Genomic DNA, 57,083 nt, shown 5'->3' with positions numbered 1-57,083 from the left:
GGTACAGCGCCCAAGCGACCAAAAATCCGGGCACTGACACCAGCACGAAGACCCAGCGCCAGGACGGTAATATCAGCAGCAACTGGGTGGCGACGATCGGTGCCAGGCCTAACCCTAGCAGGGGGAAGAAAGCCTGCTGAATGCCGATGTTCATCCCCAGCCGCTTGGGGTGTGAGGCCTCGGCGGTGGCGGCAATAGAGGTCGGGGTGAAGGCACCTTCGGCGACGCCCATGGCCGCGCGGATCAGCAGCAGCGCGCCAACACCGGTAGCCAGGCCGGACAAGCCAGCGAGCAACGAGAAAACGATCACAGAGGGGATGATCACTTTGCGCCGACCAATGCGATCCGATAGCCGCCCCATAAAGATCGAGGAAATACCCCAAGCGAGTGCCAGCACCGCTGAGATATTGCCCAAATCCTGATAGTTAAGGTTGAGGTCGCGCATCATCACTGGGAACAACGGCAAGATAATGAAGCGATCTAGGCCGACCAGGCCGAAGCCCAGCGCGAGTAACGCTACGGCCTTCCATTCGTAAGCTGCGTCCCATTTCTTGTTTTTCATGGCAGTTCTCCGCCCTTGCGGGCATGGGTGGACATGACGCCGGCGGCAGCCGACGCGCAATGGAAGGATCAGAAATAAAACAGTGCTTCAACCAGCCCCGTTAGTTGCGTGCGGTCGCGACCGTTGCCGTAGATGCGGTCGTGCTCAAGCGGCTCGAACCAGTCGTAGCGCAGTTCGGGGCGCAGGCTGAGGTTTTTGCTGACGTCCCAGCGAAAACCGACAGTCAGGGCGTTGAAGTCGCCCCGCGCGGTGCTGGTGGGGAACAGGGCAAAGCCGTCATGGTCACGGAAGTGCTCACCGCGCACCGAGAACGCCAGATCAGGTCGTGATTGGTAGGTCAAAACACTGTTGATTCCCCACCACGAGGCCCCGTCAAAACCTGGTCCAGTTACGATATCCACGGTATCGGCCTTACCGTCGCCTGATTGCCGGCCGTAGACCAACTCGGCCCCCATCGACCATTGCTTATCAAAGGCATGCCAACCGTTGAGCGAGTGCTGTTGGCGAAGTTGGCCGTGGGGCGAAATCAGCCGTGCCGTGGGAGCTTGAACGTCGTCGACGCTGTGATTCTCCTCGTCGCCAACCATAAACTCGTAGTCGACCCAGGTGCCCATATCGGCGGTGCGCCAACGCAGTGCGCCCATCAGCGATTTGCCGTGGTTGTTGTCGCGCAGGTTATTCCAACCTTGAACCACACCCAGTTCGGCACCCAGCAGACTGTTTTCACCATTAAACAGGCGGGTGCTGGCTAGAACGCCGGCAACGGTGCTGGGTTCAGTGACGAAGGCGTAGGTCTTACTTGCAAACGGGTTGCGCGCCTCTCGGATGTTCGGCGGAATCTCGTAGCCAATTGCCGGGCCGAAGATCCCGGCAATCAGGCTGACACCTGGGCCGTACGGCATGTATGCAGAAGCAAACAGGTTAGGCGTGGCGACGAATTTTTGCTTGTGGCGCTTGGCCGAGTCGGGATCGTCATCGCCGGGAGAATTGGCATCCCAGTGCATGTCCCAGCCAAAGGTGCGGGCGAATTGCCCGTTACGCCCGTAGAGGGTTTCCATGCTGAATCCGAAGGAGAATTGCTCCGGACTCGGCCCCGGCAGCGGCGTGACGCGAGGGATAAAGTTAGAGACCAGGGGTTTGTCGACGAACAGGTGGATCGATGCCAGCTCCAGGCCTTCGTCCGAATATCCCGTCAACGGCAGATTGCTCAGTCCGTCATCGCGTTCTTCGCTGGTAGAGCGATTGTTGCGCACGAAGCCGATGTCGACTAGCCCTGAGACTTTGATCCCATAGTCCTGCTCCAGGCTCGGGCCGAAAAGGCTGCGCACCAGTGAGCCTTCTCCCTTTTCGGGAGCTGCCGCCTGCACATTCATCGATACGAGAACGAACAAGCCCGCACCGAGCATCTTATTGTCGATGTTCAACATACCTACCTCTTTTTATTGTTGTTATTGCGGGGTTTGCGAACGCCGTCGCGCAGGGTCATTCCGCGGGCAAGAGGTGCCCGTAGCGAGCCGTTGCCGACCCGCTCGAACGATCTGCGTTCAGGTGGTTAAGGGGTTAGTGTCGATCGAGCAGGCTTTTCAGCACATCGAGCAAGACAGTCTCATCGGCATGCTTGCCGCTGTGCGCGCGCCAGCCGACATGGTTGTCCGGGCGTACCAAGAGGCAGCCGTCCTCTTCGATCTCGCGTAAACGCGCCCAGTCACCGTAGCTGTCGGCATAGTCCAGTCCGATGCCGATGCGCCGCACTTGCAGCTCAATCCCAAGCTCTCTCGCTGCTGCCTCTGCGGCTCGGGTCCACACCGTACCGCCATGCCCAGTGAGCAGGGTAAGCCGGCCCTTGCCGCAGATGTCTAGAGTCGACACCTGTCGGCCCTGCGCATCGTGCAGCCAGGCATGCGGCAGGCGCGCGCCGGGCCAGGTAGTAGGGTGGTAATAAAGTTCGCGGTCACGGGTGTAGGCGGGCTGTTCGCTGCCATCGTCAATAACTGCCGGACTGCGGTAGCGCTGGCCCAACTCCACGCCGTGGCAGTTGAACTGGTAGTTTTGCAGCGCAATAGCCTCGTTCAGCTCGGAGCGCCGGCTCCGACCGACTTCGTTTTCGGCATACAGCTGGTCCAGGCTGGCCCAACCTTCTTCTTCGTTTTGACCCGGTTTGAAGCCGAGCGCATTGGCAATCGGTAGCATGTTGCGCACGCTCCCCATTGCACGATCAACGACCTGTTGGCCAATGGGTTGGCGCTCCAAATTGTAACTGTCCAGCAAACGCGGACCGGCCTGGCCTTGAAGCACCATGGCGATCTTCCAGGCCAAGTTATAAACATCTTGCACCGAAGTGTTGGTGCCCAGGCCGTTGGCCGGCGGATGACGGTGAACGGCGTCGCCAGCGCAGAACACTCGTCCCTCGGAGTAGCGATCGGCAACGACTTGGTTGATCTGCCACTTGCTCGTGGACAGTATCTCGATAGGTATCTGGTCATCGCCGATTACTCGACGCGCCCGTTCTATGATTGCCGCCTCACTCAGGTCCGGCTCGCCCTGAGCCGGGTCGTACATGTAGAGCATGACCCATTCGGTCCATGGTTTTACGCAGATGAAGGTGCCGCTGCCCACCCAGTAGTCATTACCCGGTTGAACCATCCAATACAGAACGCCGGGACGGCTTTCGCAGTATTGTCGAAGGTCAGCGCGCAGCCAGACATTGACGGCGCAGCCCAAGCCCATTTCACCTTGCAATGGTATTCCAAGCAGTTCCATCACTCGGCTGCGCGCACCGTCGGCGCCGATCATGTACTGGGCGCGAACCTGGTATTCACGCCCCACAGTACGGTCCAGGATGCGCGCGGTGACGCCGTCTGCATCCTGGGTGAAGTCGAGCAGCTCATTGTTGAAACGCATTTCGCTACCGGCTCGAAGCGCTTCATTAGCAATAATCGGCTCAAGCACATGCTGCGGGATGTTGCACATCGCTGAAGGGCTGGCCTTCTCGTAATCTGACTTGCGCTCAATGGCATTACCCCAAGTCAGCAGACGGCCGAGTTCCTTGCCAGCAAAGCTGGTGGCCCAGACATTATTAGCCATCAACTCGTGCGGGCTAGCGGCCGCCACGACTGGCGCTTCGACACCGGCATCGCGGAAAACCTCGACGGTACGCTGGTTGGTGATGTGCGCCCTTGGGCTGTTCGCGGTCCAGCGGTATTTGTTGATCAACAGGCTTTTGATGCCGTAACGCGATAGCAGCAGCGAGGCTGCCAGGCCGGCGGGGCCGCCGCCAACGATCAGTACGGGGATTTCGATAACTTCGGTGGAGTTTTGCTTATTCATTTCTTTTCTCCGCAATCTTGTTCTTGTGTGACGGACCGGCTCATTTCGATTCGTAGTTGACGATGAACTCGTCAGGAACATCCGGCCCCCAGAGATACAGGGAGTCCTCGGGTGGATGATTACCGGCCTCCCACTTGACACCGGCGGGGACGAAGTCAATGTCGCAGGAATACTCGCTGTAGCTGCCCCATGGGTCGCGCACGTAATAGAAATAGTTGGAGCCGAGCACATGCCTGCCGAAGCCCCATCCTCGATCCCAGCCTTGATCGGCCATGTTCATGGCGCCAAGACCGACTTCGTTTACCGAAGCGACGTCCCAGCTACAGTGATGGAAACCGGGTGCCTGCGACTGTACGAAGGCAACGGTGTGATGATCCGCGCCATGTACCGTGTGCATGAACGCGACAATGTGTTCCGAACGGTCCGATAGGCGAATACCCAGCGCCCGTTCATAGAACTCGATGATCCGGTCCACGTCTGGGGTGAACAGCATGATGTGTGACAAGCGCCTTGGCTGAACCTGCGACGCGTGTCGGCGGTAGGGCGCGCCACGCGTACCACCTTCGGCGCTGTCGAAGCTGACGGCAGGCTTGTTGTCGGGAGTGACCTTGGCGGCTACCCATACTTCGACTCGTACGCCATCGGGGGCGACGAAGCGAAAGGCTTTATCCGCTATCGGCGACACCTTGCAACCAGTGGCCACCACCTGCTCTTGCAATGCGGCCAGATCCTCGGCATAGGCACCGAAGGCTATATGTCGAAGCTTCTTGCACGAACCTTGATGAAGGTAAGCCCACGGATGTGGATCACCGAAGGCGCGAAGCACCAGGGTGTCGGCCTCCTTGCGAACATCCAGACCGAAACTGGTGTAAAAATCCCGGGCGGTTTCCAGGCAGGGCACGTCCAAGGCGTAGTGATCCAACGAGTGGACACCCAGCGGGCGGGGCGAACCGTCCAATGCCCTGTTTAACAAGGTCATTGCGTATTCCTCCAACTGTCGCGGCCTACATAGGGCCGCCTTCTTGTTTTCTAGCCATGCGGGTGCACAGCCTATGTTTTAGCGTGCTTCGTCAACCACCGGATTGACCAGCTTGCCGATACCCTCTATCGATACCTCGACCACGTCGCCGGCCTTGAGATAAACCTTCGGGTTCATGCCAAACCCCACGCCGGCCGGGGTGCCACTGACAATCACATCGCCGGCTTCCAGCGTCACTGCTTCGCTGAGCGTTGATATGACAGTAGCTACATCGAAAAGCATGTCATTGGTGTTAGCTGACTGGACGACCTTACCGTTTACCCGAGTCTCCAACACCAGGCCCTTACCGCCGGGGGGCAGTTCGTCGGCGGTGACCAGGTCCGGCCCGAATGCACCCGTGTCGTCGAAGTTTTTGCCCACGGTCCATTGCGGCGATATGAACTGGTACTCGCGCACCGAACCTTCATTGAACAGCGCGTAGCCCGCGACATGTTCAAGGGCTTTGTCTTTCGGAATGTGGCGACCGCCACTCTTCAGGATCACTGCCATTTCGCCTTCGTAGTCCAACGTATCGGATATTTTCGGACGAATCAGTGGTTTGTTGTGCGCGGTCAGACTGCTGTTGAAACGCGGGAAAAGTGTCGGATAGTCCGGTTGAGCGTAGGGCGACTCTTTTGTGTGATCCGCGTAGTTCAGACCGACACATACAATTTTTCCCGGTTTGCGCATCAGCGGCAGATAGTCCTGTTCGCCAATTTCAACAATCGGGCCCTCTGCGTTCTCGCCATAAGTGGCGAGATTCACCCCACGCTCGAGCAGTGATTCCAGCGTCTCTTCGCCCAGCACCTTGACGCCTTCGGCAGTTCGTACGCCAAGCACGGCGCGGCCTTGGTGATTGAAGAATACGTATCGCATGGCTAGGGGCCTCTTTTTGTTGATCGACTAAACGCCAGGAAGGGCGAGTCATTGGATAAAAAGTTAACCTCATAAAAATATATCGTCAACATAAAATATATTTTATTGTTATTTTCTATTAATCCAGCGCTGTGTATGATTCGAGCATGATCGACACGGAGGCGAATGCTTTTCCATGAATCAACCCGAACAGTGGTCCGACCGAAGCGAGGTGCTCGAGAAGCGCACCATGGCGTCGCAGCTAGAGGTGCGTGTTCGCGAGGACATCATCAATGGCCGGCTAGTGCCTGGTAGCCGCTTGCGGCTTAAGGAATTGGCAGATTTCTACGACGCTGGTGTGATTCCGTTGCGCGAGGCGCTATCGCGATTGGCTGCGACGGGATTCGTCGATGCAGAGGATCAGAAAGGTTTCAGCGTAGGCCTTATCTCCGCGCAGGGGATCCGGGACATCACTGACACCCGGTTGCATATCGAATGCAAGGCTCTGGCGCTGTCGATTAGTCGAGGCGATGTCAATTGGGAGAGCAGGGTGATTGCTGCTCATCACCGGCTGGATCGCTTGCCCATTATCGAGGGCGCGCAGCGGATTCTTAAGCCTGAGTGGGAGTTTGCCCATGACGAGTTTCACAAGGCGCTGTTGTCCAGTTGCGGTTCACCATGGCTGTTGCGTTTTGCCGCAACGCTGCGCGATCAGACTGCGCGTTATCGCATGCTCGCGATGCATTACGCTGACGGTGAATCGCGTGATGTACGCGGTGAACACAAGTCATTGCTAGAGGCTGCATTGGCCAAGGATATTGAGACCGCAAGTGCGATTCTGACTGGGCATTATGAGGAAACCACAAAGCGGGTTCTCACCCATCAATCGCTTCAGCGCGGCGAGAGTCAAGCAGCGAGAAACGCGAAAATCTGATTGGCCCCTCAGAATATTTTTTGTGCGGCGTCCCGAGGGCCGAGTCTAAGAAGATCGTGCTGGCTCGGCTATCGGCTTCGAGTCGTCCAGTGCCTTGGCCGCTGCTTACGGGGTCGCTGTGACGGGCACCATGTTGATCACCACTCTCTTGTCGTCGGCTGTGGTTCTGCTCCTATGGAAAACGCCGCGCTGGTTGGCCATTCCGATGCTGCTCGGTTTTCTGCTGGTCGACAGCCCGTACTTTGCGGCCAATGCGCCGAAGATCTTTCAAGGCGGTGCGTTCCCGGTGATTGCCGGCATGGGTCTGTTTATTTTGATGACCACTTGGAAGCGGGGCCGCAAGATCATGGTCGAGCGGCTGGACGAAACCGCACTTCCTCTGCCGTTATTTATCAGCAGCTTTGGTTCGCAGCCACCGCATCGTGTGCAAGGTACAGCGGTTTTTTTGACGGCCAGGGCCGATGCTGTTCCTCATGCGCTCTTACTCAACTTGCTGCATAACCAGGTTTTGTACGAGCAGGTGGTATTGCTCACTGTAGTGTCCGAAGACAGTCCTCGGGTGACTGCGGAACGCCGGTTTGAGGTTGAAGCTTATGGCGAAGGCTTTTTCCGGGTCAGTCTGCACTTTGGTTTCATGGATGAGCCCGACGTACCCTTGGCCTTAAGGCTTTGTCACTTGAATGGACTGGATTTCAGCCCGATGCGCACGACCTACTTCCTCAACCGGTAGACGGTGATCCCTACCAAACACATTGGTATGGCGCGCTGGCGAGAAAGCCTGTTTGCGTTCCTGCTGAAGAACGCCAACAGCAACCTGAAGTACTTCAAATTGCCACTGAACAGGGTGATTGAACTGGGTACTCAGGTGGAGATGTAAGGACGACCAAGGCCGCTTCTGCGGCCTTTTTGCTGAGCGCATCTATTGGGAGTTACGCTTGTTCGAGCGCTCGTCGATAGCGCCCGGCAACGCTCAAACAGGGTCAATGGTTGATACCCTTACTTCTGCTAAGCTCGTGTCCATAACGTTTCAATGAGATGACCGCATGTCATTCGTAGACAAGTTCGTTGCTGAGATACTGGCACTTCAGGTTGCCCTGTATCACGCCCGTGCTCGGTTGGAGGCTCGGACCGACAGCGAGGCTTTGCATGACCTCAGAATTGCCGTACGGCGTATCAGGAGCCTGCTTCGGCCTATGCGCGCAATGAGCGAGGTCGCGGCTCTAAATAATGCAGCGGCTGGAGTGGGAAGGCTGACCACTCCTGCTCGCGATCTGGAGGTGATAATTCAGGAGTTGGAGAGCGGGGGCTTTTCCGTCCAGGCGCAGCTCAGAAAATCTCGGCTTGGGGCAAGCTACTCTAGGATTCAAAAAAGTCCGGCCCTCGACAATCTGTTCATTAAATTGGACGAGTGGCCTGCTACTTTTCGCTCAGCGCAAGTCGATGGTGGCTTAAAGCACATCCAGCCAAAAATTGAAAAAGCGCTGAGTAAGCAGATCGACCGGTTACATACTGCTGTAGATGACGCTGGATTTGATCGGCACGAGCTGAGAATTGTGGTCAAGCGGACTCGCTACCTGACGGAAGCCTTTCCCAAACTCTCACTGCTTTCGCGTGAAGCTGCCAGTTCACTGAAAGCACTGCAATCGGCGTTGGGCTCCTGGCATGATCATTATCAATGGTGCCAAAGGGCACTGGTCGAATCTGATCTGCGTCCATTGGAGAAAGCTTGGAAAAGCTGCGCAGCAACGGCTCTGGAAAAGGCTGAGGCCCAACTGAGAGGTCTGGCAAAACAGTTGCCAAAATCATCAGGCAAAAAAAGCTGCCTGAAGGGGCAGCGGAAGAAACGAGCACGCTTTGACGCAGCACGCATCCATCTTAACATCCCAGTCTGTCGAAAGGGTCGCGTGCGTCATCTTAGCGTCATCGAGCCCATGGAAAGTTCCTCGCAAACCGTCTAGAGCGTTCAGCAGACACCCGGCTGCTGGTTGATGAATTTGCAAGGAGTTCCACATGAAAGGAGACGCCTTCCTGTTTGCGGCCATTGATCTTGGTTCTAATGCGTTCCGCATGATGATCGGCCAGTCGGACAGACGGAATCAGGGCTTCGTGATCTAGGAAGTGAAAACCTTGCGTGAACCTGTCCGTTTGGCGGAGGGCTGTCAAGGCGGGGCGCTAGACGAGTTGGCTCTGGATCGGGGATGGCAAGCGCTCGCGCGGTTTGGCAAAAAACTACGCGGCTTTGAGGCGGGTCGTGTGCGGGCGGTAGCGACCAGTGCCCTTCGGGAAGTTGTCGCGGAGCCGTTGCAAAGACGAACCAAAATTCTGCGTTTAAAATTCAGCGAGGCAGGGCCTCTCGCTCGAGGTATCCCAGACTAAGCGACTCCAACTGCGTTCTCAGCGCGCGCAGCAATTTAGGCGGAGCACCACCTTCCAAAATTGCGCGGGTCGGACCAACCAGTGCTGCGGAAAACATGTACGTCGTTAGTTCCAGATCTTCGAAGCAAGCGTTGGATGCTGTTCCGAGCATAGCCGAAATTGCCGCCCTACCTCGCGCCTCCATAGACGTTAAGAAAACCATCGAATCCAATTCACTGCCGACGGTGTAAAGCGCGCGAGCCTCGTCGACATGACTCATCTTGGAGCGCACGAAAGCCTCGACGACGGATGCGACCATGGAGGCGAGGGGGGCGTGATGCGCTGACCGGGCAGCTGCTTCAACGGCATCCACGATACGACATAAGTGTCTTTTGAGCACAGCGAAAAGTAGCGACTGCTTATTCGGAAAGTACTGGTAAAGGGTGCCAACCGAAACACCGGCACGATCAGCTACTCGTGTAGTGGTGAGGCGCTGGTACCCTTCGTTGAGTAGAACCTGAATAGCTGCTTCGAAAATTGAATCAACCGTAACTTGCGATCGCGCCTGACTCGCCTGTTTACGGGCGTTCAAGAGCTTTATTGGGTGCTTGGCCATATGCGAATTCTATTCCTGAAGCTTTCTTCATATCATGTATACATTGACCCAGGCGAGCCAACAATGACCATGTATGATCATCGAATGTTAGCGAAGACATTCATCGTTACAGGCGGGAATAGCGGCTTGGGCTTCGAGTGTGCGTCCGTCTTGGCAAAGGACAGTAGCATTCTGGTGATTATCGCTTGCCGGGACGTCCAGAAGGGCGAGCAAGCAGCTCAACTCTTGCGTGACGCGAGGGGTAATGTGGAGGTCCTGCCGTTAGACTTAGCTAAGCAGGTCTCGATTCGCGTCTTCGTCGAGGCGTTCCGTAAGTGTCAATTTCCTCCGCTAGCCGGCATCATCTGCAACGCTGGCGGGCAAAGCGTCACCGCACCAACAAAGACTACGGAGGGTTATGAGACGACGTTCGCAGTCAACCATCTGGGCCATTTTCTGCTGAGCCGTCTCCTGCTCCCTGATCTTTCAAGCGCTGGGCGCATAACGTTTGTATCCAGTGGGACGCACGATCCCGAGCAAAAGACTGGTATGCCCGAGCCACGCTACACCAACGCCGAGGCGCTGGCGCACGATTTCGAGCCCGGTCCGCAGGCGGGCAGGCGCCGCTACACAACTTCCAAGCTCTGCAATATCTACACCGCCTATGAATATGCCCGCCGTTTTGCTGCATCTCCGGATCTACGTATCCAATCTCTGCGAGTCAATGCTTTTGACCCAGGTCTTATGCCCGGCACTGGCTTGGCGCGGGACTATTCCGCTCCGCTTCGTTTCATCTCCAGATATATCCTGCCCGCGCTATCGCTATTCGTAAGTAACATCCATAGCCCGGCGACATCTGGGCGGCGGCTCGCGCTGCTCGCTTCAGGGAGCGAGGGATCAGTCACGGGTAAATATTTCTCCGATGGGCGGGAGATCCGATCGTCAGACACGTCATACGACACGAACAACGCGCTCGACCTGTGGAACATGAGTGCTGAAATGACCGGACTTCCGTCAGAGTTGTGATGCGCATTTCACATTACAGCTTCGCAGATCACTAAAGCTATCACCGAGCTTGTGCCCAACCGAGTGCTGTTGAACCCGACTTTCTGAAAGGACTTTCGCGAGCCCTGAAAATCCGGCCGAGCGTGCAGCTAGAAGTTGCTGTGAACAGTCCTGAGAGTGAGCGCAAGTGTAGATCCTAGTATTAAGGTGTGAACGACCGCATTTGGCCGTTCCTATTGTTGACCACCGGTAGCTTAGGGTCGATATGCGTTTTATCGTAGCCATGAACAACAGCGAGCCTAAGCAGACCTTGAAAGACTTCATCGATTATCGGACCTGGCCCGAGGGCACTCTGGGCTAGCAGGCTGGGCATCCCGTCGCAGGAGCTGGTCTAGGCCTGCCTGTTATTTGTTGCAGGGTTTTGCGAGGAGCAAAGGAGTGCGCAACAAAACGTTTAGCCTCAGTCCAGTCCTCCTGATTGTCGATAACCAAATCACTGATCTTAGAATTCTGAGTGACGCAGTGCGAGACTTAGCCGATGTCTATGTCGCCAAATGTGGTCAGGAGGCGCTTGAAATTGCTCGTCAATGCAGGCCCGATGTGGTTTTGCTCGACATAGAAATGCTAGGAATGAGTGGCTTCGAGGTCTGCCGGGCGCTGAAATCCGATCCGGAGCTTTTGGACGCAGCGGTCATTTTTGTAAGCTCTCATACGCAGACAGACGATGAGCTTCGCGCTCTCGAGTGCGGCGGAGTGGACTTCATTCAAAAGCCGCTGAATATTCCAGTTGCCAGAGCCCATATCAAGGCTCATATCGCCTTGCGAAATGAGGCCAAGAGGCTCGCTAATCACGATGCATTAACTGGACTACCCAACCGAATACTGTTGCAGGATCGTACCGAGCAGGCTTTACAAAAGGCCCGTCGCAACCATGGCCGCGTGGCGATGCTACTGCTTGATTTGGATAACTTCAAAGTTATCAACAATTCGATGGGCCACCCCGTCGGCGACTTGGTGTTGCGAGAGGTTGCATCGCGGTTATCGCGGTCACTGCGCGTAGTGGATACCGTTAGCAGGCAAGGAGGAGACGAGTACATCCTCCTCCTGCCAGAGGTGATCAGTTTCGACGCTGTGGGCGGCTTCGCTGAAAGGGTCCTCGCAACAATTGCCAGTCCTATTTCCATCCAGGCACACCGATACGACCTTTCCGCAAGCGTCGGCATCAGTGTATTCCCTGAGGATAGTGACGATCTGGAGTCACTTTACCGACATGCCGAATCGGCCATGTACCAAGCGAAGGTTTCAGGTCGCAACCGCTATTGTTTTTTTTCTCCGCATATCGAAAGCAGCACGCGTGCCCGGCACTTGCTTGAGCGTCATATGCGCACTGCTTTGGAAGATGGTGTCTTTGAGGTCTTTTACCAGGCGAAGGTCGATGCCCGACATAACCGGATCATTGGGATGGAGGCGTTGATCCGATGGCGCAATCATGAAGGAGTTTTGGTCTCGCCTGTCGATTTCATTCCACTGGCAGAAGAAACAGGGCTGATCATCCCGATTGGCAAGTACGTTCTGCTCCAGGCCTGCAAGGACGCGAGAGCGCTTCGTGAACTGGGCCATGACATTTCCATTAGCGTGAACATCTCCGTCGTGCAATTTCGCGAGGAATCCTTCCTAGATATGGTGAAAGACATCCTGGTCGAATCTGGATTAGAAGCAGAACACCTGGAATTGGAGATTACCGAAGGGGTGCTGGCAAGAGACATTGATAACGCCTGCGAAACCCTTTTTCATTTAAAAGCGTTAGGGGTTCGCATTGCTATCGACGATTTCGGCACAGGTTATTCGAGTCTGACATATCTCAAACGGTTTCCAATTGATGTTATGAAAATAGATCAGAGCTTTGTACGAGATATGCTCACCGACAAAAACGATTTGGCGATCATTGAGGCGATCATAAAGTTAGGCCAGGCGCTAGGCCTTGAGTTGGTGGCCGAAGGCGTAGAAACACAGGAACAGGCCTATGCGCTTCTGGGGCAAGGCTGCCAGATCATGCAAGGTTTTCTTTATGGCCGTCCTATTCCCTTCGCTCAAATATGCTCATTTTTATCCTCGGGGCTCGAAGTGAATGTCCTGCATGCGAACTAAGTTGCAGACACCCCCCAACAGGGTTCGAACTTTAATATTGAAGGCTTTCTGCAATGGAACAATGCGGATGAGAAAACATAAGTTTTTTGCATTGAGCTGGGGAGTAGCTATCACTCTGGTGGTGGGGCTGGGGGCAAGCACTCTGGGGAGCTGGACCCTTGAACATTTCAACGAGCAATTGGCCCAAGAAGCGGTCGCTAAGGCTGCCGAGGAAGCAGCAGACTCGGTGTTGACTCGACTCCGGCTTTATCAATACGGGTTGCGAGGCGCTCGTGGGGCCGTGCTGACTGCGGGAGAACATGGTCTCAGTCGCGAAATTTTCCTCCGATACAGCCAAACTCGCGATCTTGCTACTGAGTTTCCTGGCGCACTCGGGTTTGGTTTTATAAGACGTGTACAAGAGCAAGACGAAGGTCAGTTTCTTAGGCGTGTTAGAGCTGATGGCAAAGCTGATTTCTCCATTCGTCAACTCTCACCCCATTCAGGCGAGCGTTACGTTGTCCAGTATGTCGAACCGGTTGAGGGTAACCAGGCTGCAATTGGCTTGGACATAGCTTCGGAACCGGCGCGGCGAGAGGCTGCCCAGTCTGCAATGCAAAGCGGTCAGGCACGGATTACCGCCCCCATCACACTGGTAACGGGCATAGGAAAGCCGCAGCAGTCTTTCTTGGTGCTGTTACCCATTTATCGTGAAGGGGTGACTCCATCAACCGTTGCAGAGCGAGAGGCAGCGGCATTTGGCTGGAGCTTCACCGGGTTGCTGACAGAGGAGGTGCTCAACGGCCTACGCGTGGAAAATGAATCGATCCATCTGCGATTGAGGGATATCACCGTCCCCGGACGAGAGGAGGTGTTTTATCAAAGCTCCGACGACTCGACTAGCCGTCAAACATTGATGACCCATCAGGTGGAGCGCGAGGTGTACGGGAGGCGATGGCAAATCGAACTCGGCGCGCACCCGTTGTTCATCCAGCGTTTGCATCAGGTTTCGCCGAAAGTCGTCCTTTTGTTGGGTGGTTTGCTTACAGTTCTTCTAGCTACTTTGGTTGGAGTCGTGAGCGTCAGTCATCAACGACGGCGGCAGATACTCGCCGATCAAGCAAGGCTGGCCGCCATCGTTGAAAGCTCGGCCGATGGCATTATCGGTAAGACTCTCGATGGCTTCGTCACCAACTGGAACAAGGGAGCCGAGCATCTTTTTGGCTATACCGCCGAGGAGACCGTGGGTCGCTCACTGGTCAGCTTGGTTGTTCCTGAGGCGCTTGTAGCTGAGGAAGCCCATATCCTTGCGCGTATCAGCGCGGGGGAACGGATAAGGAGCTTTGATACCCAACGTCGATGCAAAGATAACCGGCTGATTGATGTCTCCGTAAGCATCTCACCCATTTTTGGCGAGGGTGGTCGCGTCGTAGGAGCCTCCAAGACGTTAAGGGATATCTCGGAGAAAAAAGCAACAGAGGCCCGAATTCTCGAACTCAATTCCAGCCTGGAGGAACAGGTGGCGCAACGAACTTCCGAGTTACGGCATCTCAATCTATTGCTAGGAACTGTGCTGCGCTCGGCCACCGAGGTTTCGATCATTGCGACGGATCTCGATGGCGTTATTCGCGTGTTCAACAAGGGCGCCGAGCATATGTTGGGTTATGACGCCGATGAGTTGCTGGGTAAAAACACACCTTCATTGATTCATGAACCAGAGGAAATCGCTGCTCGTGGTGTTGAACTGAGCGAGGAGTACGCTCAGGCAATCGATGGTTTCCGTGTGCTGACCCATAAACCCGAGCTTGAAGGCGCAGAAACCCGGGAGTGGACTTACATACGTAAGGACGGCTCGCGGTTTCCTGTCACGCTGGTGGTCACGTCCATGCGCGATGACAATGGGAAATTGAGCGGCCACCTTGGCATCGCGGTAGACATCACCAATCGTAAAGCGGCAGAAAAGGAACTGGCTGCGAGCTTGGAGACGACACAAAAGCAACGTAGCGAACTGATGTCGGTGCATGATCAGTTGCTGATGGCCGCTGAAGTTGCCGAATTGGGCATCTGGTCCTGGACGTTTGCGGACAATACCTTGCAATGGAATGACCGCATGTTCGAGTTCTATGGTCAGCCACTGACGTTGCGCGATACTGGTCTAAGTTTTAAGCACTGGCTCTCTCGAATTCACCCCGAGGATGCTGTAGCTGCGGCTGCAAAGCTGAATGCCGCCGTCGAGGGGTCTGGTGTGTACGATACAATTTTCCGCGTCGTTCGCCCGGACGACCAGATTCGCTTCATTCAGGCAGGCGCGCAGGTCGAACGCAGTCCAAACGGTGCGGCTTTGCGTGTGACGGGCATCAATCGGGACATTACCTCCCAGCGCGAGCTAGAGTCACACCTGCTTTACGCCAAGGAACAGGCTGATACTGCGAGTGCGGCCAAGTCTGCCTTCCTGGCCAACATGAGTCATGAAATACGGACGCCGATGAACGCCGTGTTGGGTATGTTGCAGTTGGTGCAGAAGACTGACCTGAATGGTCGTCAACTCGACTATGTGACCAAAGCGCAGACCGCTGCGAAATCACTGCTGGGTTTGCTCAATGACATCCTTGACTACTCCAAGATTGAGGCTGGCAAGCTGGAACTCGATGTGCACCCGTTCGAACTCGAACCGCTCATGCGTGACCTCGCCGTTGTGCTGGCCGGCAACCAGGGCCAGAAAGAGGTCGAGGTCATGTTCGACCTGGACTCCAATCTACCCAACGACCTGATCGGCGATAGCCTGCGGCTGCAACAGGTGCTGATCAACCTGGCGGGTAACGCCCTCAAGTTCACCATGGAAGGCCAGATCGTGGTCAGCGTCGAGCAACTGATGCGCACGGAAAATACTGTGAGCTTACGCATCGCCGTTTCTGATACCGGCATCGGTATCAGCCCGGAGCAACTTCAGCGCATTTTTGAAGGATTCACTCAGGCCGAGGCTTCAACCACCCGCCGCTTTGGCGGCACCGGTCTGGGTCTGGTGATCTGCAAGCGATTGGTCAGCTTGATGGGCGGTGAACTTCAGGTAGAGAGCCAGCAAAGTCTCGGAAGTCGCTTCTGGTTCGATATCCCTTTGGGTATAGCGCAGACTTCGCTGCTGCGACCTGCCTGCCCTGGAGTCGATGTGTCCATACGGATACTGGTAGTCGACGACAACGCCATGGCGGGTGAGTTGCTGTTGCGAACCGTTCATGCATTGGGGTGGAAGGCCGACCACGTGAGCGGTGGCACCCAAGCGGTGGAGTGGGTGAAGAAAGCCCAGGTGCGAGGCGAAGCCTACGACGTGGTACTGATGGACTGGCGGATGTCCGATATGGATGGGCTGAGCGCGGCGCAATTGATTCATCAGCAGGGCAACGGCATGCCTCCTCCAATGGTCATTATGATTACCGCTTACGGCCGTGAAGTGCTGGCCGACGCAAACGAGACGGGAGACGCTCCCTTCGTGGGATTTCTCACCAAGCCTGTCACTCCCAAGCAATTAGCCGATGCTGTTCAGCGAGCACTCAACGGCAAAGGCCTTCCGCAGTCACTCCCGTCCAAGTCAACTGTTGACAGGCCGCAGCGTCTGGCCGGGTTGCGGCTATTGGTGGTGGAAGACAACATGCTTAATCGGCAGGTTGCCGATGAGTTACTGACAGGGGAAGGCGCTCAGGTGACGCTGGCTGAAGGTGGGCTGGAAGGTGTGAGCAGGGTGATGACTGAAAATGTGTCCTTCGACGCCGTGTTGATGGATATCCAGATGCCGGATATTGATGGCTTGGAGGCGACCCGTCGCATTCGATCGGATCCACGTTTTTCAGCGCTGCCGATCGTGGCGATGACCGCAAATGCCTCCGATACCGACCGTGAGGCCTGTCTTGCTGCGGGGATGAATGAGCATGTCGGCAAGCCTATAGATCTGGAACAACTCGTCGCAACACTACTTTTTCAAGCGGGCCGTGAGGATCCCGAGGCATCTCCAGCCTCGGGTCAAGCCAATACAGGAGAAGGCGACATCGAGCCTCGAGCATCGATCATTAGCCGCTTTGGTGGTGACCTCAATTTGATCCGCACCGTGCTGCGTAATTTTGGCCCCGAGCTAGAAAAACAGCTTGGTCGGTTGCACGATCAGATCCAGCGGCGAGACGCATCGGGGGCAGCTTTCGTGCTTCATACAATTAAAGGTAGCAGCGGCACCATGGGTGCAAAGGCGATGTCGTTGCTGGCCGGCGATCTGGAGCACAAACTGAAATCCGCAGATGCAGAGTCGGTAGCGCGCATCTTTGCTGACGCAACATGGTTTGACGAATTGAGCAGGTTACTGCAACAAAGTCTTGAGCAGATGAATGTCGATTTTGGTCAGAGCGCGAGTGCAAAGCTCTGTGTTGACTCCGAATTGATGGCGCTCGCGCAATGGCGAAAATCCCTTGAAGAGATTTTGCTGTTGCTGGAAGCGGGCAACCTTCAGGTCATAGAGCTGGCAGACGCATTGGCGTTAAAAACGCCGCAATCCCTGCGCCCACAGTTCGACGAACTGGTTGTCATGGTGCAGTCGCTAGACTTTTCTGCTGCGATGCCGATTGGTCGTGAACTGTTGAGATCCGCCTGATGGAACAATCGATGGAAACCTGGTTACCACATCCCCATAACCGTCCAAAACTCCTCATTGTCGACGACCAACCGATTAATATCCGGGTACTTCACGAGTTGTTTCGTGAGGACTGTGATGTATTCATGGCCACCAGCGGTGAGCAGTCGATCACGGTATGCCACGCCCAACTACCCGATCTGATTCTGCTGGACGTGGTCATGGAGGGCATCGACGGGCATGAAGTATGTCGTCGACTCAAGGCTGACTCTGCGACCCAGGACATCCCCGTCATATTCATTACCGCACAGCAGCAGGAGTCGGATGAGGTACTAGGTCTGGAACTTGGCGCGGTGGACTTCATCAGCAAACCCATCAATCCAATCATTGTTAGAGCCCGTGTGCGAACACAGCTGACCCTGAAACTACAGAACGATCTGCTGCGTTCCATGGCATTGATGGATGGCCTTACTGGAGTGGCTAATCGACGCAAATTCGATGAGGACATATTGACGGATTGGCGCCGGTGCTTTCGAGAGCAAAAGCCGCTGTCGCTCATCATGGTGGATGTCGACTTTTTCAAACGCTACAACGATCAATATGGGCACCAGGCTGGAGATGGCTGCCTGAAATCTGTTGCCCAAGCTTTATCTGAAATGATTAGACGCCCCTACGATTTGGTCGCTCGGTATGGTGGCGAAGAGTTTGCCTGCATCCTACCCAATACAGATCTTTGCGGAGCGGTCCAACTTGCAGAAAAAATGCAAGAGCACATCCGGGCGCTGGGTATCGAGCATTCTGCTTCTGATGTAGCTCGTGTGGTGACTCTTTCTTTAGGTGTCGCAACATTGACGCCCACTGATGACCATGAATTCCAGGCGTTGATAGAGGCTGCGGATAAGCAACTCTATGAAGCGAAGAAAGCTGGCAGGGCCAGGGTATGTTCATCTGCAATTTTGTCCGGTTAAGAATCTCCCTTTTGCAGATTACATTTTTGGTGAGATCTATTAGGCAAGCATTAAATCGAGAACTTGCGCTGTTCGGGTGGACGGGAGATCAAAGGAGTCTGTAGTGGGGGTTGACCACTACTTGCCCAGGCTGTGTAAAAAACGCAGACATGGTTTTGAAGTCAGCGTTACCCCGCCTATTTACCTGGGAGCTGTTTGCTTGCTTGTATAGTTCGCCGGTGAGGAATAGATTCGGTTGTGAACCTTTTTACCCCCAAAATTGAAATGGATATCGCCGTGACTCAATCCCGATTGCTCGCTCACAACCGCATTTCCTGACGTCAGCGACCTCTACTTCGTCGTCGGACAAACCCGGGCCGCAAAGCCTTGCGAAATGGTGCATTAATCCAGTGCGGTGACTCGAATGCGCGTGATGATTTTGGAAGATGACCCCTGGATAGCAGACCTGCTGAAAGAGTTGGTTTTGAGCATCCGTCCGTTGGCGCAAGTCGATTGTTTTGGCGATGTTGCCAGCGCCTTGCATGCCTGGCAGCAGGGTGCCTATCAGATGGTCATGGCCGACTGGGATCTACCGGATGCCAGCGGTGTAAACTTGTTGCAAACGATTCGTGCACAGGATCAGAAAACACCGCTGATTATGATCACCGGGCGTTCGGATCGAGCCAGTGTCCTGGCAGTGAGGCCTTTGGGGATCAGCGCTTTTTTTACCAAGCCGTTTCAGGTGTCGCGCGTCGTTGAATGCCTCAACGCGCTCCTTCCTGCCGATACGAATGTGCAAGTGCCCGCTGTTATTGATGAAAACCTTATCGACTATCTCAGTGGATTATCCACCCATGAGCTGGACCTGCCATTACTCGCTCAGGTAAAGGAAAAACTTCAGCTGGGGTACGGGGGAGAACTGCTGGACGTTCGCGAGCTGGTCCAGGATTGGCAGCATGATCCGGCGCTGTGCGCTCATCTGATTGCGGCAGCCAACAGCGCTGCTTATCACGGGGTGGGCCAACCCTGCACCAGTTTAATCGATGCCATCAAACGATTGGGAGGGCTTACCAGTGTGAATCTGGCGTTGAGCCAGGCCCTGCGACAGGCCAATACCCAAACCAATGGGGTGCTGATGACCTGCATGCAGTCTTATCTGGATAATGCCGAGGGCCTGGCTGAACAGGTTGTTTCCCTGGCTCGAAGATGCAAGCTGGATCCGACGCCACTACAGAGTGCTGCGCTGCTGCACCGGATAGGCGAGCTGTGTGTGCTTTACCAAATCCAGAAGTGGGAGGGCCAGGGGCATAGGGTGGATGAAGAAGTGCTCACCCATGTCCTGCGTGATTTCGCCGCCCCCTTTGCCATCAAGTTGAAAGCCTCCTGGGGACTCCCTCAGGCACTGCGTGAGTTGATAGGCGCGATCTACGCGTTGCCTCCCATGCAGGTACGTCGCGAGCAAGTGGTCATGCGCCTTGGGGCCGCCATGAAAAATGGCGAGCCTGAAGCGGAACTCGAAAGACTTAAACGATTGGCGGGCCTAGCCTGAGGGCATTCGGGAAAGCAGACAGGGCATCCCTCCGCAGAAAAGGCGGTTGAGGATTTTTTGTTATTAAATGCAAGGGTAAATCACCAGGGAATTACACCCACCGTAGTGTGCGTAAACATGCCGGTTGGGCCTTCGGAACCCAGCAGTGCGACGCGCACGGCCTCGGCAGCCCCGTCCTCTACCGTATCTGTGCCAGCGAAGCCGTTGAGCTTTGTCTTGGTGAAGCCGGGGGACACCGCATTGACCGGGATGCCATCTGCCTCCAGTTCGATCGCCATCGCTAGGGTCAAGGCGTTGAGAGCCGTCTTCGAGGCGGCATAAGTGGTGTCGAAAGATGCGCGCAAAGGAGAATTCGGGTCAGAGATCAGCGTCAGCGACCCGGCACCGCTGGAAACGTTGACGATGCGAGAATTCGGCGTTTCACGCAAGATCGGCACCATCGCCTGATAGACAGAGAGCACCCCGAACACGTTCGTATCCCAGATGGTGCGCATCTCGTAGAGGGAGACGGTGCTTGGGCGGTGCGCCTTCGAATATTCCTCCGGAGTTTGCACCTGATCGCTGGTCGTCGAGATGGCAGCATTCTGGATCAGCACGTCGAGGCGGCCGAACTCCTTGCGAATCCGCTCCGCCGCTGCCGTGACTGACGCCTGATTCGTCACATCCAGCTGGATCGCGACGGCGTTCGCCCCCACCGCCTTGGCAGCAGCCTCGCCGCGCTCGATATTGCGAGAGCCTAAGAGGACGGTGAACCCCTTGGCGGTCAGATCCTTGACGATCTGGAGTCCAATTCCTTGGTTGGCGCCTGTAACGAGTGCGACGGGCATATCGTGCATATCGTGCATATCGTGCATATTGAACTCCATATGGGATGTTGTTGGCGCCAGCGCATTTCGTTAAACTGCATAAGCTGGAGCGATGCTCCGATTATCATATGGAGCATTGCTCCCTTTAGCAAGAGGCGTATGTGTCAAACGTTCACTCAGATGACCAACCGACTCGCGCGTCGCCGGACGCAGGTAGCAAACGCCGCCTCCGCGTCGACGCTCAGCGAAGCATCGACGCTCTGGTAGCGGCGGCGACTGAATTGTTCGCCACGACGGGCGTAAATGCCACGACTCGTGAAATTGCCGACCGAGCAGGCGTCGGCATGGGCACGCTCTTTCGTCGTTTTCCTCAGAGGGCCGACCTGATTGCCGCAGTCTTCGACAGAGAAATGGACGCCTGTGCCGAAGCCGCCACCGCCCTTGCTACGAAACATCCGCCGTTCGAAGCGCTGGCGAAATGGATGCAGGTCTATGCTGAGTTTGTCAGCACCAAGCGGGGTCTAGCCAAGGCACTCAGTTCCGGCGATCCCGTGTTTGCTGGTGTGTTCGACCGCTTCGATCAGCGCCTTCGCCCCGCGGCCCAGAAGCTCTACGAAGCAGCGGTGGCGGCCGGTGAGGCGCGTCCTGAAATGGATGCCGCCGAAATACTGTGTGCGGTTTCGACTTTGTGCATGTCGACTTTCACTGGAAAGCCTGACCATGCGGGTCAAATGACGGGGCTCCTCGTGGAGGGACTTCGACTGCCACGCTGATGCGGAAGGTTGATCAGATCACTGGTTGGTTGATGGGCAGAAAGTGATCGAAAAAATTAAGTTATCGAACTCTAAACGGCTACTCGACCTCGACCAATTTCTACCTGGAGGCGGTGAAAGAGGCCTTAAGTGCACGCGAGAACCTGATCGCCCCCCCCGTTGGAATGGCGAAGCTGGTGGCAGGAGCATGGAGCCGAGAGTCGCTCCGACGGTGACAAGCTTACGCACTGGCAATTGGGTTGGGGCGACTCATGTTGCGAAGACAGCGATACGATCGGTCAACCGCTGATACTCAACACCATTGACTGTCCAAATTACCGTGAGTACCCGCCCCGTAAACATCACGCCGTGGTTCTGTTGAAGGGAGATGACCTACTGGAACTGCGTGCCTTGATCGCCCAGAGACAGCTTGTGCCTGAAGGATCGGCTATTGCCAAGGCCCTGGATTAAAGCCTAAAACGCTGGATAGCGCTGACGGTACTGTGCCTGTCGACAAAAACTGGGTAGAGAGCCAAATACGGCCTTGGGCTCTTGGGCGCTCGAACTGGTTGTTTGCAGGCTCATAACGCAGTGGCAAACGTGCGGCTGCGATCATGAGCTTGATCCAGTCGGCCCGACTTAATGGGCATGATCCTTACACCTACTTGAAGGACGTGCTCACACGTTTGCCAACGCATCGGACGAATGGTGTTGCTCCGTTACTGCCGCACAATTGGCGGATGCCTTCCAGCTGATTATTTCGCAAGACAGGAGATCAAGCGGTGAGTAAACGGATTTTTATCAGCGGAGCTTCGGGGGCTGGAGTTAGCACGTTAGGAGCAGCTTTGGCTGACAGGCTTCGCGTGCCTCATTTTGATGTCGATGATTACTATTGGTACCCGACGGATCCTCCCTTTGAGAAATCACACCCGCCTGAAGAAAGACTTGCTCTGTTAAAACAAGCGCTAGCTGACTTCCCCCTGGGCACTGTCCGGATCACTAGATGACTGGGGGGCTGAGGTGATTCAAAGCGCTGATCTGGTGGTATTCATTGACACTCCAACGGTACTCCGAATGGAGCGCTTGAGGTCACGCGAATCACAACGGTATGGCCACCGAATTTTGCTTGGCGGCGATATGTATGCGAACCAGTTTCTCACATGGGCTGAAAGCTATGAAGCAGGCAGCAGAGCGGGTCGTAGTAGGCCTAGACATGAGCTGTGGATCAAGCAACTGACTAAACCAACCCTTAGATTAAACGGAGAAATCACGGTCGCAGAGATGGTGATAAATGTCGTCGCCGCGATTTCAGATTTGACTCACCAGTAATCAAAAAGCGAGTGAGTGAGCCAACAACCAAGCTATGCGCTTCCATCGCAAGGTGTGTTTGCCAGCCGCTTACGAAAGGGGCTCGGTCGAGCCTCTTCAGATTCCGTTTCGGCACAAGACCAACCGAGCAACATCAAGTACCCGATGTGTGTCTTGCTTGGATTAAACAATCGATGTTTGTAGGTGCTTGGATCTGAGATACAGGATCGCGCCGGCAGTAGCCAAGGTCACCAGGGTGACGATTACACAGCCCACGATGTAGGGCAGTGCGTGCAAGACGCCGACTTCTTAAGCAATGGAAACGGTGAGGCGAATCAGGCCCCAATTGTTGTCTTCCATCCTGAGCAAACAGAAAGGCGGAACCAACGACAGGGCAATGGTTTGGCGCGTCTGCTTTCTCAAAAAGCTGATCAGTTGCTTCATCTTTTCCATTACTTCTTAACTCCTATTGCATTGGAGTTGAAGCGTCACATGATTCAGAAAGCGGCGCATCTCAACTGCGTGTACTTTCTCCAGTTGAACTCTGAGCTTCCCCAGCTCATTGGGTCAGACGCTGACACCGTGCTCAATCTTCCAGATGAATGCTTCTACGGTGTTGATGCCGACAAAGGTAGAGAACAGCTCAACTGGCGCCTTCTGGCCCAAGGCCAGGGAGGGTCGAGTGATCCAATCACGCATGGCCAACTGATCACCATCAAACAGGCCTAGCGCGGACCGAAGGGCGAGAGCCGTGCGATAAAGGTAATCGCTTTCCGTTGAGGTCAGGGTGCCTGTCCTCAACCATCGTCGGCGCGCGGAGTCCTTTAAGCCCAGCAGCTTGGCCAACGCTGCTGGGGACAGCCCAACCAAAAAACTCAGCTCATTGAAAAATGACGCAGGCAGCCCCGCACGAATGAGCTTTGAAGTCGTGACCCAATCCGCTCGGGCATCGAGCATGCTCAGAAAGTCAGTGGGGCTCGTCGAGGATGTCGCAGCAGTTTCAGTGTGTTCAGCCATATCAGCCTCCCCCTGACGACACCACCGATATCGATGCGTATGGAGCTAGATTCTAGCTACTTTTCCGAAGGCGTATCCTGGCTCGTCTTGAGATCAAAGGCCAAATCGATCCTGACTTTCTCAAAAAGCGATTGCAGGTCCTCCTTCGACGATCTTTCCAGGTAGCACCCAATAATGAGGCTTGCAGGGTGAATGTCCATGAACTTTGCGAATTGCTCAATCTTCTCAAGCGTTGGAGATTTCAATCCCCGCTCCAACTGACTGATGTAGGTCCGGCTTGTCACCACCGCAAAATCATCCTGACTGAGCCCTCGCCGCGACCGTAATTTCCTGAGGGAGCGGCCGAGAGCGGTATTCAGTTCCATTTTCTCATCTCATAAAAGAGATGATGAAGCATGAAATGAACACTATAATGCCACGCACTATAGTGTTCATTTACGATTTCTGGGAAATTATATGTTCGAAACCTACGAGGCAGCGAAGCTGCCGGTACTGCCGTCGTTCGAGCAAAACACGACCCGCTGGGCATTCATTGCTCAGGCCTCAAACCGGGAGTGGTTCTATGTGACGCATCAGTATTTTCAAGATGGAGAACCCGACAGCGTGTGCTCCCAGCAGTTCTTAATTCCCGACGTAATTGGCTTGATGAGCCTGGTGCGATCCGATTCGCCGGACGCGTTCGTTCACTCAGTTCAGCTGGTTTCTCCAGGTTGGATGAACGGCAGTGAGCAATGGCAAATGGAGCCACTCCTAGGGTTGATTGCCCTGCCTGGAGAGGAGAGCAGCAGCAGATATGTCTACGAGGTTGCAGGCGGCGGAATTTATCCCACCCAACACGCAAACGCTGCGCAAACCTCGGGGTCGACGATATGGCCTGTCCGGTAGGAGGTGTCTCAAGTGAGTCCGCATTTTGAGCATTTGCTGTGTAAGCCAAATCTCTCGCTCTTTCCCAACGCCAGGATCGTGGACGAGCACTTTTTCTGGGGTTTTGAATGCGGTGACGGATGGTTCGATCTCCTATACCACGCGTTCGCCCTCGTGTCTGCGAGAGCAGATGCGAGGCCTGAGTGCGAAGTAACGATCGAAGAGGTGAAAGAGAAGTTTGGTGGACTTAGGATTTACTACCGCGGAGGGGACGATTACGTAGAGGGCGTACTCAGTTTGGCGGAAACCGCCTCGGTGAATATCTGCGTCATATGTGGCAACCGCGCACCCAGCAGAAGCTTGGATCAACATCATTCTCGGTGTGAGGCTCACTATGGCAATTGAACCGCCCCGGTTTGGCATGGTGAATCGAGATGGGCTCATCGATGACTTGAAGAGTTACTTTTATAGGGCTGGCAGCTTCATCGAGCTAGAGGACGTGAAAAAGTGCGTGTCTTCACCTAGGTTGTTCGACCTCATGGTTCGGCAGCTGCCGACTGAAGGGCTTGTACAGGTTGGAGATTCATTTCTAGATAAAAGGACGATGCTTGCCGATTGGCCACAGCCTACATACGGTATTCCGTTGCACGGCTGGATGAGCATCCACGAGCGGTTTGAGTTGGTTGACGTCTCTCACGTGAATGACCTCAGCATCTCGAAGGTTCAAGTGTGGCCATTTGATCCCGCGAGTCTCGGCGAAGCAGAAATGCGATTGGCAGTGGCTTTATCGTATACAGCTGGGGAGTTGTACGCAGAGCCGAGAATTGTGGGTTCGCTCAACGACGTTCTCAATGAACTGGGGTTCTGGGTTGATCCTGAGCGGTACTGATATGTGTCTATGCGGTATTGAGCGCCACTGACGCGGGAGCATTGCTAGACCTTCCATTTCCGTTGACTGATGGGGCGTGTAACTACCGCCCGCTCCAAATTACATGACTAGATCGTCCTAATCGCTTGGAAAGGGGAGATACAACTGTGGGCATAATAATTCTAGATGGTGTTGTTGAAGAAATTGGCTTTGGTTCGTATGCCGACGGTGAAAGAACGCTGTCCTTCATCAAGGTTGACGGCAAGCGCATAAAAAACGTCGTTTGCGATGACTTTATGAGATCGTTTTTGAAAGTGGGGAGGACAGTAAAACTGTCGTTGGTTCCAGGCATTTTTGGGACACATACCATTTATGCTGCAAAGCTCGCAGATGGCGAGGTAGTCATGCTGTCGCCCGTGAAGCCTTTCTCAATGGTCATCGCGCTCAGCGTCGGAATCATGGTTCTTTTAAGCCCGCTTTTCATTGGCGTGCTGAAGTCGACCCATTCCATGGGTTTCTCCATGATCATCTACGGCCTTATCGGTGTCACCTTGGCATATCTCATCCTTCGCAATCACTTCAAGGCACGGGTGATTTTCGGTAAACCTTGAGATGGCTCTGGTAGGGTGAATCCTCTGTTGCTGGCAAGTCACCTGCGCATCGGTGGTAATGATGGGAAATTCGGGGTATGCAACCACGTCATATAAAAAGTAACAAGCAGGGAGCCGCGGTGCCGGCTCCGCCAAATCTTGCCAAATTTTTAATGGACCGGCACCCGCGAGCGGATACTGATTTATCTATGCTCACTAGCTTTCCATGATGTGATTCGGGAGAGTATAAAAAATCCCACGTATTCTTTTCGTTGTTCTAGTATCGGTGGTGTGGGCTTTTGAGTTCATTATAACTTTAAATTGATCTTGACTCGGCATCAACCAGGCCTGTAGGTGAGTTCCAAGTCCCACATTATCGGTATTCCGTGCCCACACCTCAGCGCATTGGAGAGTGGCGGGCAGTAACCATCACTAGTCAGAGAAGGTCTTATCATGTCTCGTCTTGCCGAATAAAGGAAGCTTGAGCAGCAACTAGCTTCGCAAGTCGCGGAGCTGGAGCTTATGAAAAAGACTCCGGCCTTCAGAAAGAAATGGAGTTTGAAACCAAGCTTCGTAACTTGTTAAACGCTTACGGACGTAGCTTGCCAGACGTTATCAGCCTGTTTGCTCCGCAAGGAAATCGGCGTAAAGGCCCTGCTGCCCAAATAGGTCGCACTACTCGTCGACCACGTGAAATCAAAATCTACACACATCCATAGACTGGAGAACGAGTAGAGACGAGGGGAGGCAATCATCGCCTGCTGAAGCAGTGGAAGCTTAAGCATGGTGCAGAGGAAGTTGAGAACTGGCGTAAATAATAGCCACTGCATTATTTGCCAAGTCGAACATTTCATGTTGATGAAGAAAATCGACAGTTTCATCTTAGCTTGGTAATTTAGGCGGAAACATCTTGACGTTATCACTCTGGATAATCGAGATGAGCCTGTCGTTTTCTTGCATCAGTGAAGCGTTTATTGAGGCGAGCGATGCAAATTCTTTTTTTAGCTCTTTTAACTCCACTGTAAGATTTCTCATTTCGCTTTTCAAATCGTGCACTTTGGCCGATATCGCATTCTTTTGTTTGCGTATATCAATTCCGATTTTTTGACGAATGAGTTCAGCTATATCTGGAAACTTGTTGTGAATATATGCTGCGGATATCTCTGCTTCCTCAGCAGCCGAGCTGATGCTCAGTTTTCGGCCTTTTTCGACAATCCGAGGTCTACCTTTTTCGATTCGAAGTATTGCAAGTAGTATTTTTTTTCTTCTTTTCTCACCAATTGTTTCAGATGGTTCGGATACAGTAATCATTAAGGTCTCTGCTCCGGATCAAGTTTCGCTATCACGCTTCTACAGCGTTCTAAGTCTCTGGCCACTCTCGCTCGACCTGACTCGCCTATATCAACCAAATCAATCAGTTCGAGTTGCTGGGCTTCGATTTCGCGCCATACAGGGAGGTTAGTATCGTCTGCTAGGAAATTTACACACCCACCGTCTTTCCCACAGCGTGTCCGTTCTAGCCCAGTGCCACCAATACAATCGCACGTATCCTTGGCGCACCATCCAACTGAAGTTGCGCGTAGGTAAACGTTCTCAGCAATAGATTTGATCATTTGAGATCGATTTTTGTAAGTTTTGATTTCGTCTCGAAATTTTTTCATCTGATCTGCTAAGCCTCCGGCCAAGTACGTCGTCTCGAAAAGCATGTGTTCAATGGCGGCTTGCATATATTCGCTGTGCGCGAAACCTACCTCTTCGAGGAGACTTGCATCATGATCTCCGTGATGGCTGTAGGAAATAAGCATGTCAAGATGAGCGTGGCCGAAATGTTCTTTTAAGTATCGAATGTCTCCATGCCTGCTGCGGACAACATAGTAAGCGAAAGTTGGGCGAAATTGGTGCGAAGCTAAATTCCAAGTAACTCCGGCTATTTTTGCAAAGCGTTTCAAACGCTCATTCACAGTGCCATTTGTAAAGGTGCTTATTTTTCCTCTGGTTTTCACGCCAAGAAAAATAGATTTTTCATGAATTTTGACTGTTGATAGCAGTTTCTTATCGAGCTGCGATTTTTCCAAATCAGCGATCTGATTGTTCAACTCATCTCGCAAGTCTTCTGTTATTTTCGCTGCCATATTCATCGCTCTGAGAGTGATCGTATTGGCAATCCAAACTTTAGGTACGTGTTCAACCATGCCACGTATCCATTTGATTTCGACTCCATCCTCGATTGTTGTAAAATAGCCATCCGTGGGAAGAGAAAGCAATTCATTTGACCTTATACCCGTTGTCGTGAGAATGATGATCATACAAGCGGTTAGAGTATAAGATAGTTCTTCACGCAGCGAGCTTAGACTGCCTGAGTATCCTTCAGCTTCCAGATGCGTTCTACTTTTGTACCCTGCATCTCTTTTATTTAGTGTACCTAGATTTTTTTTATGTTCTTGTAACAAGTTAAGCAAAAACTCTGCGCCCTCAAGCTTCGCCACAGCAGTTTGGAATAGCTTTGCAAGAACTTCATCTGGGATGCGAGCCGTTTTAACATAGCCTCTGGCGGCGCCTGCTCGGCCACAAAGCTCATAGGCAGTTGTAGAGGGCCATGGCTGAGGAAGAGGATCAAACAGACCTTTGGTCAAAGTATGAAGGCGCTCGATAGCTTGTAGTCGGTAGGTAATCACCCCAGGTGTTAGAATTTTTCCTTTTGCGGCTGGGTAGTTTTTTAGAGCATATACGTAGTTTGAAAAAATTATCTGACTCATACCACTCAGTGAGTCGCTAAGTGGCTCAGCATATGCGAGAAAGTAAATCGAGTTTTCGAGGTGACTGACAATGGATCTACCCCTACGCTTCTTGTTGATCTGTTTTTTTCTGGAGCGAATATAACGAAGAGTACTAATTTTAATAACGTGGACAAATTTTTGCGGAATTCTCAAAAAATCGAGCCACTTGCTGCTTTCGCCTGTGCCTACTGGAAACATTTCATCAGGTAGCCGCCAGCGCATTTCTTTGAACAAGCTTAACGGCGCAAGAACATCGTCCGCAGATAGATAGTAGGTTGCCACGAGCGAGTCAAAGGAATTGTCTCCAATAGCTTCTTCTAACTCTTTGAGGAGATAGCCGGCGATCATAAGGAAATCCTTTTATATTCAATGTTTCCAGGCTGGATGCGGATTCTGTCGTGCTTTTTCTAAAGCAGACTGCACAAGTCTTTTATCAAATTTGGGTAGGATCTCATTAGAAATAACCCTTGTAATGCGGCTATGCGTTTTTTTCCATGCTCTCGCTCCTAACTTAGGTCGCATGCGAAAACAGTAAAAGTAAAAGCTGCATAGTCGGTAAAGATCGTCTGCTGTGACCACGAAATTCGAGCAAATAAAGCAACCAAGAACTTGCACGCAGAGACTACCATCTTTTGGTGCGCGCTCTCCGTTTAGAGTGTCGCTGCATTTTGCAATGATCGTATTATCAAAATTGTGTTTAAGTAATTCGTCGACTCTGACTTCACCCATGAAGTAATGTTTTTTCTTAGCGTCGGGAGGCGCTTGTAAATAGTGATCATTGCTTACCTTTACTCCTTGGTTTGCAAGTGCGGCTGTGATGAACGGATCATGGTCCGATATTTCATATATGTTGTTAATCCAGGTTTTTCGAATTCTCTCAAAATTTACTACAAGTGGTGTACCGTTCTCTGATTTAAGAGAATATTTGCGAATCAAGCCATTAATGGTGGCGTCAATCGCCGACTTCACCAAGATTTGTCCATTTTGGTTTGGTTGTCGAGCTGTGAATGAAACAAAGACTCTGTAAGGATAACGACTGCTACTACGGGCCTTTTCATTGCGTGAAATAATTGTATCTATCAACTTTTCTATAAAGGGAGGAGCTTCTACAAACTGGGGGAAATCTTCCTGGTTTTCTAAGGTAGATGGAATAAGTGGTATCGGATGGCTAGAGTGGTTTCGGCGTTTGTAAAGAGTCAATATTCGTTTAAGTGGATGGAAAGGGTGTTCGCTTATAGCTGACGTATCAAGCTCCAAAAGCGGTTGCAAATTCGCACCGGTTTTGTCTGCAATTGTTAACAGGCACAAATTAAGTTCTTCGCGCGTAAGCGATTTCTCTCCCGGGAGAATAATTCTTATTTCGCGAGCTAGTGCATTCTTCAATGCCATGTGTTCACGTGGCGTGAAGCGTATTGATCGGGGTGGCTTCTCTGGGCTGCGCTTTGCAAAAGTGTTCACGGGAAACCACAAAGGGTTCGCGGCGAACTCTCTTTGTGTGAGGATTTTTTTTACCCTAGTGAAAATGTGCCGTTGCGAGTTAATTTTTTTGCGTTGCAAGAATTCTTCGAACCCGAGGATAAATTCTTCTGAGATGTTAGCGCAGGTTAAAGAAAAAAAATATTTAGACTTTATGAGATACTCACAATAAGCGAACAAGTGTACGAGGCCCATTGTGCAGTAGCTCACAAGTGTAGTATAGGCGATAGTTTGCTGGCCTGTCTTAATGGAGGAGTCGAGAAGTCTCGCGATCGTGACGAACGCGGTCAATACGATCTCGTCGTAGCGCTTGCCTAGAAACTTTGTAGAGTCAAAATACCTTGTGTCTGTAGCGTTGTCTGGAAATGTAATGAGGGGCGCACGGGCGCTATCAAGCGGAGCTTCCGGGGCGCCAGAGACCCCAGTAGACTTCTGGGCCTCACTGGATTCACGTCCTACAAGTATCTGTGATTCGTTAGATACGAAATTCTTACGCCGCTTCACGTGCCACCTCCTCATAATACTCAGCTAGCTTGTTCTGCACGGTATCCAGAATGTTATCGTCTACAAGCTCAATGAAATGGAGGTAGATTTCAGTAGTAGTGATGCTAGAATGACCAAGCCGATCTCTGACGTAGATCAATGGTTCTAGAGGGAGCCCCATTTTCCTCATAACGTAAAGAGTGTGTGTTGCATACGTATGCCTCAGAATATGAGGATAAACTTTGAATGGTAGCTTGAGTTTGATGTATAACCTATTTAGTCCCCGGCCACCATTTGCAAACCGTCGACCCTCCTCATTAAGAAAAAGAATTTTCCTGTCTGCATCGTTTACGCATAACGCTGCCCGCACTTGGCGGTCAAATTTAATGTAGTTCCATAAGTCCTTCATTAAAGTTGCTGGAATGTCTATTTGCCGATCTTTCTTTCCCTTAATCTTCATGTCCCGCGATTTGAGCATTACGCGAAAGTTCTTTTTTTGGCTTGGATAGTCGTCTGGGTTAACAATATAATGTAGCGGGAAAGTTAGCAGTTCCGATTTCCTCAAGCCGCAAGCCAACCCTAATCTGGTTATTAACTTCAATTCAATGTTGATAATTGAGTCCAAAAGCACATCGACCTGAGTTCGGCTTAGGACGCTTATAGACGTGCTTGTACCTTTCCCACTGCTTGGATAGCTAGAGTTGCCTCCTGTTGTATCTTTTTTTACAAGACTTGGTTTTTGATCTTTTAGGAAAGGTTTTTCTCCTAGCCAAGGCAAGCTAGATATCCAGCCCTTCTCAAGAGCATACTCGTAGAAACGATATATGATGCTTAACCGATCATTCACCGTGCTCGAAGCAAGAAGGCATTCAGATATGCTCCAATTGTAGTATTTCTCTGTCAACGAGTGCTCAGCCGTCAACTTGGTGTTTCGCCAGTCGTGACCGTTTGCTTCGCAAAAGCTAAAGTAGTCATATAGGGCGCGACCGTATTGTCCCCAACTCTCCTTGTTAACTTTACCCAGCGTAATACATGTTAAAATGAGAAACTGGAATATATGCCAGTGAATGTTCATAAGTTTGTCAAGCACAATTGGAAAGTCCGGGTAGGGAGTACCAAGAATTTTAAACTCGTTAGTACTCACAACTAACTTCATGTGATTTGCTCCGTTTCGGCTTTACGCAACTCGTCTAGTTTGCGTTGATCTCAAGAAGGATGTAAGTAAGTTGTACTGTGAATTTCGTGATATATGATTCGAGACAATCGAAACTTAGTTCTCATGTGCGGCAGTGTCAAATGTTTTTTTTTGAGCTAAGGTTTTTGCTGTTCTGTCATTATGATAATTTTTGTTCATTTGACGGTAGTTGTTCAATTGAACAGTTTCTAATAGTCTTTATTTGTCATGGATTTATTCTGGTGATTTTGTCATAACGAATTTTTTCATTAATTTTTTTGGTTTTATTATGTAAGGATTTTTGCGGGTTTTTTTTCTGAGTTTTTTGTTGGTTCCTGTGTAAATCAAAATTTTTCTCATTTTTCGAGAGCAAGGTGCCAGTCAAACTCCCTGTGATTTTCGGAATTTTTCGCTGAAATTTATGAGTTACGACCTGAGCGCGTGTTGCGGAGGATGATAAATAAAGGGATGGTCAGCGGGAGCTAGTAAAAAGTAACGGTTGTTGGTGTACTTTTCAGATAGTTGAGACGACGCATGAACTGACAGACCTGTAGCGGCAATATAGGAATAATCCTACAAACTAAGAAGAATTGGACTACGCATCAATTAGGTTTTCTATGAGGACAGGTGAAAGCGTTGGGTGCTAAGTGAGTGTCTTTAAAGTGTTTTGGTGTAAGTTTTGGTGGGTGTTCTTAACGGTTTTTTTAGTGTGTTTTTGTGTTGTGGTTTTTATAGCGATGCCAAGGTCAATAAGTTTCTGAATTCCGATTGTTTCAGTGGCTTGATCAAGTAACCCAACAAGGGCAGTCCATGTTCGTGGGCTGTTCTTTCAAGTCCGTCAAGTTCTATAGGTGTCAGACTGCTTAGCAGTATGGCCTGTCTGATCATTCCTCGATGACTGGCAAATTTAACCAATTCAATTCCGGGAAGGTCGGGAAGACATTGGTCGCACAAAAGGATATCGAACGGTTGCACAGCCTGGAGCATTTGATGCAAGGCGCCTTCGGCACTGTCCGTGGTGGTCAGTTGGGTGAAGCCGTAACTTTCAAGCAGGTATTGAGTCGCCCTGAGTTGAAAGGGATGATCTTCCACCAGCAGGATGCGTAGATCGTCGTTGAACATTGGATTATTCACGCTCATCTGTCGAACAGAGGGAAGCGGAATTATTTCGCGAGAATACCGGGGAATCGATCAGTTCGCTCGCCATGAGATGTAGGGCAATTCAGCGCGTGTTGAATGCAGTTGGGTTTTTAGTGACTGATCAGCCATTTAACACGGCGTAATGGCTGAACAGTCGGTTGTCATCAGCGGCTCGATCGCCCGGTCATCTCCAGCGCCATGTCGCTCGCATAGCTGTCGGTCATGCCGGCAATGAAGTCGATCATGCGCAGAAACGAGGTGTGCAATGGGCCATTGGGATCGGGCGCATTGTTGCCTAGCAAGTCGAGGATACGGCGACTCTTGAAGGAGGGCGTTCGACCGTTGTGTTGTTCCAGCGCGGCGCCGCAGAAGGCGTTGAGCAGGATTTCCAGCGTGGTGTAGGCGCCGATTTCGTGCAGGGTCTTGCGCTTGTCCTGGAATATTTTCTTGCGCGCCATGTCCTTGGCATTCAGTACGCAACGCTTGGCTGGACCGTGCATGTGTTCCACCAGATCGCCGGGCAGCGTACCGGCGAGCAACGCGTCCTGTTGCTCGACAAAGGCGCGGGCCGCCGCGTTGGTCAGGTGCTCGATGGCTTTGCCTCGCAGTATTGCGAGTTTGCGCCGCCGCGAATCTTTAGGCCCGAGCTGACGATAGGTTTCCGGAAGGTCATCGCCCACCAGGTCCAGCAACAGGGACTCGACTTCGGCGTACTCCAGTAATTCCATCTCGAGACCGTCTTCCAGATCGATCAGCGCGTAGCAGATGTCATCGGCAGCTTCCATCAGGTACACCAGCGGATGGCGTGCCCAGCGTTGTTCCTCAAGTTGTGGCAGGCCGAGTTTATGGGCGATCTGCTCCAGCAACGGCAATTCACTCTGATAGCAGCCGAACTTGTGTTTCTTGTAGCCCAGGGAATCGGCGTGTTTGGCCGTCCATGGGTACTTCAGATAGGTGCCCAAGGTGGCGTAGGTCAGCCGGGTGCCGCCGTCGAACTGGTGATATTCCAGCTGGGTGAGTACCCGGAAGCCTTGCGCGTTACCTTCGAAATTGAGGAAGTCGTCGCGTTCGACTTCGCTCATTGCATCCAGCCAGCCTCGACCGGCAGCTTGCTGGAACCAGTGGCGAATTGCGTCTTCGCCGGAGTGACCGAAGGGCGGATTGCCGATGTCGTGAGCCAGGCAGGCTGATTGCACGACCATCCCCAGATCACTAGGTTCGCACCAGTCGGGCAGGGCGCTGCGAATGGTTTCACCGACACGCATGCCCAGTGAACGACCGACGCAACTGACTTCCAGCGAGTGCGTCAGGCGCGTGTGGATGTGGTCGTTGCTGGAGACCGGATGGACCTGCGTCTTGCGCCCGAGTCGGCGAAACGCGCCGGAGAAAATGATGCGGTCGTGGTCTTTATGGAAAGGACTGCGGCCGAGTTCTTGCGGACTGTGCAGGGGCTTTCCGAGGCGTTCGCGGGTAAGCAGGGTTGGCCAATCCAAGGCTGGTTCTCTCCGTCTGGTGACTGATTCCCTAGCTTCCGGGTTCGCGTCAGGACCTGCAAGGGGAAAACGCATCGCGAGCAAGCTCGCGCCTACAGCCCCGCGGCGTCGATGTCGATCAGCAGCAGTCGCTCGCCGTTGTCGAAAAATTGCCCGGCGGTGAGGCAATACTGGTTGCTGGTGGCGTCGCGGTAGGTGTTGGAAAGCGTCAGCCGGCGCTGCTCCCAGCCCTCGGCCAGCAGGTGATAAAAGTACGGGCGCCAAGACCAGTTATGGCCCACGTAGCGGTGGTCGGACTCCCAGCGGTGATTATGCCATTCGAGGTTGGGCGTCAGTTGTGTGCCGTGGCGGTCGCATTGATAGAAGCGCAACAGCCAGGGAAAAGCATCCAGGTGCGGTAGGGCGCTGAGAGGGGCTTGGGCCTGGGCCCAGCCTTGCAGAATGGCCATCAGTTCGCTGAGTTGCTGGCGCATGATCATCAGGCGGCCACGTTCTGCCAGTTTCTGTTGAACATAGCGCTGACGCAGTTGTGCGAAGCGCTCGACAAAGGCGTCGGTGGCAAAGAATTCTTGTTGCGCCCGGGCGAACAGAAAACCTTGTACGTAGCGCGAGCCACACTCCAGGGCAAAATTCAGTTGCGCGTCGGTTTCCACCCCTTCGGCAATGATCCAGCACCCGGTTTTCTCCGCCATTTGCGCCAGGGCCTTGACCACATCGCTGCTCGGTCCACCCAACGCAGCGGCCTGGAACAAGCGCATGTCGAGCTTGAGAATGTCCGGTTGCAACGCCAGCACACGGTCGAGCTGAGAGTAGCCGGCACCGAAATCATCGATGGCAATCCGCGCGCCGGCGTGTCGGTAACGCGCCACCACGTCTGCCAGGCGCTGGATGTCGCCCTCCTGTTCGGTAATTTCGAAGACGATGCGCTGCGTGTCGACACCGTGCCTGTTCAGTTGCTTGAGGCTCGGCAGCGCCTGATCCTCCGGGCGCAGACGGCTGATCCAGCGCGGAGACATGTTCAAACTCAGAAACCAGTCTGCAGGCGCTTCATGCAAGCGGCTAAGGGCGTTATCGCGGATCTGCCGGTCGAGGCGACGCAGGGCGACGGCGGGCGTGCGCGGGTCGGCGAACAGCGGTCCCACCGAGGTCAGTTGTCCGTCGGCCTGGCGCAGTCGACCCAGTGCCTCGACGCCGGCGATACGGCCGGTGGCGGTATCGATGAACGGCTGAAAGCAGGCGAGCGGTTGCCCGTCGATCACGAGGCCTCCTTAGTAAGGTCTTGTTCTTGGATTGAACCTGATAACCGGATAGGCATGCAGGATTGAACCCCTCGATAAAGAGGTTCAATCCCGGCGGTGTTGCAAGAATGCAGCCAGAGGATGGCTTAGTGGTTGCGCGAAGAGCCTTGCATGACCAGCTTGATCAGCGGGCCCAGCGTGGTGCCCAGGCGAACCAGCCTCGTCAGGCTGCTGACGCCCCCACTCTTGGCGCCCTTGCCGGTCAAAAAGCCCAGCAAGGTGACGGCCGCCACGCCCCACAGTGGAGCGTGTTTGATGCCGAAACCATCCTGAAGGTTTTGCGTCATCCCGCGCACGCGCTGCAAAGGCACCAGCAGTTGTGCGGATTCGTGGCGGATTTCCTGGCGATGCATTTCCATGCGCAGGCGGATCAGTGCCTTGCGCATTTCTGTACGCGAGCTGTTATGAGGCAGTTCAGGCAGGCTCATGGCAACAGGCGCTCCCGATCGTTGGCCAATTCTTCCAACGTCCCGTGGAAGGGCGAGGACTCATCGAAAATCGCCGCTCTCAAGCGCATCGCACAGAAAACGCAGGCCAGGGTGTAGAACACGCAAAGCGCGATGATAGCCGGCAAGCGATAGGTGTCCCAAAACAGGATCAACACCAGCGTCGACAGCCCCACCAGCAACAGCAAGGCAAACACCAGCGCCAGGCCTGCAAACAGCAGCAGGCTGACAGTGCGGGCTTTTTGTTCCTGCAATTCGATGCCGAACAGTTCGACATGGCTGTGCAGCAGTCCGAGAAAAGCGGCACCCAGGCGCCGCGGTGAGGAGCTTGGGCCCGTCGCGGACGGTCCGGATTCACCGATCGCCATGATCAGCGCCGAGTGGCCAGCAGACCAATCAGGAAACCCACGCCGGCCGCGATTCCGACCGATTGCCATGGGTTGGCCTGCACGTAGTCTTCGGTGGCGGTGACGGCTGCCTTGCCGCGCAAGCGCAGGGAGTCTTCGGTCAGTTTCAAGGTTTCCCGTGCACGCAGCAGACTGTCGTGGATCTGCTCGCGCAATTCGTCTGCCTGATCACCCGCCAATGTGGCGGTGTGTTCCAGCAACCGTTCGGTGTCGCTGACGAGTGTCTGAAAATCGTTCATCAGGATTTCTTGAGCAGTCTTTGCCTTGATGCTGGCCATTGGTGATCTCCGTAAGTGGCTTCTGTTGCGTTCGAGTATGAGCCTTGCGTGAAGGTTCAGTACAAATGACTGGTACAACTTTTGCTACGTCGTGGTGCGTCTGCCTGCGCCGTTGCGCTGTTGCTGGGCATGATTTCAGGAAAACCCTGACTCAAACAATTAAAACCCGCGCGAATGTCCCGGTCGTGATCGACCTCGATAACGTTTGTGCGCCAAAGCGGTTCGTGGGAATCGGATCTGCGATCCCGAGAAGTTGCAACTTGGTGCATGAATTGACTGCGCGAACTGCTTTGGTGCTTTTTTAGCCTTCAGGTCTGCCAACCCCATGGAAAATCTGCAAAGCGCTGTGGACAGTCTGGTCCATAGCTCCAATACGTTGTTCATTCTGATCGGCGCGGTCATGGTACTGGCCATGCACGCCGGTTTCGCCTTTCTTGAAGTCGGCACGGTTCGCCAAAAGAACCAGGTCAACGCGTTGTCGAAGATCCTCAGCGACTTCGCCATTTCGACCCTGGCCTACTTCTTTATAGGCTATTGGATTTCCTACGGCGTCACCTTTATGCAACCGGCGGCAGTGATCAACGCCGATCATGGCTATGCGCTGGTGAAGTTTTTCTTTCTGCTGACCTTTGCCGCAGCGATCCCGGCGATTATTTCCGGAGGCATCGCCGAGCGTGCCCGGTTTGTTCCGCAATTGTGCGCGACCGCATTGATCGTGGCGTTCATCTATCCGTTCTTCGAGGGCATGATCTGGAACGGCAACTTTGGCCTGCAAGCCTGGTTGCTGGAGCGCTTTGGCGCCAGCTTCCATGATTTTGCAGGCTCTGTCGTGGTCCACGCCATGGGTGGCTGGCTGGCGCTGGCAGCGGTGTTGTTGTTGGGCCCGCGCAATGGTCGTTACCGAGACGGGAAACTGGTGGCGTTCGCGCCCTCGAGTATTCCCTTCCTGGCGTTGGGCTCGTGGATTCTGATCGTGGGCTGGTTCGGGTTTAACGTCATGAGTGCGCAAACCCTGCAAGGTGTCAGTGGGCTGGTGGCGGTGAACTCGCTGATGGCCATGGTCGGCGGCACTGTGGCGGCGCTGATTGTCGGGCGCAATGACCCGGGCTTTCTGCATAACGGCCCGCTGGCCGGCCTGGTGGCGATCTGCGCCGGTTCCGATCTGATGCACCCGGTAGGCGCGCTGGTGACTGGCGCACTCGCCGGGGCGTTGTTCGTCTGGTGCTTTACCGCGGCCCAAGGCAAATGGCATATCGACGATGTGCTGGGTGTCTGGCCGTTGCATGGTTTGTGCGGTGTGTGGGGCGGGATCGCCTGCGGCATCTTCGGTCAGAGTGCATTGGGTGGTCTGGGCGGCGTGAGCCTGGTCAGCCAGTTGATCGGCACCGCGCTGGGGGTGACCGTGGCGCTGGTCGGCGGTTTTGCGGTGTACGGCGTGATCAAGGCGTTCCATGGCCTGCGCCTGAGCCAGGAAGAAGAGTATTACGGCGCGGACCTGTCGGTGCACAAGATCGGCGCAGTCAGCCAGGACTGAGTCAGGTTTCTTCATCGTCAGCCCCGGGATAAAAACCGTGCAGCAGGCGATAACGGTCACGCCGTACCTGATCGACCCGGTCCTGCACCTGCTGACCGGGCAGGCCCAGCATGATCAGCGCATGGGAGGCGAGCATCAGGCTGGATTCCAGCAACTCGGGCACGACTTCGTTGGCACCGGCCGCCTTCAACTCGGCCAACTGGCTGTCGTCCCGCGTGCGCACCAGGATCGGCACGCTCGGGTTAAAGCGTCGTGCTTCCTTGAGTATCAGCAGGGCGATGTCAGTTTTGTCCACGGCGATCACCAGCAGCCTGGCGCGCTCCAGACCGACGGCGGCAAGCAACTCGCCACGACGCGAGTCGCCGTAATGCACGCAGCTTTCAGCGACAGCCGCTTCCTGAACCCGCACCGGATCGCTGTCCAGTGCGATGTAGGGTTGCTGCACTTGACGTAGAAAGCGGCCGATGGACTGGCCGACGCGACCGTAACCACAAATCACCACATGGCTGCGTAACCCGGCATTGAGCGCGCTGATTTCTTCGAGTTGCGCCTCTTCGTTAGGCTTGCGATGCAGGCGTGTCGCGATGTGGGGAGACGCGCGTAGCAGCAGCGGTGTCACGAGCATCGAGCAGAATGTCGCGGCCAGCAGCAGGCCACCGAAGTCGGCGGGCATCAGTTGGTTTTGCTGCATCTGTGCCATCAGTGCAAAACAGAACTCGCCGCCCTGGGCCAATGCCAGGCCGCTACGCCAGGCGGTTTCACTGTCGCTGCCGCGCCATTTGACCAGCAGCGCAACCACGCTGCCCTTTAACAACAACAGCCCCACGGTCAGGCCGAGAATCAGCAGACCGTGGCTGGCGAACAATTGCACGTCGATCAGCATGCCGATACTGACGAAGAACACCCCTAGCAGGATGTCGCGAAACGGCCGGATGTCGGCTTCGATTTGATGCCGGTAGTGGCTTTCCCCCAACAACATCCCGGCAAGAAAGGCGCCCAGCGCCGGGGAGAGGCCGAGCAGGTGAGTCAGCCAGGCCGTCAGCAGAACGATGACCAGCGCCAGCAGCACGAACAGTTCCGCGGAACGGGCGGCCGCCACTTCATGAAACAGACGGGGCAACAACCAACGACTGGCCAGCAACAGACCGGCGAACAGCACCGCGGTCTTGCCCAGCGTCACTGGCAACGCCCAATACCAGGGCTGGTCGCTATTGCCGGCGAACACCGGCACCAGGGTCAGCAGCAACACCGCCACCACATCCTGGAACAACAGCACGGCGATGGCATTCTGTCCGTGTGTGCTGAAAATCTCGCCGAGACTGCCCAGCTCCTTGCTGACGATGGCGGTGGACGACAGCGACAGGCCGGCACCGAGTAACAGCGCCGGCGTGGTCGCCATGCCGAGCAACATCAAAATAGCCCCGAGCAATAGCCCGGTACTCAACACTTGCAGGCTGCCCAGCCCAAACACCACCCGACGCAGGGCGAGCATTTTCGACAGCGAAAACTCCAGCCCGAGGGAGAACAGCAAGAACACCACCCCCAGTTCGGCGAGGTACGGCAGCGCTTCGCTTTCATTGATCCAGTTGAACGCCGTCGGCCCCACCATCAGGCCCACGCACAGGTAGCCCAGCACGGGCGGCAAGCGCAGGCGCTGGAACAGGGCGATGACCACCAGGGAGGAGGTGAGGATGATCAACAGATTGGCGAACACAAAAACTCCGGTGATGGACGCTGGCTACTCAAGCGTAGAAGCAATCGAGCCGTGAGCATCGCGCAAAAGGCATTGAAGGCGACTGATGTGCATCAGGGTGTGCCACGATCCATTGCCGTTCATGGGTCGCAGGGCATAGGATTCAATGGCTCGACGGCTTTCCGGGGTCGACCTAGAATAACCACTTAATTTATCGGTTGAGCGCTCATGCTTCCTGAATGTCAGCTGTTCGGCACCTTGGGGTGCCATCTCTGTGAAGTGGCTGAAGCCATGATGATGGAATTTGTCGAGCGTGGTCTGCTGGTGGAACTGGTGGATATCGCGGAGGACGAAATGTGGTTCGAGGCTTACAGTCTGCGTATTCCGGTATTACGACGGGTCGATACCGGCGCTGAACTGGACTGGCCGTTCTCCTCCGAACAAGTGGTCGCCTTCCTGCGGTAAGTGATTTAGCGACGACATTGTTCCCGCCTGTCGAACTTTTGTGACTGATCCCTTGGCTTAACAGGTCGTGTTCGGATACTGTATGCGCATACAGTTATTCGCCATGCTTGCCTTGCTGCTTCTGGTTTTTGGATTCGGCAGGCAGTCCGGGCGTAAGAGGGATGAATCGTGGTCAATGTCGAACAATTGAAAAACAGCGTGAACCGAATGTCCGCGGACGTGGTGCGCGAGGCGGTCCATGAATTGCGTCTGGATGGCTTGGTGACAGAGGGAAAAACCCCTTTCAACAAGCTGCATTTCAATACCTGTTTCGCCGAAATCGAAGCCTTGTTCCAACGAGCGGGCTATCACCGTCAGCTGGATGTCGTGGGTTATCAGGGCTTGTTGTACGCGCTTTATGACCCGAGCCGCTGGGAAGCGGTCGATGTGCTGCGCTGGCTCAAGGAATTCACCGACGCGGCCGCTCGCGCGCAGATACCGGCCTGAGGATTCTCTGCTAGGTTCATTCCGGCCACTGTTGGATAATGCCGCCCTGTATTGAGGGTTAGAGCTTTCGTATGTCCACTTCATCTTTTTCTGCCGCACACAACCAGGCCAGCACGCTGTACTTGCCGCCGGGTTCGTGGCAGACCGTGCTCGATTGTCTGTCTGAACACTTCAGCGCCATCGGTCGCGAACAATGGCTGGACAGGATTGCACGCGGTCGTGTCCTCGACGGTCACGGCCAGCCGATCGCCCTCGATCTGCCTTACAAGGAAGGTTTGCGGATTCACTATTTTCGCGAAGTGCCGGACGAAAAGCCGATCCCGGTGGTCGAGACGATTCTTTACGCGGACGAGCATCTGGTCGTTGCCGACAAGCCGCATTTTCTGCCCGTGACGCCGGCGGGCGAATACGTTGAGCAGACCCTGCTGAGGCGACTGATCCGTCGACTGGATAACCCGCATCTGGTGCCGTTGCACCGCATTGACCGGCATACGGCTGGGCTGGTGCTGTTTTCCGCCAACCCCCAGAGCCGTTCGGCGTATCAGTCGCTGTTTCCGACACGGCAAATCGAAAAGCGCTACGAGGCGATTGCCCGGGCGTTGCCTGAACTGTCTTTTCCACTGGTTCACAAGAGCCGGCTCATCGATGGCGAACCGTTCTTCCGCATGCAGGAAGGGCCGGGCGCCAGTAACACCGAGACGGCCGTCGAGGTCAAAGAGAAGAACGGTGATCTCTGGCGTTATGGGCTTTACCCGGTGACCGGCAAGAAACATCAGTTGCGGGTGCACATGACCGCCTTGGGCGCGAGTATTTGCAACGACCCGTTTTATCCGCAGGTGCTCAAGGATGTTGAGGATGACTATGCCAATCCTTTGAAGCTGCTCGCTCAGGGGTTGCGCTTCGTGGATCCGGTCACCGGTCAGGAAAGAGCATTCGAAAGCACCATCACCCTTCAGTGGTAATCACCAAGGTTCAGCGAACTGGCTGTTCTTCAACCACGAAAAAGCCCGCATAAAGCGGGCTTTTCTGTATCGGGTTGTCGCCCTAAAGATTACAACTCTTTAACGGTACGAACCTGATCCTTGTTGATGCGGGTTTGTTTGCCATCCAGCTGTTCGAACTCGTAGAAACCCGATTCGTCATCGTATTTTGGTGCGTCGACAGCCTGGATTTCTCGACCGTCATTCAAGGTAATCACTGTTGGCGATGCGCAACCGGCGAGGGTAGCAAGGCCCAGTGCGAGCATGAAAGTGGCGAGGGTCCGTTGAGTCATGAGTGTGTCTCCGAGTGAATTCTTTTGGTTACTGAGCTTGAGACGTGTACGACGCGCGCAAGTTCCTTCTCGTGTCAGTCTGACACAGTATGGTGTGCACTTAACAGTTCCGGCGTATTGAGATTGGCCAAGCGAGGGTCGTTGTCAGGACAGTGTAGTGCGGTCGCGCCGAGTTTGCGCATGAGGCGCCCCGGGCTGCGTTCACCCTCGTGCCAGGCGCTTTCAAAAGCAGCTGAGAGTGCTACGGGAATCACGCACAACAAGGGCTCCCAGTGTTCTCCATGGCGCAGCATCAACGGTTTGTCCGGGTGCTGGCTGGCGGTTTCGCGCATGCTTTGCAGCAATGCGGCATCGATACGCGGAACGTCACAGGGCAAGACCATCAGATGCGCATGGCGAGCCGCTTTCAGGCCGGCGCGAATACCGGCCAGAGGCCCCGGAAAGTCGCCTTCGTCGTCATGGACCAACTGATCGGCATAGGGCGCATACTTTTCCGGGTTTCTATTGCAGGAGATGATCAGGTCATCGCTCAGCGCGCGGGTCTTGCGGTACAGGTGCGCAATCAGTGGCTCGCCGTGCCATTCCAGCAGCCCTTTGTCCTGGCCCCCCATGCGTTGGCCGCGACCACCTGCCAGGAGCAGAATGGAGCAGGGCGACAACGGTGTATTCGAGGTCATGGCAAGTCTCCATGGGGGCGGTGAAAAAAGGGGGCGCTGTGATATAACACCGGGCTGTTTCTCCTACAACTGGACGAGCCTATGAAAGCCAAGGCTGATGTACCTTTCGCGCCGCTCAATATCGCGGTGCTGACGGTCAGCGACACCCGTACCCTGGAAACCGATACCTCGGGCCAGGTCTTCGTCGACCGCTTGAGCGCTGCCGGGCATAACCTGGCCGAACGGGTGCTGCTCAAAGATGACCTGTACAAAATTCGTGCGCAAGTCGCCAACTGGATCGCCGACGATGTGGTGCAGGTCGTGCTGATCACTGGCGGTACCGGTTTCACGGGGCGCGACAGCACGCCGGAAGCGGTCAGCTGCCTGCTGGACAAGCAGGTTGATGGTTTTGGTGAACTGTTCCGGCAGATATCGGTAGCCGATATCGGCACCTCTACCGTTCAGTCCCGCGCCTTGGCCGGTCTGGCCAATGGCACGCTGGTGTGCTGCTTGCCGGGTTCGACCAATGCGGTACTCACCGGGTGGGACGGGATTCTCGCCGAACAGTTGGACTCACGGCACCGCCCATGCAATTTCGTTGCTCATCTTAAACAGGCGGCACCCTGTGAATCTCGTGGGTAAGCCAGGCAAGACCGGCAGCCTGATGGCTGTCGAGGTTGCACTGGCCCGCTTGCTCGAAATGGCCGAAGCCTCACCGATTCGTGAGCGTGAACGCTTGCCGCTGGCTCAGGTTCAGGGCCGCGTATTGGCCGACGATCTGATCTCGACACTCGATCTGCCGCCCTGGCCCAACAGTGCCATGGACGGTTATGCCCTGCGCATGGCCGACTGGACGGGAGAACCCATGGTCGTCAGCCAGAAGGTGTTCGCGGGTCAGGCTCCCGAACCCTTGAAGCCAGGCACCTGCGCACGAATCTTCACCGGTGCACCTGTTCCGCAAGGAGCAGACTGCGTCGAGATGCAGGAAAACGCCGAAGTCCAGCCGGACGAGCGAGTGCGTTTTACCGAAACCATGATCCCGGGACAAAACATCCGCCCCCAAGGCCAGGAAACCACTGTCGGTGAATTGATCCTGCCGGCAGGCACGCGCCTGGGGTCGATCGAACAGGGGCTGGCGGCATCACTGGGATGCGCTGAGCTGGAGGTGATTCGCAAGGTTCGTGTTGCGGTTCTGTCGACCGGGGATGAGTTGGTTGAACCGGGTCAGGCCCTGGGGCCGGGACAGATCTATAACAGTAATCGAGTATTGCTCTGCAGCTGGTTACAGCGCATGGGGTGTGAGGTCATCGATGCCGGCATCCTTGCGGATAACCTGGCGACGACGCGTGCCCGCCTGGGGGAATTGAAGGATGTCGACCTTATCCTCTCGACCGGTGGCGTATCGGTGGGCGAGGCCGACTTCCTGGGCATCGCCCTGCGGGAAGAGGGTGAGTTGGCGTTGTGGAAGCTCGCCATCAAACCGGGCAAGCCGCTGACCTTTGGGCATTTTCGCGGCGTCCCTGTCATTGGTTTGCCTGGCAACCCGGCATCGACCTTGGTGACCTTCGCCTTGTTGGCAAGGCCTTATCTGCTGCGCCGTCAGGGCGTTAAAGAAGTCGAGCCGCTGAAGTTTCAGGTGCCAGCAGGGTTCGTCTGGCCAAAAGCAGGCAACCGGCGTGAGTACCTGCGTGGACGCCTGGAGAACGGCCGGGCAATCATCTACAAAAACCAGAGTTCCGGTGTGTTGCGCAGCGCCGCCTGGGCCGATGGCCTGGTCGAAGTGCTGGAAGAGCGAACGCTGGTCGAAGGTGACAGTGTCAGCTTCATTCCGCTGAGCGAACTCCTGAACTGATCCGCTCCGCAGGCATGTCACGAACACCCGGTTGATCGGACCGGGTGTGCGTTCATGGCTGACCCTTACTGAGCCAGGAGTGTCACGACCTGATCGAAACGGCTGTTGGCAATCCAGGCCAGAAGCCCGAGGACGACGGCTGTTCCGCCAGCAGAATAGGCCAGTCGGTGTTTGATGGATTTGACGTCACCACGGACTTCATCCATGTCTCTTCGGATATATTCGAGGTGTGTCTCCAACTCAACGACGCGAGGTTCCATATTCACTTCTCCAGTGGGTTTTGCGCTGTCTTTGAATGCCGTTTGATGATGGGTGCGATTTGCTGCGAATGGTGCGACCGGAATGATCGGCGACCTGATGTCATGGCTTTGCATGGCACGTCCCTGTGTATTTGCTGCTGATGACTGATAACCGTAGACACAAGGTGTACCAATCATACTTCTCGGTCAATTGAGCCGATTCCTCACGTTATGTAGGAAAAATCCCAACTTCCTAGGACTCCACACGGCTCGACTTCAAATAATTGAATTTCGTGCGACTTTTTTGGGGCGTAGCGGGGTCAACATCTTGCATACGGAATTCAATCATGGGAGTAACCACAATGAGCGAACGCAAGGCGCTGTTGATTCTGCATGGCAAGCAGGCGCTCAACGAGGCGGTTCGTGCGGCCGTCGAGGGCAAGCGCGAACAGGGCTGGGAGCTGGCCGTGCGCCTGACCTGGGAGGCTGGCGACGCACAACGCCTGGTGGATGAAGCGCTGGCGGCGGGCTATCAGCACATCATCGCTGGTGGCGGTGATGGCACCTTGCGTGACATTGCCGAAGCCATGGCGCCGCATTCGAACCAGGCCAGCCTGGTGCTGATGCCGTTGGGGACCGCCAACGATTTTGCGCGCGCCGCCGGCGTACCTCTGGAACCCGACCAAGCGCTGGACCTTCTCGACACGGCGCCGAGCGCCATTGACTTGGGTGAGGTCGGTGGGCAGGTGTTTTTGAACATGGCCACGGGCGGTTTTGGCAGCCAGGTCACGGCAAACACCTCGGAAGACTTGAAAAAAGTCCTCGGGGGCGCGGCTTACCTGTTTACCGGTTTAACCCGCTTCAGCGAGTTGCATGCGGCCTATGGCGAGTTGCAGGGACCGGATTTTCAGTGGAGCGGCGATCTGCTGGCGTTAGGCATCGGTAACGGGCGGCAGGCGGGTGGTGGTCATGTGCTGTGCCCAGAGGCACTGGCGGATGATGGCCTGCTGGATATCAGCATTTTGCCTGCGCCGCAGGAGGTGGTCAGTACCTTGAAAACCCTGCTGGCCGATGGTTTCGGTATCGACAACATGTTCGTGCGCGCACGTTTGCCATGGGTCGAGATCAAGGTCGCGGAAGGCCTTTACATCAACCTTGATGGCGAACCCTTGGAAGGTGACAGCTTGCGTTTCTCGGCGCGTCCGGCGGCACTGCGCGTGCATTTGCCCGAGAACTCGCCCCTGTTGAGCACGTCTGGAACGGTTAGTCGTCCAGGCTGATGATCTGCTCGCGAACGGCGAACAGCACCAGGCCTGCCACGTCGAAGATCTGCAAGCGTTTCATGATCTGCGAGCGATGGGTTTCGACCGTCTTGATGCTCAGGCCCAGGCCGTTGGCGATTTCCCGGGTGGATTTACCACGAACAATCAGCCGCAGGATTTCCAGCTGACGTGCCGTCAGGTTATGCGATAGGGCCGGTTCCGCCTGGTTTTTCTGGTTGCGAGTCAGTGCCTGGGTGATGACAGTGTGAGCGATGGCCGGGCTCAAGTAGCGTTCGTTGTTACGCAGGGCTTCCAGGGCGTGTTCGAGTTCGGTGGCCGTGGTGTCCTTGAGCAGGTAACCGTGGGCGCCGGACTCCAGTGCCTGCATGATGAGCGCCGGGTCGGTGTGCATCGACAGGATCAGCACCTTGCTCTGCGGGCGTACGCGCTTGAGCCGCTGTAATGCCTCAAGGCCGCCGGTTTCCTTCATGGAAATATCCAGCAGCACGATGTCCGGTGACAACTGTTCGACCATTTCGAGCAGCTGCGAGCCATCATTGGCCTCGCCGATTACCGCGTAGCCGGGAATATCCAGTACCAGAGCGCGCACGCCAGCCCTGATAAGCGAGTGGTCATCCACCAGAAGTAAGTTACAAGTCAATGCATAACCTTATTCGAACTGGCCCGTTCGAGCGCACGCGGCGCCCAAGGGAAGAGAGCTTCGATTTGAGTGCCTTTACCAGGCTCGCTGGTCACTATCAGTGTGCCGCCCAACTGATCGATCCGTTCCGACATCCCGGCCATTCCGCGTTGCCCCTCGCGACCCGGATCTGTGGCCGGGGCGAAACCCAGGCCATCGTCGCTGATCAACAATGACAGGCCTTGTGGCAGTCGTTGCAGGCGAACCAACAGATTTTTCGCTTCGGCATGGCGCAGTATATTGGTGACCGCTTCCTGGGTAATTCGAAAGGCGGCTACTGCCATTTCCTCGGATAGACCGGTCAAGCGCTGATGGCATTCCAGGCTCCAGTGCATCGAGGTATTGGCCAGGGTCTTGAGAAGGTGCGCACGGAGGCTGGCTTCCAGTCCGAGACTGGCCAGTTGCCGGGGATTGAGAATGGCCGAGACGTCACGAACTTTGACCAGGGTTTCTTCCAGCGTGTCACAGAGCACCGAACACTGCGCCTGAAGTTCTTCGGGCATTCGGCGTTTAAGCCAGTCACTTTGAAGTTTGGCCGCGGTCAGCAACTGGCCTATGTCGTCATGCAATTCCCGACTGAGACGGTGGCGTTCATTTTCCTGAACCTCCAACAGCCGGTCGGCCAGCTCTTGAGGTTGAAACTTGATCGATTTGCGCGAGAGCCGATGCTGTACCCAGACACACGTCAGCGCCGCTATGTTGATGACCAGCAGACTCAGCGGCAGGCGCGCGGACAGGCTGTATACCAGAAGGCTACCCAGCGCCGAGCAGAAACACAGCGACAGCGTGAACCGGCGCGCGCTGAGTCGCGAGGGTGGCCATTGAATGAGTGACTTGAGGCTGGCGTACATAGCGGATGGAGCCAATGGATGTTCGCTGCGGGAAAACCGGTCATCGTCGATGATGGGTTTCGGTCTGGAGTTACTCTGCCATTAATTGACGTCAACTAATGGGCGGCATAGTACCACTTAACATACCGTTGGTCGCGTTTGGGTTATATGTCTACAGAGTCAGGAAACGAGTGTTTCTGGAGGGTGTTTCCACAATGGAAAAGTGTTGCGGCGGGAATAGTTTATTTAGTGCGAGTTGTCGTAAACGGGTATCGGGATATTCAAATACGACATAACCGTGCACAAGTTGTGGCGCCGGTCATGGCAGCAGGACTTGCCAGCGTTGTGATGAATTTACGCTTGATGCCCTGAATAGGAAACGAGCGTGAACGGCCTGGAATTAGCCGGTGGCTGATAGTGTCTTTGTCCGACCTGAAAGGCAAAGGCTTCGATCAGGGAGGCCTGTTCACTGTCGTCGAGACTGAGTTGGCCGGTGTTCTGGTCGATGAGTTCGAGTTGCCAGGCGATCAGTGTCAGGCAGTCTTTCAGTGCGCCAAGGGCTTGATCGTGCAGGTCCATGTGGTTCTGGGCATGGTTCAGCAAGCCGTGAATATGCAGCGAAAACTCCGAAACCGCCGCCAGTGCGAGGGCATCAGCCTTGCTGGCCAGTTTGAGGAGGGTGCTGAGCATGCAGTCGATGGCGTCCTTGTCATTGCTGATCAATTGCAAATGACTCAGGCATTCCTCGGTTTTGGCCAGGAGTGTTTCAGCCTCTGCGAGAAACTCCGGGAGTCGCTGGGCCCACTCTTTACGGTCGTTCGGCATGTTTATCTCCACAACGTCATGTCAAATGAGGGAATGCCGTGTGCGACGACGAGGACGAGGGAACTCGAGAGGGTGGCTGGCCACTTTCCTGCGATCGCACACAAAAGCCTGACTCCGTTCATGCAATGAGAATGGCGTCACATTAATGGCTATTGGATATTGCGAATATCAGGTCGGGCCTGATTGTTACTAGGGGAATCCCTTACACATGGGAACCAAACGAACGAACCGTGGTCGCGTCGCCGGCAATGAAGCAGATGAAATCACAGGGGCCAGTAAAGCATGATGTTAATGTGACATCAATGCTTGGGCGTGGCATTTTGTCGGAGGGTCAAGGTCCGGCAATAACAGCCGATAACCTTTTTTAGTGAATTCATCAGAACAAGACCAGGAGTCCTAGATGGCCGGCATTCTCGACACGGTAGACCAACGCACGCAACTGGTGGGTGAGAATCGCCTGGAAATTCTCATGTTTCGACTGGCCGGGCGGCAATTGTTCGCGATCAACGTCTTCAAGGTGCAGGAAGTACTGCAACTGCCGAAACTGACCCTGATGCCCCAGCGCCATCCTTTTGTCTGCGGCGTGGTCAACTTGCGTGGCCAGACTCTGCCGGTGATCGACCTGTCCCAGGCCATCGGCATGCGTCCGCTGGTACCAAGCCCGACCAGCACGATCATCGTCACCGAGTACAACCGTTCGGTGCAGGCGTTCCTGGTCGGTGGTGTGGACCGTATCGTCAACATGAACTGGGAAGCCATCCTGCCACCGCCGACCAGCGCCGGTCGTCAGCATTACCTGACCGCCATCAGCAAGGTCGACGATCAGTTGGTGGAAATCATCGACGTTGAAAAAGTCCTGGCCGAAATCGTCCCGTACAACGCCAAGGTCTCCCGCGAAAAACTTGACGATCCAGTGCTGGAACGTGCCCGCGGCCGTGAAGTGCTGCTGGTGGATGACTCGAACGTGGCCTTGTCGCAATTGCGCGACACCCTGGGGCAACTGGGCGTGAAGATGCACATTGCCAGCGATGGCCTGAAGGCGTTGAACATGCTCAAGGCCTGGGCGGATACCGGCGTTTCCATGACCGACAAATTGTTGATGGTCTTCACCGACGCGGAAATGCCGGAGATGGACGGCTACCGTCTCACCACCGAAATCCGTAACGACCCGCGCCTGCGGGGTCTTTACGTGGTGCTGCACACGTCGTTGTCCGGCAGCTTCAACGACTCGATGGTGAAGAAGGTCGGCTGCGACAACTTCCTCTCCAAGTTCCAGCCGGACAAACTTGTCGACGTGGTGCGCCAGCGCCTGATGCTCGACGCAGTGCCGGCCTGATGTCGACCCGGATTGCTCAACCTGTGGGCGGTGTCCGGTCCTCAGGCTTTGATTCGGCGATCAAGCTCGTATAGGGTGGCGTTTTGTCCACCAGGGAGCTGGCCATGCTGCGTCTGAGCGCGCTTTATCGTTATCCGTTGAAATCCGGCAAGGGCGAGAGCCTGCAACAGGTCAGCCTCGATAAGCTCGGCCTGGACGGTGATCGACGCTGGATGCTAGTGGATGAGGCCAGCGGTCGCTTCATGACGCAGCGCACGGTAGGGCAAATGAGTCAGCTCTCGGCGCTGTGGAATGCCGATGGCGGCTTGACCCTCAGTGCCCCCGGCCACCCAGCGATCAATGTCGCCTTGCCCACAGGCGATGCCGAGTTGCGTGGCGTCACCATTTTCCGCGACACCTTGCGCGTACCCGATGCCGGCGACGCGGCGGCAGCCTGGGTCAGTGAATTCATTGGCAAGCCGACACGGCTGGTGCAAGTGCCACTGGATCGTGCGCGTACCACTGAGGCGGGTTATGGCAAGGACGACGATCAAGTGGCTTTCGCCGATGGCTTTCCGTTGTTGTTGATCGGCCAGGCGTCTCTGGAAGACCTGTCGCAGAAAGTAGGACGCCCGCTGGAAATGCTGCGCTTTCGACCGAACCTGGTGATCGAGGGCTGTGAAGCCTTTGCCGAAGATGGCTGGAAGCGCATCCGCATCGGTGATGTCGAGTTCCGTGTGGTCAAGTCGTGTTCTCGCTGCATTCTGACCACGATCGACCCGCAAACCGGCGAACGCAGTCAGGATCGTGAACCGCTAGCGACCTTGCAGAAATACCGTACCGAGGCCGATGGCGCCATGTTCGGCCAGAATCTGGTCAACGACAGCAATGGTCGACTTGAAGTCGGCCTGCCGGTGACCATCCTCGAGTAACAGCATTGAAACGAAAAATGCCCGTGTCCATAGACACGGGCATTTTTTTGTCGCTGTGAACACCCAGGGTTTTAGCCGCGGTATTCGCACAGATAAGCAGTGTCGACGGCCACTTTCAGCTGGAATTTGCTGTTGGCGGGCACGTTGAACTGGCTGCCGGCGGCGAAGGTTTCCCAGTCGGTGCTGTCCGGCAGTTTGACGGTCAGGGCGCCGGTTACTACGTGCATGATTTCACGCTGGCTGGTACCGAATTCGTATTCGCCCGGTGCCATGACGCCGATGGTCGCCGGACCTTCCGCGGTGCCAAAGGCGATCGACTTGACGGTGCCGTCGAAGTACTCGTTGACTTTAAACATGGGCGATTCCTCGAAAAGGGCTTAAAAGGGCCGGCCAGTATGCACAAGGGGCCCCGCGTCGTCACCTCTCCAGAGGGGGGAAAATCTGCGGCAACAGTCGCGCCGTGTTACGTGCATCTTCCAGCGCCCGGTGTTGCTGCCCCGTGAATTGCAGGCCGGCCAGTTGCAGTGCGCCGTTGAGCCCCAATGGTCGCTCCAGCCGACGAGCCTTGGCAAAGCGCTGCTTGAGGTTAATGTGCGGCACCCGGCCAAGGGCGCTGTCGATCTGCAAGTGCTGCCATTCCTGAAGCAGTTGCTTGCGATCGTAATCGCCCCAACTGACCCAACCTTCCATATGCGAAAGATGCTGCCCGAGCCAGAGCTCGAATGACGGCCAGACCTCGCTCAGCGTCTGGGCCGCATCGACGTCGGCCTGAGTGATGTGCGTCAGTTGCCGGCAAAACGGCGTCAGCAGCGGCCGCCGCAATGGCCGCACGAAGCACTTGAAGTGATCCACTTCACGCCCTTTGCGATCCACCAGGGAGGCGCCGATTTCGATGATTTCCATTTCCGTTACTGGCCAACCACCCTCATCGGTGGTGGCTTCCAGATCAATGACCAACCAGTGAGGCATCGCAGGGTTCCTGGTATCCGCGTCCTGATAGGGCTTGAGCGTAGCCAAACCCGGCGGATCCGCCTAGCGGCTTATTCGACCTCAAGCAAAATCTGCCGATTTTTCACCTGGTCGCCGACCTTGACTTGCAGGCGTTTGAGCACACCGTCGATGCCCGACTTCAGCGGATGCTCCATTTTCATGGCCTCCAGCACCACCAACAGCTGACCTTTACTAACGCTGCTGCCCTCACTGACCAATACGTCGACGATCGCGCCGTCCATCGGTGCCTTGAGGGTGCCGGAGCTGATGCTGGCCTGACCGCTGACCAAGGCCTGCGTCCGGTCCACCAGCCGCATGCTGCCGGGGCGGGTGAATAGCCAGAGTTGCCCGGTCTGGAGACAATAAGCGTGGCGTTGACGGATGCCATCGATTTCCACAGTGGCCCAGCGTCCATCGCACTGGATGACCTTCAGTTCAAGGGCCCGGTCGGCAACTTGAATCCGATACGGTTCGCCGGGCACGGCGTTCAATGCCACCGGCCAATCCTGGTCCTCCAGGCCGATGCGATAGTGCAGCGGCACGCTGGCGTTGTTGCGCCAACCGGCCAGGGGCGCGCGATGAACCTGAGCCGAAGCCTGATAGAACAGTGCTGCGGCGATGGCCAACGCTTCGGCGCTCGGGTCCTGGGCATGCAGGCAAGGATGCTCGGCGAAACAGGTCGGGATAAACCCGGTGCTGAACTCGCCACTGATGAACTTTGGGTGCTGCAGCAGGCTGGCGAGCAAGCGCTGATTGCTCTGAACGCCCAGCAACACGCTGTCTTGCACCGCCCGCAGCAACTTGCGCCGGGCTTCTTCGCGAGTGGCGCCGTGGGCGATGATCTTGCCCAGCATCGGGTCATAAAACGGGCTGACGTTCTGGCCTTCGATCAGGCCATGGTCGATCCGTACGCCGCTCTGAAGCGCGGGTTCCCAGGCTGCGATGAGTCCGGTCTGCGGTAGAAAACCTTGTGCCGGGTCTTCGGCATACAAACGCACCTCCATGGCATGGCCGTTGAGCTGAACTTGCTCCTGACGCAGGGGCAGCGGCAGGCCTTCGGCGACGTGTAACTGCCAGGCCACAAGATCGAGGCCGGTGATCAGTTCGGTCACGGGGTGTTCCACTTGCAGTCGGGTGTTCATCTCCAGAAAGTAAAATTGCCCGTGCGCATCCAGCAGGAACTCCACGGTGCCCGCGCCAACGTAATTCACCGCACGCCCCGCCTTGAGCGCCGCTTCGCCCATGGCCTGGCGCAGTTCGGCGGTCATCACCGGGCAGGGCGCTTCTTCGATGACTTTCTGATGGCGGCGCTGGATGGAGCAGTCGCGTTCGCCGAGGTAGATCAGGTTGCCTTGCTGGTCGCCGAACAGCTGGACTTCGACGTGTCGGGGATCGATCAGCGCCTGTTCGAGGATCAACTCGTCGCTGCCAAACCCGTGCAGCGCTTCGGAACGTGCGGTGCGAATCTGCGCCAGCAAATCACTGGCCTCCTGCACCAGACGCATGCCGCGCCCGCCACCGCCGGCACTGGCCTTGATCATCAGCGGATAGCCGATGCGCTCGGCTTCGCGGCTCAGGGTTGCGTCGTCCTGTTCGGCGCCTTGATAGCCTTTGATGCACGGTACACCGGCGGCGATCATGGCCATTTTCGACAGGCGTTTACTGCCCATCAGTTCGATGGCGTCGGGGCTGGGGCCGATGAAGGTAATGCCGGCGTGCTGGCAGGCGAGGGCGAAGCCGGCGTTTTCTGAGAGAAAGCCGTAGCCGGGGTGGATCGCGTCGGCACCGGTGCGCCGGGCCGCGTCGATGATGGCCGGGATGTTCAGGTAGGACTGCTGCACCGGGGCCGGGCCAATGTTCACGGCTTCGTCGGCCATGTGCACGTGCAGCGCATCGGCGTCGGCATCGCTGAAGACTGCGACGGTGCGATAGCCCAGGGCCTGGGCGGTGCGCTGGATGCGGCAGGCGATTTCACCGCGGTTGGCGATCAGGATTTTGCTGAGTCCGGGCATGGGGTGTTCCCTTGGTTTTTGCGGTGAAAGTGGTGGCCTCTTCGCGGGCAAGCCTCGCTCCTACAGGGCTTCGTGAACCTGTAGGAGCGAGGCTTGCCCGCGAAGCTCTTAAGGCGCCCACCCCGGTTTACGCTTCTGCACAAACGCCATCGTGCCTTCGACACCCTCGGCTCCGCTCACCGCTTCGCTGAACCATTCAGCCGCTTGATCCAGCAGCTCATCCGACGGCTGCCCGGCACTCGCGAGCAGGAGTTTTTTGGTCGCCGCATTCGCCCCCGGCGCGCAACACAGCACATGGGCCAGCACCTCATCGAGGCGTTCGGCCAAGGCTTGCGTGTCATGTTCGACAAAATGCACCAGCCCCATCCGCCGCGCCTGCGTGCCGTCGAAACGTGCGGCGGTCAGGGCCAGGCGGCGGGTTTGGGTCAGGCCGATGCGCTGGACCACGAACGGCGCGATTTGCGCCGGCAGCAACCCGAGGCTGGTTTCCGGCAAACCGAATTGCGCCTGATGATCGGCCAGCGCAACGTCACTGACGCAGGCCAGGCCGAATCCACCGCCCAACACCGCGCCTTGCAGCACCGTGATCACCACTTGCGGCGCGTGTTGCACCTCTTGCAGCAAGGCACCAAAGAGGCGGTTCAAGTCACGGTAGGCCGACGCCCCTTGAGCGCGAGCATTGGCCATGTCCTTGATGTCGCCGCCAGCGCTGAAATGCCCGCCTGCGCCGCCGATCACCAACGCACGAATTTCTCGGTCATCGTGCACCGCCGCCAGCACCGCGCGCAGTTCGGTGACCATCTGCAAGCTCATGGCATTGCGGCTTTCGGGGCGGTTGAGGGTGATGTGCAGGACGCCGTTGTGCGGTTCCAGCAGTAAGGTCTGGCAAACCGGCAGGCTGTTCATTTGTGTTTCCCCGGCAGAATGCCCATGAGTTTGCAGATGATCCCCAGCATGATTTCGTCGGCGCCACCGCCGATCGAGACCAGCCGCACATCGCGATACGCCCGGGCCACCGGGTTGTCCCACATGAAGCCCATGCCGCCCCAATATTGCAGGCAACTGTCGCTGACTTCCCGGCCCAAACGCCCGGCCTTGAGTTTGGCCATGGAAGCCAGGCGCGTGACGTCCTGGCCTTTGATGTACTGCTCGGTGGCTTGATAGACCAGCGCCCGCAGGCATTCGATTTCGGTTTGCAGTTCGGCCAGGCGGAAGTGAATGACCTGATTGTCGATCAGTGCGTTGCCGAAGGTTTTGCGCTCCTTGCAATACTCGATGGTGCTGTCGACGCAGTACTCCAGCCCTTTGATCATGTTCGCCGCGCCGAACAGGCGTTCTTCCTGGAACTGCAACATCTGCATCATGAACCCCGCGCCTTCATGGCCGATGCGGTTTCGCTGTGGCACGCGCACGTTGTCGAAAAACACCTGGGCGGTTTCCGAACTGCGCATGCCGAGCTTGTCCAGGTGCGAACTGAGGCTGATGCCTGGCGTGTCCATCGGCACCATGATCAGCGACTTGTTGACGTGCGGTTTGTCATCCGAGGTGTTGGCCAGCAGGCAGATGAAATCGGCGCTCGGCGAATTGGTGATCCACATCTTGCTGCCGTTGATCACGTAGTCGTCGCCGTCCTTGCGCGCAGTGGTTTTCAACCCCGCCACGTCGGAGCCTGCGCCGACCTCGGAAACCCCGATGCAACCGACCTGTTCGCCAGTGATCGCCGGACGCAGGAATTCTTCGCGCAATTCATCGGAGCCGAAGCGGGCCAGCGCCGGGGTGCACATGTCGGTCTGCACACCGATGGACATCGGAATGCCGCCACAGTGAATGGTGCCGAACTCTTCGGCAGCCACGATCGAATAGCTGTAATCGAGCCCCATGCCACCGAATTTTTCCGGTTTGGAAATCCCCAGCAGGCCGAGGTCGCCGGCCTTGCGGAAGATCTCGTGGATCGGAAAGCGTCCGGCTTTTTCCCATTCCTCGACGTGCGGATTGATCTCGTGCTCGACGAACTGGCGGACGGTGCGACGCAGTGCTTCGTGTTCCTGGGTGAAGATCATTTTTATTGTTCTCCTTTGATCCATGATCGTTCCCACGCTCTGCGTGGTAACGCCTCTATGGACGCTCTGCGTCCGCTTTTGGAACGCAGAGCGTCCCGGGCTGCATTCCCACGCGGAGCGTGGGAACGATCAAAATCTCGCGATACCGAAGCTGTTGGCTTGCAACGGCCGCACCTCGGCCTCGTGACAAATATCCAGCAAGTACCCGAGCAGCGTCCGGGTATCGCGAGGATCAATCAGCCCGTCGTCCCACAGATTGGCGCTGCCATACAGCGCGGTGGACTGGCTGTCGAGTTTCTGCGCGGTAACCTGCTCCAGCATGTCGAGCATCTTCGGGTCAGGCACCAGGCCGTCCTTGGCCTGTTTGGCCTCGGTGACAATTCGCAGCACCTTGCCGGCCTGGGCGCCCCCCATCACCGCGGTGCGGCTATTGGGCCAGGCGAAGATGAAGCGCGGGTCGAGGCCGCGCCCACACATGGCGTAGTTGCCAGCGCCGTAGGAACCGCCGACGACGAGGGTCAGTTTCGGCACCCGAGCATTGGCCACTGCCTGAATCATCTTCGCGCCGTGCTTGATCACGCCGTGTTGTTCCGACTCGGTGCCGACCATGAACCCGGTGGTGTTGTGGAAAAACAGCAGCGGCGTCTGGCTCTGGTCGCACAGTTGAATGAACTGCGCAGCCTTGCTCGCACCCTTGGGCGTGATCGGACCGTTGTTGCCGATAAACCCACAGGCGCGGCCCTGAATCTGCAAGTGGCCGCAGATGGTTTGCTGATCGAACTCGCTTTTGAATTCGAGGAAGTTCGACGCGTCGGCGATCCGGGCGATGATCTCGCGCACGTCGTAGGGCTTTTTCGGGTCATCCGGGATCAGGCCCAGCAGTTCGTCGATGGGGT

At 55.5% G+C, this 57,083-nt stretch carries 53 protein-coding genes and 4 pseudogenes (2 of these 57 running past the window's edge); 24 read left to right on the top strand and 33 right to left on the bottom strand.

Annotation, left to right across the window (positions count from 1 at the left end):
- From ACA057_RS22770 to ACA057_RS22750, 5 genes are all read right to left on the bottom strand, one after another.
- Nucleotides 1-562 carry the beginning of an MFS transporter gene (locus tag ACA057_RS22770; RefSeq protein ID WP_497342542.1) on the bottom strand. Its footprint begins 683 nt before the window's first position, so only the first 562 of its 1,245 coding nucleotides appear in the window; the start codon lies at nucleotides 560-562; its stop codon lies beyond the left edge, outside the window.
- 68 nt (nucleotides 563-630) lie between these two features.
- Nucleotides 631-1,989, bottom strand: coding sequence for an outer membrane beta-barrel protein (locus ACA057_RS22765; RefSeq protein WP_497342540.1), 1,359 nt, complete (start codon nucleotides 1,987-1,989; stop codon nucleotides 631-633).
- Nucleotides 1,990-2,122: 133 nt separating this feature from the next.
- Nucleotides 2,123-3,889, bottom strand: coding sequence for an FAD-dependent monooxygenase (locus ACA057_RS22760; RefSeq protein WP_497342538.1), 1,767 nt, complete (start codon nucleotides 3,887-3,889; stop codon nucleotides 2,123-2,125).
- A 40-nt stretch (nucleotides 3,890-3,929) separates the two neighbouring features.
- Complete coding sequence (locus ACA057_RS22755; protein ID WP_497342536.1) at nucleotides 3,930-4,868, bottom strand: VOC family protein; 939 nt, start codon at nucleotides 4,866-4,868, stop codon at nucleotides 3,930-3,932.
- A 78-nt stretch (nucleotides 4,869-4,946) separates the two neighbouring features.
- Entirely contained in the window at nucleotides 4,947-5,783 is an 837-nt protein-coding gene (locus ACA057_RS22750) for a fumarylacetoacetate hydrolase family protein (protein WP_497342534.1), read from the bottom strand.
- A 175-nt stretch (nucleotides 5,784-5,958) separates the two neighbouring features.
- Between ACA057_RS22750 and ACA057_RS22745 the strand changes: the two genes are divergently transcribed.
- The 4 genes and pseudogenes from ACA057_RS22745 to ACA057_RS22730 all read left to right on the top strand — a co-directional run.
- The gene (locus ACA057_RS22745) at nucleotides 5,959-6,696 is read left to right on the top strand and encodes an FCD domain-containing protein (protein WP_497342532.1); all 738 of its coding nucleotides are present in this window, start codon (nucleotides 5,959-5,961) and stop codon (nucleotides 6,694-6,696) included.
- Nucleotides 6,697-6,766: 70 nt separating this feature from the next.
- Nucleotides 6,767-7,573: pseudogene (locus tag ACA057_RS22740) on the top strand (KUP/HAK/KT family potassium transporter); the annotation flags it as partial.
- 166 nt (nucleotides 7,574-7,739) lie between these two features.
- Entirely contained in the window at nucleotides 7,740-8,654 is a 915-nt protein-coding gene (locus ACA057_RS22735) for a CHAD domain-containing protein (protein ID WP_497342530.1), read from the top strand.
- Between the two features lie 52 nt (nucleotides 8,655-8,706).
- Nucleotides 8,707-8,982, top strand: a pseudogene (locus tag ACA057_RS22730) (Ppx/GppA phosphatase family protein); the annotation flags it as partial.
- A gap of 49 nt (nucleotides 8,983-9,031) precedes the next feature.
- Here ACA057_RS22730 and ACA057_RS22725 read toward each other — a convergent pair.
- On the bottom strand, nucleotides 9,032-9,667 hold the full coding sequence (locus tag ACA057_RS22725) for a TetR/AcrR family transcriptional regulator (RefSeq protein ID WP_497342528.1): 636 nt from the start codon (nucleotides 9,665-9,667) through the stop codon (nucleotides 9,032-9,034).
- A gap of 63 nt (nucleotides 9,668-9,730) precedes the next feature.
- On the opposite strand from ACA057_RS22725, the gene ACA057_RS22720 reads away from it, so the two are divergent.
- The 5 genes from ACA057_RS22720 to ACA057_RS22700 all read left to right on the top strand — a co-directional run bounded on the left by ACA057_RS22720 (nucleotide 9,731) and on the right by ACA057_RS22700 (nucleotide 19,886).
- Nucleotides 9,731-10,672 carry an SDR family NAD(P)-dependent oxidoreductase gene (locus tag ACA057_RS22720; protein ID WP_497342526.1) on the top strand — a complete coding sequence of 314 codons (942 nt, stop codon included), beginning with the start codon at nucleotides 9,731-9,733 and terminating at the stop codon, nucleotides 10,670-10,672.
- A 417-nt stretch (nucleotides 10,673-11,089) separates the two neighbouring features.
- Entirely contained in the window at nucleotides 11,090-12,799 is a 1,710-nt protein-coding gene (locus tag ACA057_RS22715) for a putative bifunctional diguanylate cyclase/phosphodiesterase (RefSeq protein WP_497342524.1), read from the top strand.
- 61 nt (nucleotides 12,800-12,860) lie between these two features.
- Nucleotides 12,861-17,411 carry a CHASE domain-containing protein gene (locus ACA057_RS22710; protein WP_497342522.1) on the top strand — a complete coding sequence of 1,517 codons (4,551 nt, stop codon included), beginning with the start codon at nucleotides 12,861-12,863 and terminating at the stop codon, nucleotides 17,409-17,411.
- Nucleotides 17,411-18,358: a diguanylate cyclase gene (locus tag ACA057_RS22705; protein WP_497342520.1), complete on the top strand. Its 948-nt coding sequence runs from the start codon at nucleotides 17,411-17,413 to the stop codon at nucleotides 18,356-18,358. The genes ACA057_RS22710 and ACA057_RS22705 overlap by 1 nt, the downstream gene beginning before the upstream one ends.
- Nucleotides 18,359-18,761: 403 nt before the next feature.
- Nucleotides 18,762-19,886, top strand: a complete 1,125-nt coding sequence (locus tag ACA057_RS22700) for an HDOD domain-containing protein (protein ID WP_497342518.1) — start codon at nucleotides 18,762-18,764, stop codon at nucleotides 19,884-19,886.
- Between the two features lie 80 nt (nucleotides 19,887-19,966).
- Here the strand turns inward: ACA057_RS22700 and ACA057_RS22695 are convergent, their stop codons facing one another.
- On the bottom strand, nucleotides 19,967-20,740 hold the full coding sequence (locus ACA057_RS22695) for an SDR family NAD(P)-dependent oxidoreductase (RefSeq protein WP_497342516.1): 774 nt from the start codon (nucleotides 20,738-20,740) through the stop codon (nucleotides 19,967-19,969).
- A gap of 113 nt (nucleotides 20,741-20,853) precedes the next feature.
- Here ACA057_RS22695 and ACA057_RS22690 point away from each other — a divergent pair, with 113 nt between their 5' ends.
- On the top strand, nucleotides 20,854-21,465 hold the full coding sequence (locus ACA057_RS22690; protein ID WP_497342514.1) for a TetR/AcrR family transcriptional regulator: 612 nt from the start codon (nucleotides 20,854-20,856) through the stop codon (nucleotides 21,463-21,465).
- Nucleotides 21,466-21,855: 390 nt separating this feature from the next.
- Nucleotides 21,856-22,199: pseudogene (locus tag ACA057_RS22685) on the top strand (transposase domain-containing protein); the annotation flags it as partial.
- 862 nt (nucleotides 22,200-23,061) lie between these two features.
- On the opposite strand, the gene ACA057_RS22680 reads toward ACA057_RS22685, so the two are convergent.
- The 3 genes from ACA057_RS22680 to ACA057_RS22670 form a co-directional block, all read right to left on the bottom strand.
- Nucleotides 23,062-23,205 (bottom strand): hypothetical protein, encoded by a 144-nt coding sequence (locus ACA057_RS22680; protein WP_497342512.1) that lies wholly within the window; start codon nucleotides 23,203-23,205, stop codon nucleotides 23,062-23,064.
- Between the two features lie 114 nt (nucleotides 23,206-23,319).
- Entirely contained in the window at nucleotides 23,320-23,769 is a 450-nt protein-coding gene (locus ACA057_RS22675; RefSeq protein WP_497342510.1) for an antitoxin Xre/MbcA/ParS toxin-binding domain-containing protein, read from the bottom strand.
- A gap of 56 nt (nucleotides 23,770-23,825) precedes the next feature.
- Nucleotides 23,826-24,134, bottom strand: coding sequence for a helix-turn-helix domain-containing protein (locus tag ACA057_RS22670; RefSeq protein ID WP_497342508.1), 309 nt, complete (start codon nucleotides 24,132-24,134; stop codon nucleotides 23,826-23,828).
- A 91-nt stretch (nucleotides 24,135-24,225) separates the two neighbouring features.
- Here ACA057_RS22670 and ACA057_RS22665 point away from each other — a divergent pair, with 91 nt between their 5' ends.
- From ACA057_RS22665 to ACA057_RS22650, 4 genes and pseudogenes are all read left to right on the top strand, one after another.
- Nucleotides 24,226-24,654, top strand: a complete 429-nt coding sequence (locus ACA057_RS22665; protein WP_497342506.1) for a hypothetical protein — start codon at nucleotides 24,226-24,228, stop codon at nucleotides 24,652-24,654.
- Nucleotides 24,655-25,027: 373 nt separating this feature from the next.
- Nucleotides 25,028-25,522, top strand: coding sequence for a hypothetical protein (locus tag ACA057_RS22660; RefSeq protein WP_497342504.1), 495 nt, complete (start codon nucleotides 25,028-25,030; stop codon nucleotides 25,520-25,522).
- A 146-nt stretch (nucleotides 25,523-25,668) separates the two neighbouring features.
- Nucleotides 25,669-26,112, top strand: a complete 444-nt coding sequence (locus ACA057_RS22655; RefSeq protein ID WP_497342502.1) for a hypothetical protein — start codon at nucleotides 25,669-25,671, stop codon at nucleotides 26,110-26,112.
- Between the two features lie 492 nt (nucleotides 26,113-26,604).
- A pseudogene (locus tag ACA057_RS22650) lies at nucleotides 26,605-26,909 on the top strand (histone-like nucleoid-structuring protein, MvaT/MvaU family).
- 64 nt (nucleotides 26,910-26,973) lie between these two features.
- Here the strand turns inward: ACA057_RS22650 and ACA057_RS22645 are convergent.
- The 10 genes from ACA057_RS22645 to ACA057_RS22600 form a co-directional block, all read right to left on the bottom strand.
- Complete coding sequence (locus ACA057_RS22645; protein ID WP_497342500.1) at nucleotides 26,974-27,402, bottom strand: TetR family transcriptional regulator; 429 nt, start codon at nucleotides 27,400-27,402, stop codon at nucleotides 26,974-26,976.
- Nucleotides 27,402-29,216: a site-specific integrase gene (locus ACA057_RS22640; RefSeq protein ID WP_497342498.1), complete on the bottom strand. Its 1,815-nt coding sequence runs from the start codon at nucleotides 29,214-29,216 to the stop codon at nucleotides 27,402-27,404. The genes ACA057_RS22645 and ACA057_RS22640 overlap by 1 nt, the downstream gene beginning before the upstream one ends.
- Before the next feature lie 18 nt (nucleotides 29,217-29,234).
- On the bottom strand, nucleotides 29,235-30,848 hold the full coding sequence (locus ACA057_RS22635; protein WP_497342496.1) for a hypothetical protein: 1,614 nt from the start codon (nucleotides 30,846-30,848) through the stop codon (nucleotides 29,235-29,237).
- On the bottom strand, nucleotides 30,835-31,983 hold the full coding sequence (locus ACA057_RS22630; RefSeq protein ID WP_497342494.1) for a tyrosine-type recombinase/integrase: 1,149 nt from the start codon (nucleotides 31,981-31,983) through the stop codon (nucleotides 30,835-30,837). Before ACA057_RS22630 ends, ACA057_RS22635 begins: the two co-directional genes overlap by 14 nt.
- Nucleotides 31,984-32,730: 747 nt before the next feature.
- Complete coding sequence (locus tag ACA057_RS22625; RefSeq protein WP_497342492.1) at nucleotides 32,731-33,123, bottom strand: response regulator; 393 nt, start codon at nucleotides 33,121-33,123, stop codon at nucleotides 32,731-32,733.
- A gap of 182 nt (nucleotides 33,124-33,305) precedes the next feature.
- Nucleotides 33,306-34,634 (bottom strand): deoxyguanosinetriphosphate triphosphohydrolase, encoded by a 1,329-nt coding sequence (locus tag ACA057_RS22620; protein WP_497342490.1) that lies wholly within the window; start codon nucleotides 34,632-34,634, stop codon nucleotides 33,306-33,308.
- 92 nt (nucleotides 34,635-34,726) lie between these two features.
- A complete protein-coding gene (locus ACA057_RS22615; protein WP_497342488.1) occupies nucleotides 34,727-35,893 on the bottom strand; it encodes an EAL domain-containing protein in 1,167 nt (388 codons plus the stop codon).
- 125 nt (nucleotides 35,894-36,018) lie between these two features.
- Entirely contained in the window at nucleotides 36,019-36,360 is a 342-nt protein-coding gene (locus ACA057_RS22610) for a hypothetical protein (protein WP_059402374.1), read from the bottom strand.
- Nucleotides 36,357-36,746, bottom strand: a complete 390-nt coding sequence (locus ACA057_RS22605; protein ID WP_401354627.1) for a phage holin family protein — start codon at nucleotides 36,744-36,746, stop codon at nucleotides 36,357-36,359. Before ACA057_RS22605 ends, ACA057_RS22610 begins: the two co-directional genes overlap by 4 nt.
- 2 nt (nucleotides 36,747-36,748) lie before the next feature.
- Nucleotides 36,749-37,063: an ElaB/YgaM/YqjD family protein gene (locus ACA057_RS22600; protein ID WP_401354629.1), complete on the bottom strand. Its 315-nt coding sequence runs from the start codon at nucleotides 37,061-37,063 to the stop codon at nucleotides 36,749-36,751.
- A gap of 325 nt (nucleotides 37,064-37,388) precedes the next feature.
- On the opposite strand from ACA057_RS22600, the gene ACA057_RS22595 reads away from it, so the two are divergent.
- Nucleotides 37,389-38,597 (top strand): ammonium transporter, encoded by a 1,209-nt coding sequence (locus ACA057_RS22595; RefSeq protein WP_497342484.1) that lies wholly within the window; start codon nucleotides 37,389-37,391, stop codon nucleotides 38,595-38,597.
- 1 nt (nucleotide 38,598) lies between these two features.
- Here the strand turns inward: ACA057_RS22595 and ACA057_RS22590 are convergent, their stop codons facing one another.
- Complete coding sequence (locus ACA057_RS22590; protein ID WP_497342482.1) at nucleotides 38,599-40,311, bottom strand: cation:proton antiporter; 1,713 nt, start codon at nucleotides 40,309-40,311, stop codon at nucleotides 38,599-38,601.
- 207 nt (nucleotides 40,312-40,518) lie between these two features.
- Between ACA057_RS22590 and ACA057_RS22585 the strand changes: the two genes are divergently transcribed.
- The 3 genes from ACA057_RS22585 (at nucleotide 40,519) to ACA057_RS22575 (ending at nucleotide 42,203) form a co-directional block, all read left to right on the top strand.
- Nucleotides 40,519-40,755: a glutaredoxin family protein gene (locus ACA057_RS22585; protein WP_497342480.1), complete on the top strand. Its 237-nt coding sequence runs from the start codon at nucleotides 40,519-40,521 to the stop codon at nucleotides 40,753-40,755.
- A gap of 168 nt (nucleotides 40,756-40,923) precedes the next feature.
- Nucleotides 40,924-41,241: a transcriptional regulator gene (locus tag ACA057_RS22580; protein ID WP_497342478.1), complete on the top strand. Its 318-nt coding sequence runs from the start codon at nucleotides 40,924-40,926 to the stop codon at nucleotides 41,239-41,241.
- Nucleotides 41,242-41,312: 71 nt separating this feature from the next.
- Nucleotides 41,313-42,203: a pseudouridine synthase gene (locus ACA057_RS22575; RefSeq protein WP_497342476.1), complete on the top strand. Its 891-nt coding sequence runs from the start codon at nucleotides 41,313-41,315 to the stop codon at nucleotides 42,201-42,203.
- Between the two features lie 89 nt (nucleotides 42,204-42,292).
- Here the strand turns inward: ACA057_RS22575 and ACA057_RS22570 are convergent, their stop codons facing one another.
- On the bottom strand, nucleotides 42,293-42,514 hold the full coding sequence (locus tag ACA057_RS22570; protein ID WP_109633577.1) for a YgdI/YgdR family lipoprotein: 222 nt from the start codon (nucleotides 42,512-42,514) through the stop codon (nucleotides 42,293-42,295).
- A gap of 74 nt (nucleotides 42,515-42,588) precedes the next feature.
- Nucleotides 42,589-43,191 (bottom strand): molybdenum cofactor guanylyltransferase MobA, encoded by a 603-nt coding sequence (mobA, locus tag ACA057_RS22565; RefSeq protein ID WP_497342474.1) that lies wholly within the window; start codon nucleotides 43,189-43,191, stop codon nucleotides 42,589-42,591.
- Between the two features lie 81 nt (nucleotides 43,192-43,272).
- On the opposite strand from mobA, the gene moaB reads away from it, so the two are divergent.
- A complete protein-coding gene (moaB, locus tag ACA057_RS22560; protein WP_497342472.1) occupies nucleotides 43,273-43,812 on the top strand; it encodes a molybdenum cofactor biosynthesis protein B in 540 nt (179 codons plus the stop codon).
- On the top strand, nucleotides 43,796-45,022 hold the full coding sequence (locus ACA057_RS22555) for a molybdopterin molybdotransferase MoeA (protein WP_497342470.1): 1,227 nt from the start codon (nucleotides 43,796-43,798) through the stop codon (nucleotides 45,020-45,022). Before moaB ends, ACA057_RS22555 begins: the two co-directional genes overlap by 17 nt.
- A gap of 65 nt (nucleotides 45,023-45,087) precedes the next feature.
- Here ACA057_RS22555 and ACA057_RS22550 read toward each other — a convergent pair whose 3' ends face one another.
- Nucleotides 45,088-45,396 (bottom strand): hypothetical protein, encoded by a 309-nt coding sequence (locus tag ACA057_RS22550; protein ID WP_497342468.1) that lies wholly within the window; start codon nucleotides 45,394-45,396, stop codon nucleotides 45,088-45,090.
- Between the two features lie 227 nt (nucleotides 45,397-45,623).
- Between ACA057_RS22550 and yegS the strand changes: the two genes are divergently transcribed.
- Nucleotides 45,624-46,541 (top strand): lipid kinase YegS, encoded by a 918-nt coding sequence (gene yegS / locus ACA057_RS22545; protein WP_497349992.1) that lies wholly within the window; start codon nucleotides 45,624-45,626, stop codon nucleotides 46,539-46,541.
- Here the strand turns inward: yegS and ACA057_RS22540 are convergent.
- The 3 genes from ACA057_RS22540 to ACA057_RS22530 all read right to left on the bottom strand — a co-directional run bounded on the left by ACA057_RS22540 (nucleotide 46,525) and on the right by ACA057_RS22530 (nucleotide 48,878).
- Nucleotides 46,525-47,184 (bottom strand): response regulator, encoded by a 660-nt coding sequence (locus ACA057_RS22540; RefSeq protein WP_401354651.1) that lies wholly within the window; start codon nucleotides 47,182-47,184, stop codon nucleotides 46,525-46,527. The genes yegS and ACA057_RS22540 overlap by 17 nt on opposite strands.
- Nucleotides 47,181-48,074: a sensor histidine kinase gene (locus tag ACA057_RS22535; RefSeq protein ID WP_497349990.1), complete on the bottom strand. Its 894-nt coding sequence runs from the start codon at nucleotides 48,072-48,074 to the stop codon at nucleotides 47,181-47,183. The genes ACA057_RS22540 and ACA057_RS22535 overlap by 4 nt, the downstream gene beginning before the upstream one ends.
- 333 nt (nucleotides 48,075-48,407) lie before the next feature.
- Nucleotides 48,408-48,878, bottom strand: a complete 471-nt coding sequence (locus ACA057_RS22530; protein WP_497342466.1) for a hypothetical protein — start codon at nucleotides 48,876-48,878, stop codon at nucleotides 48,408-48,410.
- A gap of 400 nt (nucleotides 48,879-49,278) precedes the next feature.
- Between ACA057_RS22530 and ACA057_RS22525 the strand changes: the two genes are divergently transcribed.
- Complete coding sequence (locus ACA057_RS22525; protein ID WP_401354656.1) at nucleotides 49,279-50,214, top strand: chemotaxis protein CheV; 936 nt, start codon at nucleotides 49,279-49,281, stop codon at nucleotides 50,212-50,214.
- 104 nt (nucleotides 50,215-50,318) lie between these two features.
- Nucleotides 50,319-51,125, top strand: coding sequence for an MOSC domain-containing protein (locus ACA057_RS22520; RefSeq protein ID WP_497342464.1), 807 nt, complete (start codon nucleotides 50,319-50,321; stop codon nucleotides 51,123-51,125).
- 71 nt (nucleotides 51,126-51,196) lie between these two features.
- Here the strand turns inward: ACA057_RS22520 and ppnP are convergent, their stop codons facing one another.
- The 6 genes from ppnP to atuC form a co-directional block, all read right to left on the bottom strand.
- On the bottom strand, nucleotides 51,197-51,481 hold the full coding sequence (ppnP, locus tag ACA057_RS22515) for a pyrimidine/purine nucleoside phosphorylase (RefSeq protein WP_010461229.1): 285 nt from the start codon (nucleotides 51,479-51,481) through the stop codon (nucleotides 51,197-51,199).
- 61 nt (nucleotides 51,482-51,542) lie between these two features.
- Nucleotides 51,543-52,094 (bottom strand): 3'-5' exonuclease, encoded by a 552-nt coding sequence (locus ACA057_RS22510; protein WP_497342462.1) that lies wholly within the window; start codon nucleotides 52,092-52,094, stop codon nucleotides 51,543-51,545.
- 71 nt (nucleotides 52,095-52,165) lie between these two features.
- A complete protein-coding gene (locus ACA057_RS22505) occupies nucleotides 52,166-54,127 on the bottom strand; it encodes an acetyl/propionyl/methylcrotonyl-CoA carboxylase subunit alpha (protein ID WP_497342460.1) in 1,962 nt (653 codons plus the stop codon).
- A gap of 108 nt (nucleotides 54,128-54,235) precedes the next feature.
- Nucleotides 54,236-55,033, bottom strand: a complete 798-nt coding sequence (locus ACA057_RS22500; protein WP_497342458.1) for an enoyl-CoA hydratase/isomerase family protein — start codon at nucleotides 55,031-55,033, stop codon at nucleotides 54,236-54,238.
- Nucleotides 55,030-56,187, bottom strand: coding sequence for a citronellyl-CoA dehydrogenase (gene atuD / locus ACA057_RS22495; protein WP_497342456.1), 1,158 nt, complete (start codon nucleotides 56,185-56,187; stop codon nucleotides 55,030-55,032). Before atuD ends, ACA057_RS22500 begins: the two co-directional genes overlap by 4 nt.
- A 129-nt stretch (nucleotides 56,188-56,316) precedes the next feature.
- Nucleotides 56,317-57,083 carry the 3' end of a geranyl-CoA carboxylase subunit beta gene (atuC, locus tag ACA057_RS22490; RefSeq protein ID WP_497342454.1) on the bottom strand. It continues 850 nt past the right edge of the window, so only the last 767 of its 1,617 coding nucleotides appear in the window; its start codon lies off the right edge, out of view; the stop codon is at nucleotides 56,317-56,319.

Source organism: Pseudomonas sp. LBUM1661, assembly GCF_059695925.1.
The sequence above is the reverse complement of the archived record's forward strand: the minus strand, read 5'-3'. Positions and strand labels throughout refer to the sequence as shown.

Coding starts and splice junctions, on each gene's coding strand:
- ACA057_RS22765 (WP_497342540.1), bottom strand. CDS start 1,989: ATGTTGAACATCGACAATAAGATGCTCGGTGCGGGCTTGTTCGTTCTC.
- ACA057_RS22760 (WP_497342538.1), bottom strand. CDS start 3,889: ATGAATAAGCAAAACTCCACCGAAGTTATCGAAATCCCCGTACTGATC.
- ACA057_RS22755 (WP_497342536.1), bottom strand. CDS start 4,868: ATGACCTTGTTAAACAGGGCATTGGACGGTTCGCCCCGCCCGCTGGGT.
- ACA057_RS22750 (WP_497342534.1), bottom strand. CDS start 5,783: ATGCGATACGTATTCTTCAATCACCAAGGCCGCGCCGTGCTTGGCGTA.
- ACA057_RS22745 (WP_497342532.1), top strand. CDS start 5,959: ATGAATCAACCCGAACAGTGGTCCGACCGAAGCGAGGTGCTCGAGAAG.
- ACA057_RS22735 (WP_497342530.1), top strand. CDS start 7,740: ATGTCATTCGTAGACAAGTTCGTTGCTGAGATACTGGCACTTCAGGTT.
- ACA057_RS22725 (WP_497342528.1), bottom strand. CDS start 9,667: ATGGCCAAGCACCCAATAAAGCTCTTGAACGCCCGTAAACAGGCGAGT.
- ACA057_RS22720 (WP_497342526.1), top strand. CDS start 9,731: ATGACCATGTATGATCATCGAATGTTAGCGAAGACATTCATCGTTACA.
- ACA057_RS22710 (WP_497342522.1), top strand. CDS start 12,861: ATGCGGATGAGAAAACATAAGTTTTTTGCATTGAGCTGGGGAGTAGCT.
- ACA057_RS22705 (WP_497342520.1), top strand. CDS start 17,411: ATGGAACAATCGATGGAAACCTGGTTACCACATCCCCATAACCGTCCA.
- ACA057_RS22700 (WP_497342518.1), top strand. CDS start 18,762: ATGCGCGTGATGATTTTGGAAGATGACCCCTGGATAGCAGACCTGCTG.
- ACA057_RS22695 (WP_497342516.1), bottom strand. CDS start 20,740: ATGCACGATATGCACGATATGCACGATATGCCCGTCGCACTCGTTACA.
- ACA057_RS22680 (WP_497342512.1), bottom strand. CDS start 23,205: ATGGAAAAGATGAAGCAACTGATCAGCTTTTTGAGAAAGCAGACGCGC.
- ACA057_RS22675 (WP_497342510.1), bottom strand. CDS start 23,769: ATGGCTGAACACACTGAAACTGCTGCGACATCCTCGACGAGCCCCACT.
- ACA057_RS22670 (WP_497342508.1), bottom strand. CDS start 24,134: ATGGAACTGAATACCGCTCTCGGCCGCTCCCTCAGGAAATTACGGTCG.
- ACA057_RS22665 (WP_497342506.1), top strand. CDS start 24,226: ATGTTCGAAACCTACGAGGCAGCGAAGCTGCCGGTACTGCCGTCGTTC.
- ACA057_RS22660 (WP_497342504.1), top strand. CDS start 25,028: ATGGCAATTGAACCGCCCCGGTTTGGCATGGTGAATCGAGATGGGCTC.
- ACA057_RS22645 (WP_497342500.1), bottom strand. CDS start 27,402: ATGATTACTGTATCCGAACCATCTGAAACAATTGGTGAGAAAAGAAGA.
- ACA057_RS22640 (WP_497342498.1), bottom strand. CDS start 29,216: ATGATCGCCGGCTATCTCCTCAAAGAGTTAGAAGAAGCTATTGGAGAC.
- ACA057_RS22630 (WP_497342494.1), bottom strand. CDS start 31,983: ATGAAGTTAGTTGTGAGTACTAACGAGTTTAAAATTCTTGGTACTCCC.
- ACA057_RS22625 (WP_497342492.1), bottom strand. CDS start 33,123: ATGTTCAACGACGATCTACGCATCCTGCTGGTGGAAGATCATCCCTTT.
- ACA057_RS22610 (WP_059402374.1), bottom strand. CDS start 36,360: ATGAGCCTGCCTGAACTGCCTCATAACAGCTCGCGTACAGAAATGCGC.
- ACA057_RS22605 (WP_401354627.1), bottom strand. CDS start 36,746: ATGGCGATCGGTGAATCCGGACCGTCCGCGACGGGCCCAAGCTCCTCA.
- ACA057_RS22600 (WP_401354629.1), bottom strand. CDS start 37,063: ATGGCCAGCATCAAGGCAAAGACTGCTCAAGAAATCCTGATGAACGAT.
- ACA057_RS22595 (WP_497342484.1), top strand. CDS start 37,389: ATGGAAAATCTGCAAAGCGCTGTGGACAGTCTGGTCCATAGCTCCAAT.
- ACA057_RS22585 (WP_497342480.1), top strand. CDS start 40,519: ATGCTTCCTGAATGTCAGCTGTTCGGCACCTTGGGGTGCCATCTCTGT.
- ACA057_RS22575 (WP_497342476.1), top strand. CDS start 41,313: ATGTCCACTTCATCTTTTTCTGCCGCACACAACCAGGCCAGCACGCTG.
- ACA057_RS22570 (WP_109633577.1), bottom strand. CDS start 42,514: ATGACTCAACGGACCCTCGCCACTTTCATGCTCGCACTGGGCCTTGCT.
- mobA (WP_497342474.1), bottom strand. CDS start 43,191: ATGACCTCGAATACACCGTTGTCGCCCTGCTCCATTCTGCTCCTGGCA.
- moaB (WP_497342472.1), top strand. CDS start 43,273: ATGAAAGCCAAGGCTGATGTACCTTTCGCGCCGCTCAATATCGCGGTG.
- ACA057_RS22550 (WP_497342468.1), bottom strand. CDS start 45,396: ATGCAAAGCCATGACATCAGGTCGCCGATCATTCCGGTCGCACCATTC.
- yegS (WP_497349992.1), top strand. CDS start 45,624: ATGAGCGAACGCAAGGCGCTGTTGATTCTGCATGGCAAGCAGGCGCTC.
- ACA057_RS22535 (WP_497349990.1), bottom strand. CDS start 48,074: ATGTACGCCAGCCTCAAGTCACTCATTCAATGGCCACCCTCGCGACTC.
- ACA057_RS22530 (WP_497342466.1), bottom strand. CDS start 48,878: ATGCCGAACGACCGTAAAGAGTGGGCCCAGCGACTCCCGGAGTTTCTC.
- ACA057_RS22525 (WP_401354656.1), top strand. CDS start 49,279: ATGGCCGGCATTCTCGACACGGTAGACCAACGCACGCAACTGGTGGGT.
- ACA057_RS22520 (WP_497342464.1), top strand. CDS start 50,319: ATGCTGCGTCTGAGCGCGCTTTATCGTTATCCGTTGAAATCCGGCAAG.
- ppnP (WP_010461229.1), bottom strand. CDS start 51,481: ATGTTTAAAGTCAACGAGTACTTCGACGGCACCGTCAAGTCGATCGCC.
- ACA057_RS22510 (WP_497342462.1), bottom strand. CDS start 52,094: ATGCCTCACTGGTTGGTCATTGATCTGGAAGCCACCACCGATGAGGGT.
- ACA057_RS22505 (WP_497342460.1), bottom strand. CDS start 54,127: ATGCCCGGACTCAGCAAAATCCTGATCGCCAACCGCGGTGAAATCGCC.
- ACA057_RS22500 (WP_497342458.1), bottom strand. CDS start 55,033: ATGAACAGCCTGCCGGTTTGCCAGACCTTACTGCTGGAACCGCACAAC.
- atuD (WP_497342456.1), bottom strand. CDS start 56,187: ATGATCTTCACCCAGGAACACGAAGCACTGCGTCGCACCGTCCGCCAG.